Below are 55,709 nucleotides of genomic sequence, written 5' to 3'. Positions count from 1 at the left end.
GTCGCTGACGGCCGAGGACGTGGTCTTCTCGCTGAAGCGCCACCTCGATCCGGCCGTCGGCTCCAAGGTCGCGAAGATCGCCGCGCAGATGGCGGAGATCAAGGCGGTGGACAAGACCACCGTCGAGATCACGCTGGCCAGCCCCAACGCCGACCTGCCGACCATCCTGTCCATGCATCACTTCATGATCGTGGCCGACGGCACCACCGACTTCTCCAAGGGCAACGGCACCGGCGCCTTCACCTGCAAGAGCTTCGAGCCGGGCGTGCGCTCCATCGGCCTGCGCAACGCCAATTACTGGAAGGGTGGGCCGAACGTCGACTCCTTCGAGTTCTTCGCGATCAGCGACGACAATGCCCGCGTCAATGCGCTGCTGTCCGGCGACATCCACCTGGCCGCCTCGATCAACCCGCGTTCCACGCGGCTGGTCGACGGTCAGAAGGGCTTCGTTTTGTCGAAGACCACCTCGGGCAACTACACCAACCTCAACATCCGCCTGGACATGGAACCGGGCAGCCGCAAAGATTTCGTCGACGGGATGAAATATCTCGTCAACCGCGAGCAGATCGTCAAATCCGCCCTGCGCGGCTTCGGCGAGGTGGGCAACGACCAGCCGGTTTCCCCGGTCAACCCGTACCACAACACGGCGCTGAAACCGAAGGCGCACGACCCGGAAAAGGCGAAGGCCCTGTTCAAGAAGGCTGGCCTGCTGGGACAATCCATCCCGGTGATCACATCGGACGCTGCGTCGTCGGCCATCGACATGGCGATGGTGGTCCAGGCTTCCGCCGCCGAGATCGGCATGAAGCTCGACGTCCAGAGGGTGCCGTCCGATGGCTACTGGAGCAACTACTGGCTGAAGGCTCCGGTCCATTTCGGCAACATCAACCCGCGGCCGACGCCGGACATCCTGTTCTCCCTGCTCTACGCCTCCGAAGCGCCGTGGAACGAGAGCAAGTACAAGTCCGAAAAGTTCGACCGGATGATGCTCGAAGCGCGCGGCATGCTCGACCAGGCCAAGCGCAAGGAGATGTACAACGAGATGCAGGTGATGATCGCCGAAGAGGCGGGCACAATCATCCCCGCCTACATCTCCAACGTGGACGCCATCAGCGACAAACTGAAGGGCCTCGCCCCGAGCCCGCTGGGCGGCATGATGGGCTACGCGTTTGCCGAATATGTCTGGCTGGCGGCCTGATGCGGTGGAGCGTCGGGGCGGTTCGGCCAAAAGGCCGACCGTCCCGGCCACCTCGCCCGTCCTATCAGCGCCCGGCTCATTGTCGCCCGTCCCGGTTTCCCCCTCCGGGGGCGCCTCACCACGCGGAGGACAGGCATGAAATCACGCGTTCCGTCCCTCATCTTCGGTCGACTGCTCATCGCGCTTGTCACGCTGACGATCGTGTCCTTCGCCGTGTTCTTCGCCACCACGCTGCTGCCCGGCGACACGGCGACCATCCTGCTGGGGCAGGCGGCGACGCCGGAAGCGATCGCCGGGCTGCGCACGGCCATGCATCTCGACCAACCGGCCCTGCTGCGCTTCCTCTACTGGATCGCCGGGCTGTTCCATGGCGATTTCGGCACCTCCTACGCCAACAATGTGCCGGTGGCCACGCTGATCTCCGGCCGGCTGGCCAACACGCTGAAGCTGGCAGGGCTGACCACCCTGGTGTCGGTCCCCCTGGCGCTGACGCTGGGCATCACCGCCGCCATGTGGCGGCGCACGCTGTACGACCGCATCGTCACCGTCGCCACCATCGGCATCATCTCCGTCCCCGAATTCGTGGTGGCGACGCTGGCCGTGCTGGTGTTCGCCGTCTATCTGAAATGGCTTCCCGCCCTGTCCTTCACCTATCAGGTCGACAGCTTCGCCGGCCTGCTCCGGGCCTACGCCATGCCGGTCGTCACCCTGACCTTCGTGGTGTCGGCGCAGATGATCCGCATGAGCCGGGCCGCCGTGATCGAGACACTCAACACGCCCTATGTCGAAATGGCGCTGCTGAAAGGGGCATCGCGCCCCCGGCTGGTCCTGCGCCACGCCCTGCCCAACGCGCTGGCCCCGATCGCCAACGCGGTGGCACTGTCGCTGTCCTACCTGCTGGGCGGCGTCATCATCGTCGAGACGATCTTCAACTATCCGGGAATCGCCAAGCTGATGGTGGATGCGGTGTCCACCCGCGACCTGCCGCTGATCCAGTCCTGCGCGATGATCTTCTGCTTCGGGTATCTGCTTTTGATCACCACCGCCGACATCGTCGCCATCCTGTCGAACCCGAGGCTCCGATGAAGACACATTCCTCCACCGGCTCGAGGGCCTCCACCGGTTTCATCGCGGCCCGGTCCGGCTACCGGGTCAATACGGTAGGGCTGGTCAGCGCCTCCGTCGTCATTTTCTGGGCGCTGGTCGCCCTTTTCGCCCCCTACATCGCCCCCCATTCGGCGGGGGAAATGATCGACCTGGATTATTTCGGCCCGATGCGGCCCGGCCTGTGGCTGGGGTCGGATTATCTCGGCCGCGATATGCTGTCCCGCCTCATCTTCGGCGCCCGCTACACCGTCGGCATCTCGCTGGCGGCAGTCACCATCGCCTGCTTCACCGGCGTCGTGCTGGGCATGACCTCGGCCGTGCTGCGCGGTCCGGTGGACATGGTGGTCAGCCGCCTGCTGGACGCGCTCAACTCCATTCCCAGCAAGCTGTTCGGCCTGATGGTGGTGGCGGCGGTCGGGTCGTCCATCCCCGTGCTGATCCTGACCCTGTCGGTCATCTACATCCCCGGCGCCTACCGCTTCAGCCGGGCGCTGGCGGTCAACATCGACACGATGGATTTCATCATGGTCGCCCGCATCCGCGGGGAAAAGCTGCCTTATCTGATCTGGTCGGAAATCCTGCCCAACATCATCGGCCCGGTGCTGGCCGACCTGGGCCTGCGTTTCGTCTTCATCGTCCTGCTGCTGTCGGGCCTGTCCTTCCTGGGGCTGGGCGTTCAGCCGCCCTTTGCCGACTGGGGCGCGCTGGTGCGCGAGAACATCGGCGGCCTGCCCTTCGCCGCACCGGCCGTGATCGTGCCGTCGCTGGCCATCGCCACCCTGACCATCAGCGTCAATCTGCTGATCGACAATCTTCCGCAGAAGATCCGGGATCGGAGTGCCTCCTGATGACGAACCTCGTCGAAATCCGCGGTCTGACGGTCGAGGCCACCACCGATTCCGGGCGCTGGTTCCAGATCCTGAAGGGCATCGACCTGGACATCGCCGCCGGGGAAACCGTCGCCTTCATCGGTGAAAGCGGGTCGGGCAAGACCACCGCCGCCATGACGCTGCTGGGCTACGCCCGTCCCGGCTGCCGGATTTCCGGCGGTACGGTGCGGGTCGACGGCCATGACATGGTGACCCTGTCGGAAAAGGAACGGGCGGCCCTGCGCGGCACGGTCGTGGCCTATGTGCCGCAGAGTGCCGCCGCGGCCTTCAACCCGGCGGCGACGATCATGGATCAGGTCATCGAGGTGACGCGGATCCACCGCCTGATGCCGCCGGACGAGGCGCGCCGCCGGGCGGTCGACCTGTTCCGCGCCCTGTCGCTGCCCGATCCGGACGGTATCGGCGACCGCTATCCGCACCAGGTGTCGGGCGGCCAGCTTCAGCGGCTGGCGGCGGCGATGGCCCTGATCGGCGATCCCAAGGTGGTGATCTTCGACGAGCCGACCACCGCGCTGGACGTCACCACCCAGGTGGAGGTTCTGCGCGCCTTCAAGGCGGTGACCGCCAAGCGCCGGATCGCCTGTGTCTATGTGTCCCACGATCTGGCCGTGGTCGCCCAGATCGCCGACCGCATCATGGTGCTGCGGAACGGGGCGGTGCAGGAAATCGGAAGCGTCGACGACATCCTGACGCGCCCGACCCACCCCTACACGAAAGAGTTGCTGCACGCCTTTCACCCCGACACCGGCGGCCGGATTGCGGCGGCGGAGGCGTTCGCCACCAATTCCGTGCCGCTGCTGGAAATCAACACGCTGAGCGCCGGCTACGGCCCGCCGCAATCGAACGGGCAGCCGCTGGTCCTGGCGGTCAAGGGGGTGAGCCTGCAGGTGAAGCGCGGCACCAACCTCGGCATCATCGGCGAGTCCGGCTGCGGGAAATCCACACTGGCTCGCGCCATCGCGGGCATCCTGCCGGCCAGCAAGGGCGACATCCAATTCGACGGACGGGAGTTGTGGCACAGCGCCCGACAGCGCAGCCGCGAACAGCTGCGCGACCTGCAGATCGTCTTCCAGCATGCCGACACCGCGCTCAATCCGGCCAAGTCGATCGAGGACATCCTCGGCCGCCCCCTGACCTTCTATCACGGGCTGCGCGGCAAGGCCCGCGATGCACGGGTCGACGCTTTGCTGGACATGGTCCGCCTGCCGCGCGCCCTGCGCCATCGCCGGCCTGCCGAGCTGTCGGGCGGCCAGAAGCAGCGGGTCAATTTCGCACGCGCGCTCGCCGCCGAACCGAAGCTGATCCTGTGCGACGAGATCACCTCTGCCCTCGACACCGTCGTCGCGGCGGCGATCATCGACCTGCTGAAGGAACTGCAGCGCGAACTCGGGCTCTCCTACATCTTCATCAGCCATGACCTGTCGGTGATCGAGGCGATCTGCGACGAGATCATCGTGATGTATCGCGGACAGACGGTGGAGACCATCATCCCCTCCGCCCGGCAGCAGCCGCAGCACCCCTATTCGAAGCTGCTCTTCTCGTCGGTGCCGAAGCTGGACCCGACCTGGCTCGACACGCTGAACCTCGACGCCGACCGGATGCGGGTGGCGTAAACGGCCACACCCTGCGCGGCCAACCGCCGCGCGGGCGGCCCGATTCCCCTGCGAGACCCCTCACATCTGGAACAGCGTGGTCAGCGGCATGTGGGAACGGACGATCGGCGATTTCAGCACGACGTAGCTGAAATACTTGTCGATGCCGATGTCCATGTCGGTCAGCTTCTCCATGATCTCCTGATACTCGCCGATGCCGGACGTGACAAACTTCAGCATGTAGTCGTAGCCGCCGGACACCAGATGGCATTCCAGAAGCTGTTCGATCTTCTTGACGGCGGCCAGGAAGCGGGCGAAATCGACCTGCCGGTGGTTCTTCAGCGTCACCTCGGTGAAGACGGTCAGTGTCTGGCCGAGTTTGCTGACGTTGATCTGGGCCGTGTAGCCTTCGATGTAGCCTTCCGCCTGCAGCTTCTTGACCCGCATCAGGCAGGGGCTGGGCGACAGATTGACCAGCTCGGCCAACTCCACGTTGGTGATCCGGCCGTTCTTCTGGAGCTGATGCAGAATCTTGATGTCGATGCGGTCCAGCTTCATGGGGAACCCATCCGGTTCGAGGGCGGGGGAACGGAAGACGACAGCAGAAAATTCTGTCGATCGGACCATATCAGCTTAACACGCGCTGCCCGCCTGTCGATGATCGAGTGGCTTTCTTTCGGCAGAACAAAGCATCGGTCGTGCGGGCATCGACAGAAGAAAATGCCGTCGAAACGGACAAAGCAGCGCCCGCTGACCCGCGTGCCATGGCTAGATGATGCAACGCCGAAACCGGAGACCCACCCCATGCCCGCGCCTTTGCAAACCATCGCGTCTTCCCCGCGCCTGCCCGAGCAGGCCGACGTCGTCGTGATCGGCGGCGGCATCGTCGGCGTCTGGGCGGCCTACCACCTGGCCCGGCGCGGACTGGTGGTGGCCCTGGTGGAAAAGGGACAGGTCGGGGCGGAACAGTCCAGCCGCAACTGGGGCTGGTGCCGTCAGCAGAACCGCGATGCGCGCGAGTTGCCGATGGCGACCAAGAGCCTGGATCTGTGGGAGCGCTTCGCCGCCGAAGCCGGCGAGGACACCGGCTTCACACGCTGCGGCCTGCTCTATCTCAGCAACGACGACGGGGAATTGGCGGGCTGGGCACGCTGGCGCGATTTCGCCCGCACGGTCGGCGTCACCACCCACATGCTGTCCGGCGCCGAAGCCGCCGAGCGTGGGCAGGCCACCGGACGGCCCTGGAAGGGCGGCGTCTTCTCGCCGTCCGACGGAATCGCCGATCCGGCCCGCGCCGCACCCGCCGTGGCGCGGGCGATCATGAAGCTGGGCGGCACCGTGCATCAGGGCTGCGCCGCGCGTGGGCTGGAGACCAGCGGCGGGCGGGTCAGCGGCGTCGTCACCGAGAAGGGCACGATCCGGGCGAAAATGGTGGTCCTGGCGGGCGGAGCCTGGGCCTCCTCCTTCTGCCATCAGATCGGCGTGCGTTTCCCGCTCGCCTCCATCCGCTCGTCGATCCTGTCGGTCGGCCCCAGCCCAGCCGGTCTGCCCGACGCCCTGCACACCGCCGCGGTGTCGATCACCCGGCGCGGCGACGGCGGCCACACGCTGGCGATCAGCGGGCGCGGGCGCGTCGATCCGACCCTTCAGCAGGCCCGCTTCGCCCCGCAATTCATGCCGATGTTCACCCGGCGCTGGCGCAGCCTGATGCCCGGCGGGCTGGAAGGGATGCGCTCCGGCCACGAGACGCTGCGGCGCTGGCGGCTCGACCGCCCGACCCCGATGGAGCGGGTGCGGGTTCTCGACCCCACCCCCGACCGCAGCACCATCCGCCTTACCCACGAGCGGGCGATGGCGCTGCTGCCCGGCCTGAAGGGGGCCCCGATCACCGCCGCCTGGGGCGGTTACATCGACAGCACGCCCGACGGCGTTCCCGCCATCGGCGAGGTGGGAAGCCTGCCCGGCCTGATCCTGGCCGCCGGATTCAGCGGCCACGGCTTCGGCATCGGCCCCGGCGCCGGGCATCTGATCGCCGACCTCGTCACCGACCAAGCGCCGATCGTCGATCCAAAGCCCTACCGTCCCGACCGCTTCGCCGGTTTTTCCGCCGGGAAGGTCGCCGATTTCTGACCAAAAAGCAGAACCTTCATAAGCCGGCCGGCTCAAGGGCGCGGGCGGCCCGGCGCAGGCATTCGCGCATCAGGTCGTGGCTGCCGGACAGCGGGCGCTCCTTGCTGGTCAGGATGGCGATGGGCACGCGGATGCCGGGGCGGAAAGGCCGCTGGACGATGCCGGAAAACTGGTTCCACGGCAAAAGCCCATCGACGACCGCCACGCCGATCCCCTCCCGCACGAATGGCAGTGCGGTAATCGACAGGTCGATCTCCACCGCCGGGGCGTAGACGCCGCCTTCGGCCTCCAGCGCCCCGGCCAGGAGCCGGCCGGGCAGCGTGTCAACGCGGTAGGAGATCAGCGTCTCCTCCGCCAGATCGGCAAAACCGATCTGGGCGTGTCCGGCCAACCGATGCCCCTCCGGCATCAGGCAAACCAGTTCGGCATGCCCGACGGTTTCGACATCAAGATCGGGATGGGGCATGTCGTTCATCGCCACCCCCAGCAGAACGTCGCCACTGCGCAGCATGTCCCGGATATTGGCGATCGGGGCGACCAGCGAGCGCACGACGATGTCCGGATGCGCCGCGCGGAAGGCGCTCAGCGCCTTGGGAACGATGGACATGGATGGCGGGGCCGAGGCGGCGAGACGGACAAGGCCGGTGCGGCCATGGCGCATGTCGACCGTGCGCCGGCGCAACGCGCCGAGTTCGGAGAAGATGCGCTCGGCCTCCGGATACAGCTCGTTGGCCTCCTGCGTCGGCACCAGACGCCCGCGCACCCGATCGAACAGCTTGAACCCCAGTTGGTCTTCGGCATGCAGCAGAATCTGGCTGAGGGCCGGCTGCGAGATGTTCAACATCGCCGCCGCCCCGGTCACCGTTCCACAGCGCATCAGCATGCAGAAGACTTCCAATTGGCGGGCTTGCATTCACGATTCCAGGCGCTGGCGGAGAGGAGGCGGACCCGGTACGGCCGGGCCACGACTATAGCGACCGGCGAGCCCGAGGGTCGAGAAGCAACAGCAAGGCGGCCAAGCCAACGAGCGGAAAGACCGTCCAGCCGCCACGCCCATGCTGCAAACAAATTTCAGAGACCGGAAAAAAACATCGTGTACACAGGTTTGCACCGTGTTTTCGCCACCTCTATGCCAAAGGGTCGATGAGGATAGCGCAGGCTGCACTCTGTCGCGCGATGCGTTACATTTGGGCGACCGTGTGTTCCGGTCAGGATCGATGTCTGCAGAACTACCTCCCTCCACTGATCCTCCACCTCATCCCGGTGCCATTCTGCGCAACCGCGTGTTGCCCGAGCTTGGGCTGACGGTGACTCAGGCCGCCCGGGAACTGGCGATTGCGCGCCAGACGCTCCACCGCGTGCTTGCAGGCACCGCCGCCGTCACGCCCGAGATGGCTGCCCGGTTGGCCCGGCTCTGCGGCATATCGGCCCATTTCTGGCTCGACCTTCAACTGGCGCATGACCTTTGGCATGCGCAACGTACTCTTGCAGATACCTTGGACCGCATTCCGGCGCATGCGCTGCCCGACACCCTCAAGACGGATATCCTGGCCCGCCATGTCCGCCCCCACTGAACTGCCGCGCAAGGCGCGAACCGGCGTTGCCGGCCTCGACGACATTCTCGCCGGCGGCCTCACCCGCGACCGTGTCTTCCTGCTCGAGGGCAGCCCGGGTACCGGCAAGACCACCATTGCCCTGCAGTTCCTGCTGGACGGCGCGGCGGCCGGCGAAACCGGCTTCTACATCACCCTGTCGGAAACGGAGGGCGAACTTCGCGACGCCGCGGCCACGCATGGCTGGACGCTCGGCGAGAAGATCACGGTGTTCGAGCTGGTCCCGCCGGAGAGCTTGCTCGACGAGGCGCATCAGCAGAGTCTGCTCTACTCCTCCGACCTCGAACTCGGCGAGACGACCAAGCTGATGTTCGACGCGATCGAGCGGAGCAAGCCGATGCGGATCGTCCTCGACAGCCTGTCGGAGATCCGGCTGCTGGCCCAAAGCTCGCTGCGGTACCGGCGTCAGATCCTCGCCCTCAAGCATTATTTCGCCCGGCACGGCGCCACCGTGCTGCTGCTCGACGACCTGACCACCGACACCATGGACAAGACGGTCCACAGCATCGCCCACGGCGTGATCCGTCTGGAGATGCTGACGCCGGCCTACGGCGCGGAGCGGCGGCGCCTGCGGGTACTGAAATACCGTGGGCAGGCCTATCGCGGCGGCTACCACGATTGCACCATCACCACCGGTGGCTTGAAGGTGTTCCCCCGGCTGATCGCCGCCGAGCATCGAACCGGCTTCACCGGAGAACGGCTGGCCAGCGGCATCGCCGAACTCGACACGCTGCTGGGCGGCGGCATGGAACGTGGGTCGAGCACCCTGATCATCGGCCCGGCGGGGACCGGAAAGTCGCTGCTGGCGCTTCAGTTCACGGTGGCCGCCATCGCACGGGGAGAGCGGGCGGCGCTGTTCGTCTTCGACGAAGAGCTTGGTCTGCTGTTCGGCCGCACCAAGGCGATGGGCTTCGACCTCGAAGCCATGCGGGATTGCGGCAGCCTGATCATCGAGCAGGTGGATGCTGCGGAACTGGCGCCCGGCGAGTTCACCAACCGGGTCCGCGCCTGCGTCGACGACCACCAGATCCGCACCGTCGTGATCGACAGCCTCAACGGCTATCAAGCGGCGATGCCGGAAGAACAGCTTCTGGTGCTGCATCTTCACGAATTGCTCCTGTACCTGAACCGCCAGGGGGTGACGACCTTCCTCACCATCGCGCAGCATGGCCTGATCAGCGACATGCAGTCTCCGGTCGACGTCACCTATCTGGCCGATACCGTCGTGTTGCTGCGCTATTTCGAGGCGTTGGGCCGGGTCCGGCGGGCGATTTCGGTGATCAAGAAGCGCGCCGGTCCGCACGAGGACACGATCCGCGAATACCGGGTCAACGACAGGGGCATCAGCCTCGGGCCGCCGCTCGCCGAGTTCCAGGGGGTGCTGCGCGGCGTGCCGGTATATATCGGCCAAGGCGGACCTCTGTTGCAGGAAGATCCGGCTTGAGCGAGGCCGTGGCCATGGAGCGTGCGCTGATCCTGGCGCCGCATGGACGGGATGCCGCCGTCGCTACGGCCTTGCTGGACGAGGCCGGGATCGCGGCGCACGCCTGTCCCGACCTGCCTGCACTCTGTGCCGCGCTGGAGGACGGAGCCGGACTGCTCATCCTTGTGGAGGAGGCGGTGCGCACCGCCGACCTCCAGTGTCTCGTCGCCTGGATCGGCGCGCAGCCTCCCTGGTCGGACCTTCCCGTCATCCTGCTGACCTTTCGAGGCGACGGTGCCGAACGTACGCCCGAGGCCGCACGCCTGACCGAACTGCTCGGCAACGTCACCTTCGTGGAGCGCCCCTTCCACCCGACCACCCTGGTCAGTGTCGTGCGGACCTGCCTGCGCGGCAGGCGACGGCAGTACGAGGCGAGGGCGAGGCTGGTAGAGCGCGAGCGTTTGCTGGCGGACCTCGCCGACGAACGGGCACGCTTCGAAACGCTGGTGGAACACCTGCCGGTCGCGGTGAACCTGATGGACCTGAACGGCCGGACCATTTTGTCCAATCCGGCATTCCGGCGCTTCTTCCCGGATTCCGTCATCCCTTCCCAGCGGCCGGACGGCGAGGAGAGTTGGATCGGCTACGATGAGCAGGGCCGCCGCCTGGGCCGGGATCAGTATGTCGCGGTGCGGGCCCTGCACGGCGAGACCGTCAGCGGCATCGAGTTCATCTATCATCCTGCCGGCGGCCAGCCGGTCTGGACCCGTGTCAGCGGTGTGCCCGTGCAGGACTCCACCGGCAAGACAACCGGTGCGCTCGCCGTCATCGTCGACATCAGCGACCAGAAGGCGGCGCAGGAGGCGCTGCAGCGCCTTACCGCGACGCTGGAATCCAAGGTCCAGGAACGCACCAGGGAATTGGCGGCGACGCTCGACCAACTGCGCGACGAGATCCGCGACCGCGAACGCGCCGAAGAGCAACTGCGCCAGACGCAGAAGCTGGAGACCCTCGGCCAGCTTACCGGCGGCGTCGCGCACGACTTCAACAACCTGCTGATGGCGGTGCTAGGCAATCTGGAATTGCTGCGCAAACGCCTTCCCGCCGATCCGACGACGGAGCGCCTTTTCGACGGCGCCATGCAGGGTGCCCAACGCGGAGCAACGCTGACCCAAAGGCTTCTGGCTTTCGCCCGTCGCCAGGATCTGCAGCCGCAGGCGGTGGACCTTGCCGGGCTGCTGGACGGCATGAAAACGCTGCTGGAACGGTCTGTCGGCCCGCGCATCGTCATCCGCATCGACGCGCCCTCTGCGACGACGCCGGCCCTGATCGATCCCAACCAGCTCGAACTCGCGATCCTGAATCTCGCCGTCAATGCCCGCGATGCCATGCCCAACGGCGGCACGCTCACGGTGACCGTGGACGAGGCGCCGGTTTCCGTGGCTTCGGCACTGCCGCCCGGTTCCTACCCGCACATCAGCGTGCGGGACACCGGCACGGGGATGGATGGGGAAACGCTCGCGCGAGCGGTCGAGCCCTTCTTCTCGACCAAGGGGATCGGCAAGGGCACCGGGCTGGGGCTGTCGATGGTCCACGGCCTGGCGGTGCAGTCCGGCGGCGCGTTCCGGTTGTCGAGCGTTCCGGGCCAGGGGACGGTCGTGGATCTGTGGTTGCCGAAGGCCACCACACCGGCCCAGGCGGCCGAGTCGCCGCCGGCCCCGGTGGTCGACGTGTCTCCCGCCGTGGTCCTCGTGGTCGACGATGACGCGCTGATCGCCATGAGCACCGTCGATATGCTGGCCGACCTCGGGCACACGGTCCTCGAAGCGAGTTCGGGCACCGAGGCGCTGGAGCTTCTGCGCAGCGGCCAGGCCGTCGACCTGATGCTGACGGACTATGCGATGCCGGGCATGACCGGCGTCGAGCTTGCCCGGGCGGCCCGCGCCATGGCCCCGGACCTGCCGGTTCTGCTGGCGACGGGATACGCCGATCTGCCGGAGGGCGTCGTCGCCGACCTGCCGCGGCTCGCCAAGCCATACACGCAAAACCAACTCGCCGTTGCGACGGCCAAGCTGTTGGCCGAGATGGCGAGGACTTCGGCACATGCCGAGCGGAGTGACGGCCTCCACCCCGATTAGCGCGCTGAATTCCGGAACTCGTTTGCAGCAGGATTGCCCCGATGGCTGGACCGTCGGGCGGTCCGTCAGCGTTGCGAGACCGACCCCGCCGCCGCCACCACCAGCGGAGCGAACCGCTCCTCCATCTCCTCCGGCGTGAAGCGTGCGCGGGAGACGGCGATGTTCAGCGCCCCCACCGGCACTCCCCCCGGCCCGGTGATGGCCGCCGCGACCGACAGGTCGCCGTGATAGAATTCCTCGAACGCGGTGGCATAGCCGCGGACCGACGATTTCGCGATCTTCGCGAGCAGATCCTCCCTCTGCCAGGTGGTGTGCGGGGTGTAGGGCTTCAGATCCATCCGGTCGATCAGGGCAGCCGCATCCGCCGTCGCAAGGCGCGACAGGATGGCGATGCCCGGGGCAGTGCAATAGGCCGGCATTCGCGTGCCGACGATGACGTCGGTGTTCAGGACGTGCCGGCTCATGAAGCGCGACACGAAGACGATCTCCGGCCCGTCCATGACGGTCAAGTTGATCGTCTCCTCGGTCGTCTTGCTGAGATGCATCAGGTACGGCATCGCGCGTTCCAGCATCGCATTGCTGCGAAGATAGTGATGCGCGAGGTCCAGCGTGCGGACGGTCAGTTCGAACCGCTTGGTGACCGGATCCTTCCGCAGATAGCCCAACTTCTCCAGCGTGTAGGTGAAGCGCTGCGCGGCGCTCTTGTCCATGCCGACGGTGGCGGCGACCTGGGTCAGGCTCATGGATGGACGGCTGTAATCGAAGGCGTGCAGCACGCGGAACGCCTTGTCCACCGACATCACCATCAAGGGATCGGCGGCCCTGCCCTCCTGCCCGTCGCCGTCGAGCGGCGCATTCCCGGCCGGGGAACCGGTTGCGGGCTCGCTCCCGGCAGTCCCGCCATTCGCCTTGCCGGCGGCCTTGGATGAAGAGGTTGTGGATCGGCGCGGTGCCATGTCGGTCGGTCCTGAAAGTGCGCGGTGAGAGATACCGTTGACAGCGTACCGAAAGCAAGCCAAGCTAATCAATACAAAGTATTGCTATTCAATACGACGCGCGGCGATCCCGCCGTCGACACCCTCTCCAACGGGGCATTCCGGCCATGGGCGCAGAGTTGCGCCGGCCCCGGACTGCCCTGCCGTTCGACAGGAGCGCATCCGTGACCGACTTCATCCTCACCGAGACCCGCGGCCCGGTCGGCGTCATCACGCTGAACCGTCCCGAGGTGCTGAATGCCTGGAACAAGGCGATGCGCGACGCGCTGGTCGTCGCCTTCGACCGGCTGGAGGCCGACGGCGCCGTCCGCGCCATCATCCTGACCGGGGCCGGCGACCGCGCCTTTGGGGCGGGGCAGGATCTGAACGAAACCAAGAGCTTCGATGCCGAGCGCGCCGAGGAATGGGTGGCGGAGTGGGAGCGGCTCTATCACCGCATGCGCACCCTGTCGAAGCCGCTGGTGGTGGCGTTGAACGGCGTGGCGGCCGGTTCCGCCTTCCAGGTCGCGCTTCTGGGCGACCTGCGCGTCGGTCATCCCGGCGTCCGCATGGGCCAGCCGGAGATCAATTCCGGCATCGCCAGCACCACCGGCCCCTGGATCATGAAGGAGATGATCGGGCTGGCCCGCACCATCGACCTGACCCTGACCGGCCGGCTGATGGATGCGCAGGAATGCCATGCCATCGGCCTGATCAACCGCCTCGTCCCGCAGGAGCGCGTGATGGCCGAAGCGCTGGAACTGGCCGGCGAATTGGCCGCGAAGCCCCCGGTCGCCATGCGCCTCGACAAGCAGCGCTTCCGCGAGATGACCGAAGCCGGTTTCCGCGACTGCCTGGCCGCCGGCGTGCGCATCCAGCGCGAAGCCTACGCCTCCGGCGAACCGGCGCGGATGATGGAGGAGTTCCTGGCAAAGCGCGCCGCGCGCAAGACGGCGGCCTGACCGGACATCCGCCCGAAACCGGACCGGGGCGGCCCGCAGCCGTCCCGCCCTTCCCTTGAAAACTCATCCATCAACCGGGCGACCCCAAGACCCGGCCAGCGAACAGGGATTCAAAGCATGGGCAAGACCGACGACTTCACCATCAACCGCCGCAGCCTGCTTGCCACCGCAGTGACGGGGGCGGCGGGCACCGCGCTGGGCGCCGCCCTGCCGGTCGCCATTTCGGTCGGCATGAGCCGTCCGGCGGCGGCACAGACCACCCAGATCACCGTGGCCGATCCGGGCGGCCCCTACAGCCCGGCTTTCCGCAAGGCGTTCTACGATCCGTTCGAAAAGGCGACCGGCATCAAGGTCGTCAATGTCGCCCGCGAGGCTGAACCGACCGCCCAGTTCAAGGCGATCGTCGAGACGAAGTCCTACAGCTGGGACGTCTGTACCCTGACCCTGTCGGCCCGCGACATCCTGGCCCGCCAGAACCTGTTGGAACCCCTGGATTTCCCGGCCTCCGACGCTCCGGGGCTGATGCCGGAGGCGCTGACCGGCCAGTGGATGGGAACGGACGTCTATTCGACGATCCTCGCCTACCGCACCGACAGGTTCCCATCCAACCCGCCGCAGAGCTGGGCGGATTTCTGGAATGTCGAGAAGTTCCCCGGCCGCCGTTCGCTGCGCAAGAACCCCATCGACACGCTGGAGCAGGCCCTGCTGGCGGACGGCGTGCCGCTGGACCAGCTTTACCCGCTGGATGTCGAGCGCGCCTACAAGAGCCTGGAGCGCATCCGCCCGCACATCGCCGCATGGTGGACCGGCGGCGCCCAGTCCACCCAGCTGATCCAGAGCGGCGAGGTGGACATGATCGCCCTGTGGAATGCCCGCGCCCAGGCCGCCATCGACGGCGGCGCACCGGTGAAAATCTCGTGGAACCAGGGCTTCTATTCGATTGAGGGCTGGGGTATCCCGCGCGGCAACCCGCGCGCGGACGCCGCCCGCAAATTCATCAAGTTCTGCGCCGATCCCCAGCGCCAGGCGATCTTCACCGAAGCGCTGTCCTACGGCCCGACCAACCTGAAGGCCTACGACACCATCCCGAAGGAGCGCGCACAGGCGCTGCCCACCTTCCCCGAGAATCTGAAGCGGATGACCATCGCCCGCGAGGATTGGTGGGGTGCCAACCGGTCCAAGATGAGCGAGCGCTTCAACGCCTGGATCCTCGGCTGACGACCATCACAGGAGACCCGCCGCAATGTCCCCCTCCCACGGAACGGCCCCTCCCGCCTGCAAACTGCTGGTCGATGGCCTCACCAAGAGCTACGGCTCCGTCGTCGCCCTGCAACCCACCCGCCTGGAGGTTCCGGCGGGCGAGTTCCTGACGCTGCTGGGCCCCTCCGGCTCCGGCAAGACCACGCTTCTGCAGATGATCTGCGGGCTGGTGGAGCCGAACGGCGGGCGCATCCTGATCGACGGCCGCGACGAAACCCGCACCCCCGTCCACAAGCGCGACATCGGGCTGGTGTTCCAGCATTACGCCCTGTTCCCGCATCTGACGGTGGCGGAGAACATCGGCTTCCCGCTGCGCATGCGGGGGGTCGCGGCATCCGACCTCGACCGCCGGGTACGCGAAGCGCTCGACATGGTCCATCTCGGCCATCTCGGCGACCGCTTCCCCAAGGAACTGTCGGGCGGGCAGCAGCAGCGCGTCGCGCTGGCGCGCTGCTTCGTCTACCAGCCCTCCGTCATCCTGATGGACGAACCGCTGGGGGCGCTGGACAAGAAACTGCGCGAGCAGATGCAGTACGAGATCAAGCGGCTGCACCGCGAGACCGGCGCCACCATCATCTACGTCACCCATGACCAGGAGGAGGCGCTGGCCATGTCGGACCGCATCTGCCTGATGAACCATGCGCGCATCGAGCAGATCGGCACCCCCCACGACATCTACGCCCGCCCGAAGACCGCCTTCGCCGCCGATTTCATCGGCGTGTCGAACATCTTCCGCGGACGCATCCAGCAGGACGACGGCGGCGCGCCCATCCTTGTGACCGGCGGAGGGCGCTTCCGCCTGTCGGCCGCCACCGCCGCCTCGGGCCGGGGCGAGGCGTCGCTGATCGTCCGCCCCGAACAGCTCGACCTCGACGGCGAGGGCGACAACGAGGTGTCGGGCCAGGTGGTCGACACCGTCTATGCCGGGTCGGAAACCCGCGTCCTGGTGGCGCTGGGCGACCAGTCCACCATCACCGTGCGGCTGCGGCGCGGCATGTCCCCGCCGCCGCTGGGCGACCGGGTCGCCGTGCGCTGGCGCAGCGACGCCGGGGTGCTGGTGTCATGAGCGCCGCCATCCTCCACGGCTCCGCCGAGGGCGGCCTGAGGCAGCGGCTGCGCTTCGGTCCGCTCTGGCTGGCGGCGCCCGGCATCGCCTTCCTGGCGGTCTTCTTCATCTATCCGGTCCTGCGGCTGCTCGGGCTCAGCGTCCAGGATGCCGAAACCGGCGCCTGGACGGGGGACCATTACGCCCGCATCGTCGATACCGGCGTCTATTTCCGCGTCCTGATGGGCACCTTCCGCATCGCCGGGCTGACGGCGCTGTTCTCGCTTCTGCTGGGCTATCCGCTGGCCTACTGGCTGGCGCAATTGCCGGAACGCAGGCGCGGCGCGATGGTGCTGGCGGTGATGATCCCGTTCTGGACCAGCTATCTGGTGAAGACCTTCGCCTGGATGGTGATCCTGGGACGGAACGGCGTCATCAACGGCATCCTGTCGGCCGGCGGCCTGCCGGCGCCGGAGATGCTGCACAACGAATTCGGCGTGATGGTCGGCATGGTGCACGCGATGCTGCCGCTGGCGGTGCTGACCATGCTGCCGGTGATGACCGGGATCGACCGCAGGCTGGTACAGGCGGCCGAAACGCTGGGGGCGGCGCCGGGCCATGCCTTCTGGCTGGTCTATTTCCAACTGTCGCTGCCGGGTGTCGCGGCGGCGGGGCTGCTGACCTTCATCTCGTCGCTGGGCTTCTTCATCGTCCCGGCCCTGTTGGGCGGACCCCAGCAGACCATGCTGGCGCAGCTGATCATCACCCAGATCCAGGAGATGCTGAACTGGGCCTTCGCCGGTGCGCTGGCGACCTTCATGCTGGTGTCCGCACTGGTCACCTGCTGGGTCTACGACCGCGTCTTCGGCCTGTCCACCCTGTCGGGCGAGGGAGCCCGGCGCAAGACGGGCGGCGGCGGCATGCGCAAGGCCGGCCAGCGCATCCTGTCGGCCCTGGCGGCGCTCACCGCGGCGGCGGCGCGGGTGACGGCGCCGGTGCTGGGCGAGCGGGGCCGCGACCGGCTGCCGGCGATCTATTCGACGCTGGTGCTGGTCTTCCTGGTGGCGCCGGCCGTCGTGGTGGTGCCGATCGCCTTCACCAGCTCGCCCTTCCTCGACTTCCCGCCGCCGGGCTACAGCCTGAAATGGTTTGAGGTCTATTTCGGATCGGACCTGTGGCTGGGCGCCACCCTGCGCTCCTTCGGCGTCGCCTTCGCCACCGCCATATTGGCGACCCTGGTGGCGGGACTGGCCGCCCTGGCGCTCGCCCGCTCCACCTCGCGCTGGCGCGGGGCCATCTTCGCCCTGTTCCTGGCACCGATGATCGTTCCGCGCATCGTCATCGCCGTCGGGCTGTTCTACCTGTTCGCCCAGATCGGGCTGGTCGCCACCGACCTCGGCCTGATCATCGGCCACACGGTGCTGGCCCTGCCCTTCGCCTTCGTCGCCATCGCCGCCGTGGTGAAGGGCCACGATTGGCGCCTGGACCAGGCGGCGGCGACGCTCGGCGCCAACCGGGTGCAGACGCTGATGCGGGTCACGGTTCCGCTGATCCGCGGCGGTCTGGTGGCGGCCTTCCTGTTCGCCTTCATCACCTCCTTCGACGAGCTGACCGTGGCGATCTTCGTCAGCGGCGGGGTCAAGACCACCCTGCCCAAGCAGATGTGGGACGACATGATCCTGCAGCTGAACCCGACGCTGGCCTCGGTGTCGGTCGTCGTCTTCGTCATCGTCATGGCGCTCCTGCTGATCGCCGAGCGGCTGCGCCGCTCCGGCCGCTGAGTCGCCACCCCCAAGACGCCGCCATCAAGACGCCACCCCTGCCATCCTTTCAGAGATCCATCGATCATGTCCGATTTCGACACCGGGTTCGCCGGCCTGCTGACCCAGGCCGCGCGGACCGACGGCGAGCGCCTGTTCGCCCGCTACAATGGCAATCCGCTGACCGTCCATGCGCTCGACCGCCAGTCGGACAGCGTCGCGGCGGAGCTTCGGCGGATCGGGCTGGTTCCCGGCGACCGGGTGGCGCTGATGCAGCGCAACAGCCCGGCGGTGCTGTCCACGCTGTTCGGCCTCGCCAAGGCCGGGCTGGTCTGGGTCCCGATCAACGCCCAGCAGCGCGGCGACGGGCTGCGTTACATCCTGGACCATTCGGACCCCGCCGCCGTGTTGGCCGACGCCGACCTCGTCCCGGTGATCGCGGAGTGCGGCGCCGACCTGTCCGGCAAGCCGCTGATCGTGGCTGGTAGCGGGGCTGGAGCCGATGCCCCCGACGGCGCCCTGCGGCTGGAGCCGATGCTGGACAGCGGCGCCCGGTTCGAGGGAGCGCTTCCCGGCCCCGACGAGCCCTTCGCCATCATGTATACCTCCGGCACCACCGGGCGGCCGAAGGGGGCGCTGGTCACCCACCGCATGATGCGGCTGGCGGGCGAGGCGGTGGCCCGCGTGTCCGCCGCCCGCGACGGCGACATCCTGTTCGTCTGGGAACCGCTCTATCACATCGGCGGCGCCCAGATGATCGTACTGCCGCTGATCCGCAAGGTGTCGCTGGCGATGGTCGACCGCTTCAGCGCCAGCCGCTTCTGGGATCAGGTCCGCGACTATGGCGCCACCCACATCCACCACCTGGGCGGCATCCTGCAAATCCTGCTGAAGCAGCCGCCGAGCCCGCGGGACCGCGATCACCCCGTGCGCATCGCCTGGGGCGGCGGCTGCCCCAAGGAGACCTGGACGCCGTTCGAAGAGAGGTTCGGCGTCCAGATCCGCGAATGCTACGGCATGACCGAGGCGTCGAGCATCACCACCTGCAACGACGAGGGCATTGTCGGCGCGGTCGGGCGGCCGATGCCCTGGTTCACCGTCCAGCTGCTGGACGAGACCGGCAGCCCGGTTCCCCAGGGCGAGCGCGGCGAGATCGTGGTCCGCACCAGCGTGCCCGGCGCCCTGTTCACCGGCTATTTCCGCAACCCGGAGGCGACGGCGCGGGCCTTGCGGGGGGGTGCGCTGCACACCGGCGATCTCGGCTCCCTGCTGCCCGACGGCACCTTGCTGTTCCACGGACGGATGACCGACAGCATGCGCTGTAAGGGGGAGAACGTCTCCGCCTGGGAGATCGAGCATATCGTCGCCACCCACCCCGCCGTCGAGGACTGCGCCGTCATCGGCGTGACGGCGGAGATCGGCGAACAGGACATCAAGCTGTTCGTGAAGCCCAAGGCCGGCGCCGCGCTGGACATCCCGTCGCTGTCCGACTGGCTCGGCCGGCAGTTGGCTCCCTATCAGAACCCCCGCTACATCGCGGTGGTGGAGGAGTTCGAGCGCACTCCGAGCCAGCGCATCATGAAGCACCGCCTGCCGGCGGCGGTGCATGACAGCTGGGACCGTCAGTCGGCACGCTGAGGACGGTCGGGCGACGCGGTTCCCGTCACGGAGCCGCGTCAGCGCTTCAGCATCGCAAAGGCCGGCATGGCGACGCGGTGGACCAGCGGGATCAGCAGCGCGCCGAGAAGAAGCCCGACAATGCCTGCGATCCCGGCGGCCACCAGCCATTCCATCACCGCCGCCCCCGCCGGAAGCGCATGGCCGACCGCCGCGGCGGCATCATGGATCGCGTGCCCGAGTTCCTCCAAGCCATAGCCTTCCAGCCCATGGATGATGATGCCGCCGCCGACCCAGAGCATCGCTGCGGTGCCGACGAGGCTGAGCAGCTTGAGAAACAGCGGCATTCCAAAGACGAGACCGCGACCCAGCCCCTGCGTCAGCGGGCGCAGCAGCCGGTCCGCCCCGCCCGGTGCGCCGGCGGCCAGCCGCCGCAGCCCGAAGATGCTGGAAATCGGCCGGTCGTTCTGCGCCAGGGAAAGGCCGGCGTCGTCGGCTTTCACGATCAGGGCCACCGCACCGTACACAGCGATGGTGATGCCGGTTCCGACGATGGCCAGGATCAGTGCCTGCATCCAGAAGGAGGATACCTCCGCAGCGACGGCGGACAGCGTGATCGCCATGATCTCGGCGGACAGGATCAGGTCGGTCTTGATCGCGCCGTTCACCTTGGAATCTTCGAATTGCCGGGCCGACTGCCCGCCGGTCGTGCCCGCCGCACCATGGCCGTCATGAGCCTCGTGCGGCCAGATGGCTTCGAAGACCTTCTCCGCCCCTTCATAGCAAAGGAAGGCACCGCCCAGCATGAGCAGCGGCGTGATGGCCCAGGGCGCCACCAGGCTCAACACCAGTGCGGCCGGCAACAGCAGGATCAGCTTGTTCTTCAAGGAACCGACAGCGATCTTGCCGATGATCGGCAGTTCACGATCCGCAGTGAACCCAACGACGTAGCGTGGCGTAACGGCAGCGTCGTCGACCACCACGCCGGCGGCCTTGGCCCCTGCCTTCGCAGCCTGCCCGGCGGCATCGTCCAGCGAAGCGGCGGCGATCTTCGTCAAGCCGACCACGTCGTCAAGCAGTGCGATCAGTCCTGTGCTCAAGGAAACGGCTCCTGATAATCCCGGCGCCATCCTAACAAACATCGACCCGTATCATTCCGATTTTCACGCCCATGCCGAGCCGACCCGCAGGACGCGGATTCCAAGGAGCGGAGGCGATCGCGGCCGGCATGGTCCGCGGCGCCGCCCTCCTTCGACGGCTCACGCCGGAACGAACGGTGGGATGCATCCTTCAGGTTCCGATTGGACGCGGCGATGACCCGGACATCGATCGGGATGGGCCGGGTGGCGCCGACCCGGGTGACCTCGCGCTCCTGAAGAACCCGCAGGAGCTTGGCCTGGAGGTCGAGCGGCATCTCGGTGATCTCGTCGAGGAAAATGGTCCCGCCGGACGCCATTTCGAACTTGCCGGGCCGCCCGCCCTTCTGCGCCCCGGTGAAGCTGCCGGCGACGTAGCCGAACAACTCGCTTTCGATCAGTTCGCGCGGCAGGGCTGCGCAATTGACGGCGATGAAGGGAGCGTCGCGGCGGTCGCCATGGGCGTGGATGGCTTCGGAGTGGATGGCTTCGGAGTGGATGGTTTGGGCGAAGACCTCCTTGCCGGTGCCGCTCGGACCGTTCAGCAGGACATTCGTGGTGCCGAGCGCCGCCTTGCGCGGCATCGCCGATGGCCTGGAAAGGCAAAGGAAATGCATGAGCCCGTGCCGGCAGGCTGCCGGCACATCGGCTACCCTGGCGCGTTAACGAGCACATCCGGCCGCTCGCGGCCATAAGTCGGGGGGCAGTCGTCATGCTTGGTTTCCTGAACGACCTGCTGTGGAACTATGTCCTGACCATCGTGCTGGTTGCGATCGGCCTGGCCTTCACGGTGGCGTCGCGATTCGTGCAGTTCCGTTACTTCGGGCGGATGTTCGGCACGCTGGTCGAGGCGTTCCGGCGCCAGCCGGGGCACCTCAGCTCCTTCCAGGCACTGATGCTCAGCGTCGCCGGACGGGTGGGCGCCGGCAACATCGCGGGCGTCGCGGTGGCGATCGGATTGGGCGGGCCGGGGGCGGTCTTCTGGATGTGGATCATCGGGCTGATCGGCATGGCGACCAGCTTCTTCGAATGCGCCCTGGCGCAGCTTTTCAAGATCGCCGAACCCGACGGCACCTACCGGGGCGGACCGGCCTATTACATCGAGCGCGGGCTGAGGAAGCGCTGGCTGGCCGTGCTGTTCTCGGCGCTGCTACTGGTCACGTTCGGCTTCAGCTTCACCGCACTGCAGTCCTACACCACTGCGACGTCCGTCGAAGACGCCTTCGGCGTGCCGCCGCTCGTCACCGGCATCGTCCTGGTCGCCGTCGTCGGTCTGATCGTCTTCGGCGGCGTCAGGCGCATCGCCGAGGTCGCAGACATCGTGGTGCCCGTCATGGCGGTGGGATATGTCGTGGTGACGCTGGTGGTGATCGTCATGAACGCCGGCGCGGTGCCCGGCGTGCTGGCGCTCATCGTCAAGAGCGCCTTCGGGCTGGAGCCGGCGGTCGGCGGCACCATGGGGGCCGCCATCACGCTGGGGGTACGGCGGGGCCTGTTCTCCAACGAGGCGGGGCTGGGCAGCGCGCCCAACGTCGCCGCCATCGCCTACGTGAGGCATCCCGGCGCGCAAGGCGTGGTGCAGGCGTTCAGCGTCTTCATCGACACCCTCATCATCTGCTCCTGCACGGCCTGCATCATCCTGCTGTCGGGCGTCTACCAGCCGGGATCGGAGCTGAAGGGCATCGAGCTGACCCAGGCCGCACTGGCCGGCGTGGTGGGCGAGTGGGGACGGTCCTTCGTCAGCGTCGCATTGATGCTCTTCGCCTTCACGTCGATCATCTACAACTACTATCTGGGCGAGAACAGCCTGAATTTCTTCAGTAACGAGAACCGGACCCTGTTCACCATTTACCGTGTGCTGACGCTGGTCCTGGTCATGTGGGGATCGCAGCAGGATCTCAGCACCGTCTTCGCCTTTGCCGACCTCACCATGGGTCTGCTGGCGCTGGTCAACCTCGCCGCGCTGGTGATGCTGTTCCGGGTCGGCATGCGCATCCTGCGGGACTACGATCGGCAAATCGCCGCCGGTGTCAGGTCACCCGTCTTCGACGCCGCGCAGTTTGCCGATCTGGATCTCGACCGCGCGGCCTGGATCATCGAGCAGGAGCCGCCGGCCGCCACGAAAGGCGGGCACATATCCCCCGCGAGGCGATGACGACGGGGTTCTCCGCCGTGGGATCTCCGAGCGCGGCAAGCCCCATGAGGCCGCGGCCACTCCACCGGAGCGGGAACACGTCACCGACGGGCGTGTTACGCCTGGTTAACTTCGCTCCTTGGGAGGCGCGCCATGCTGCTGGTCCTGCTGCTGTTGCTGTCCATCGCCTTCATCGTGCTCGCCACCGCGCGGCTGAACCTGCACCCCTTCCTGGCGCTCCTCATCACTGCGTTCGGCTTCGGCATCCTGTCCGGCATGCCGCTGGCCGACGTGGTGAAATCAGTGAACGAGGGGTTCGGCGGCACCATCGGTTCGATCGGCATCGTCATCATCGCCGGAACCATCATCGGCGTTTTCCTGGAAAAATCCGGGGGTGCCTTCCGGCTCGCCTCCAGCATCCTGCGCATCACCGGAGAGCGGAACGCGCCGCTGGCCATGTCCGTCATGGGCTATCTGGTTTCCATCCCGGTGTTCTGCGATTCCGGCTTCGTCATCCTGTCGTCGCTGAACAAGGCTGTGGCGCGCAAGGCCGGGATCAGTCTCGCCGCCACCGCAATCGCGCTTTCTCTCGGGCTGTACGCCACCCACACCATGGTGCCGCCGACCCCGGGGCCGGTCGCCGCGGCCGGCATCCTCGGCGCCGACCTGGGGCTCGTCATTCTGTGGGGCATGGCGATCGGCGCCGTCGCCACCGCCGCCGGCTGGCTGTTCGCCATCCTGTTCGCCGCACGCGTGCCGATCGAGCCCTACCGTCCCGAAGAAGAGCCCGCCCGCGACGCGCCGCAGGCCGATGCCGATGCGCCGTCGGCCGGCAAGGCGCTGGTCCCGATCGCGGTTCCCATCCTGCTGATCGTGCTCCGCTCCATCGCCGAGCTGCCGGCCAAGCCGTTCGGCACGGGCGGCCTCGTGCCGGTCCTGTCCTTCCTGGGCCAGCCCGTCGTGGCGCTTCTGATCGGCGTGGGGCTGGCGCTGATGCTGCCGAAGCGGCTGACGCGGGAGATGCTGTCCACTTCCGGCTGGGTGGGACAGGCCGTGATCGATGCGGCGATCATCATCACGATCACCGGGGCCGGCGGCGCGTTCGGCAAGGTGCTGCAGAACTCCGGCATCGCCAAGGTCATCGGCGAGAGCTTGGCGAGCGCCAACCTCGGGATCTGGCTGCCGTTCCTGGTTGCGGCCGGCATCAAGACGGCGCAGGGCAGCAGCACGGTCGCGATCATCACCACCGCCGGCCTCATGGCTCCGCTGCTGCCGGCACTGGGGCTCGACAGCGACACCGCCAAGGCGCTGGTGACCGTGGCCATCGGCGCCGGGGCGATGGTGGTTTCCCACGCCAACGACAGCTTCTTCTGGGTGGTCACGCAATTCTCGAACATGACCACGCGCGACGGCTATCGGCTGCAGACCCTGGGAACCCTGATCCAGGGGACGGTCGGCGCCCTTGCCGTCTGGGCCGCCACCGCCCTGGTGCTGTAATACCGGCGGTTATCGATGATGACCGCCGGTATCCGCGCCGACTGGCGCGGCGGCACCGACACACTCCACCTCTCCCGATCCCATCCATCCGGTCCTGCACCGGCTTTCACCGGCCGAACAATCCCTTCACGCCTTGCTCCAGTGGTCCCTTCAGAACATTGCCCAAAGGACCAGCTTCGGGAGCGGCCGGCCGTGCGCCGGAAGACCCGCCGTCCTTGCCGCCCGCCCCCGTCAGGCCGCCGAGGATATCCGCCGGAGATCCGCCCTCCTGCAGGCGCCGCAAGGCTTCGGCCGCTTTTGCCGGATCCTTGATGGCGGAGAGCACGACTCCGCTGAAATCCGGCTGAATGGAAGGGGCGTCGAAGGTTCCCGTGACGAGGATCGGAATCGTCAGGCCGCTGCGATCGAACTGCCCGCCTTGGCCCTGCAGAGTGGCCGTGGCCTTCGGATTGAGACGAAGGTCGAGCCGCCGGTCTCGCAACGACACAGTCCCTTCGCCGTCCATTCGGAAGAGTGGCGCCAGCATGTGCAGATCTCCCGTGCGGGCGACACCGCCGTCGAGGCGGAAGGTTCCGCCAAACTCGGCGAAGTCGGTTTCCTGGGTGACGCCCTGCTGCCGTGCGGTGGCGGCCGCTACCGGATCCCGCAGAATCGCGGCAATGTTGATGCCCCGCAGCGCGCCATTCCGAAATACGATGCGGGTCGTTCCGTTCAGGCCGGAGACGACAGCCTTCTGGCTGGTCCCGGCGGCGGCAAGGTCGGCGTTGAGCGACACAGTGCCGCGAAGACGGTCTGTGCCGGCGAGAGCGGCCAGCACCAACTCCGCCTGGATGCCCTCGGAGGACGCCTTCAGGGCATAGCCGGCCGGTTGCCGCGAGGCATCGATCCGTAGCGCTGTGCTGGTTCGTCCGCCCAGGACGGGGACCTCCGACGCATCCGCGGTCAGGATGCCGTCCTGCAGGCGGAGCGTCGTCCGGTTCGGACCGAGCTTTATGTTCCGGACCAGGAGTCCCTGGCTCTCGATCACCGCGTCCAGGTTCATGCGCCGCAATGCGGAGACATCGATCGGCTCGTCGCTCCACCCGGCGGATGACGAAGCAGACGGTGAAGCGGACTGCGAGGCCGCCGGCGGGATGAAGCGATTGAGGTCGACAGGAGCGACGGAGGCGCGCACGGTTGCGGCCGGTATCTGGCCGGACCAGTCGGCCGCCGCGCTGCCGTTCGCCTTAATGTCGTCAAGCGCCAGTTGGAACTCATCAAGCTGGGCGTTCCTGCTCCCGATAGTGGCCTTGCCGGTGAGATTTACGCTGCGCAGGGACAGGCTCTCGGCATTCGGCATGCCCAGCCAAGCCGTCATGGCGCGCAGATCCGGGACCGACACAGACAGTGGCCCGCCGGTACGTCCATCCGCTTCCGGCCGGGCCTCCAGCCTGGCATTGAAGAGGTCGGACGAGATCTGCCCCTGTACGGTCGTCGGCCGCTGTTCGGCCAGCGCGCGTGGCGATTCCACCCTGGCGTTCAGCACAAGTGCCCGGTTGTTGACCTTTGCATTTCCATCGAGTTCGGCGGGCATATCCAGGTTGGGCATAGTCACCGCAAGCGCCCCATCGGCGACCTGCAAGGTTTGGCCGGTACCTTCATCCTTGTAGGTGGCCTCCACGCCGCCGAGGCGGACATCGCCGAGTTGGATGTCGGGAAGGTCGAGCGGCTCCTGCGATGCCGGCTGCGGCGCGTCATTCGCCACTTGGCCACCCTCGCGGCCGAACTCCCAGTTGGGACGCCCGGCGGCATCGACCAGCAGATTGGCCCGCAAGCCATCGACCGTCAGACGATCAACCTGCACAATGCCGCGCAGCAGCGGCCACAAGGCCACCTCGAACTCGGTCGGCCCGAGTTCGAGCATTGGCGGACGTCCGCTGTCCGGCACATCTGAGAGCGTCGCCGACTCCACCCTGGCCTTGAGGTCAGGGAACAGGGACAGGGAGTTGATCCGAAGCGTGAGATCCCGCCCGGTGCGCTCCTTCACCGCAGCAGCCACCTTCTCGGCCACGAAGTTCCCGGTCAGGATGAAGGGCAGAGCGGCCACGGCGACGGCAACGATGCCGACAATCACGATCAGCGCAATCAGGAGTTTTTTCATGCCGCCTCCCTTTGGATCCGCAGTGTCGGAGGATCCTCGGTGTCGCTGACCGGTGGAGGTGTCGGCGGGACCAGCCCCATGCCGTAGGCCGGAGCGGTGCTCAGTTCGGGCTACGTCGCGACCCAGGACCAGCGTTCATAGGCACGAGGTGGACCATCCGTCTTTGCTGAACAACTGCCCATCGGGGATAGGAAGGTGTGCCGACCCCTGACATGGGCCAGCCCCGTGCGGCCATGCGTGCCGATCACCAGCAGATCGGTGCGCATCTGCTGGCATTCCTGCCAAAGCGACCCCAGGGTTTCGCCATGCGACAGCAGGCATTGCGGTTCCACCGCTATCGGGAACTGACCGCGGACGGAGGGCATCACCGCCTGGACGGCGGCGCTCAAATTCTGTTGGCACTGCTCGCGGTAATCGCTGTGGCTGTCGGAGCCGTACAGGAATCCCTCGTACGGAACATGATAGGCGTGAACCACCGCGACCTCCTCCGGCCGGAAGCGGAAGGCGAGGCGCAGCGCCGCCTCCGCATGGGGCGAGAAGTCGAACCCGACCGTCGCTCGCCGGTATGGCTTCAGCGCGGCGTCCCTCACCAGAAGAACGGACGGGTCGGATTGCCGCAGCACATTCCACGCCGTCGAGTCCCGGAAGGTGTCGTCCTCCGGTGCGACGCGATGCGCACCGGAGGACGATCAGATCGGCTCCGATCTCCGCGGCGGCGGAACGCAACGGGCCAAACCGAGGATGGTCATGCGCAGATGCCGCACCGCCCTTTCGCTGACCCAGCCACGGTAGAGGTTCAGGATGAACTTGAGCACACCTTCGAAGAGCGCGATGCCGAAATAGGCGACCGACAGCCAAACGATCGCAGACAGTGATCTCGACGAGATGGCATCATTGACGATGCGCCGCTGGATTTCGAGCTGGTGGACTGCGCGCTATCACGATCCGAGGCGGACGCATTCCCCCGCTCGAAAAGCCGCTGAGTGCGGTCGAAGCCGGTCCTGGCGTTGAACAGGAGCGCCTGCGATTTGCGCAACTGGGCCTGGACATTGGTCAGGGTCGCGCGCGCGGCCTCCAGGTCGGCGGCTGCGCGGGCGACGGTGGCCTGCTGGGTTTCGATGCCGGCCCGGGCGACGGCGAGGTCGCCGACCGCCTGTGCTACCTGTGTTTCGAACAGCGCGGGATCGATGCGGGCGATGAGCTGTCCGGTCTTCACCTCCGTGTTGAAATCGGCGAGCAACTCGCTGATCTGCCCCGACACCTGCGATCCGACCTGCACGGTGACGACCGGATTGACGGTACCGGATGCGGTGATCGATGCGGCGACCGCGCTGCGCGTCACCGATCCGGTCCGATAGGCGGGAGCGGGGGTGTGGGTGCCCATGGCGTAATAGAGCAGCCCCGCCGTGCCCAGCAGCGCGAGCAGGATCCCCAGCAGCCAGCCGGCGTGCCTGAAGGCGCTTCGGCCGGGTGGGGCCGGAATGGTCGAGCGTTCGTGGCTCGATCCGTGATCGGTCAGCGGCAGAGTCATCGGCCATCTCCGCGGCCATCTCCGGAAGGACCGGGCCCACGGTCCATGCCATTGCCGCAGGCTATCCCTCAGGCGACTCGCGGCATTGACGTGCATCAAGATCGACGAAGCTGCATCGGGTTACCACAGCAGGCGTACCGCCTGCCTGAGCGAGGGGTGAACCTTCAGTTCGATCGCCACACCACCCTGTCGTGCTTGGCGCGCATAATCAGCCGGCTGGAATTGGCCAAGTCGAAAACAGCGACGGAATCTCAGTACATGCCCGTGGTCTATGGACGTGCAGACAGCCAGCCAACGTCGTTGCAGTGAGGACAACCGCTCCCGTCGCAGGTTGGGCAGATAACCCAGTCGTCAATGCTCCATCGGATGACGACTTCTCCGTCGCATCGGCCGGACGCGGTTTGGGTTATGCATCCATCGAAGACGGGGGCCAGCGCGTAGTAGTGTTTTCCACACGCAAGGCAAACAGCTATTGGCTGGTTCTTCGTGATCATTGCAGCCTCCAAGCATTCGGACTGCATCAGCAATAATTAAAATAACTCTGAAAGATGTGAGCGTCTACGAGCGACGATGTCACAGGCCTTCGAATAAAAAATATGCCTCCCGATTGCGACCTGAAGACGGTGGCGGTGACGACGGGCAAGGCGGGAGAACGGAGCTACCTTCTGGTGACCCGCTACGACCGGGTGCAGCGGGACGGACGCTGGCTGCGCGTCCACCAGGAGGACTTCTGCCAGGCGCTCGGCAAGCCGCCTGGGGCGAAGTACGAGCGCAACCGCTCGGGCATGACAGGGCCGAGGCTCGTGGACATGTTCAAGTTCGCCGCGGCGATCTAGGCTCGCGGCCGGACCGTCGTGCGGCTTCTCGCCCGCGCCGAGGAAGACGCCGAGGACGAGCATCCGCGGTGAGACCGCCGGGCCGGCCCGGGCGCCGGCCGGGACGGCCGCGAAAGATCGTGGTGCCGGAGCCGCGGGCATTGGTGGAACAACTGCTGCCCGCACCAGCGGTGCCCGCCCGCCTCGAGCGCCTGAAGCAACTGGCCGGTCTGGCGGAGATGGGCATAACGCCGGCGCCCTCCTCCTCGGTCCTCCCGTCTCCGACGCGGGACCCGGACCTCTGGCGCGAGAGCGTCTGGCGCAATGCCTCCACCCACATCCAATGACCATCCATTGGGCGGGCGCAACCTTGCCTCAATGCACCATCAGCACCGGAATGGTCGCAAGACCGACCACATGGGATGTGGTGCTCCCCAACGTCCACTGCCGCAAGCGGTTGCGGCCGTGCCCGCCCATGACGAGCAGGTCGGCGCCGAATTGGGCCGCCATGGCGAGCAGGACGCTGCCGGTCTCCCGCAGGCTTGCCGGCAGATGTTCAGCCTTGGCCTCAACCCCCTGCATCAGCAGATAGTCCTGCAGCCGCTCCGTATCGGCGTGAATGTCGTCCCCCAATCCGAAGGTTCCGATCAGAACCTCCTGCGCATGGCGCAGCAGGGGCAGCGCCGCCACCATGGCCCTGGTCGCCTGAGGGCTCCCGTTCCACGCGATCATGATCCTCGACCCGATGGGCCGCACGGCCGAGAAGGGAGTCAGGATCACCGGACGCGCCGTTCCGAACAGGGCGGCGTCGAACATCGACCGCCACACGCTGTCGGTCACGCCGTCATGCCTGGGCTTGGCGAACAGGATGAGATCCGCGAAGCGGCCTTCCATCGCGACCGTCTTGTCGGCCGGCCCTTCGACCTCCCGCCAGACCATCTCGGGATCCCGGCCGACCGCCCCGGCTTGGCGGAGATGCCCTTGCATCCGCTCATGTGCGGTTTGGCAATCCCGCGCGATCTTCGCCTGGACCTCCCGTAGCGCATTTTCCAGCATCGTGCCGGCAAAACCCCTTCCAAGCACCAGGATCAGGTGTTCCGGGCTGGGGCGCGCATACAACACCTCGACGCGCGAGCCGAAGATGCGGCCAATGAAGAGTGCGGCGTCGAGCGCGGCATCCATGCTGCCGGCCGCGTTGGATAGCGGAACAAGGATCTTGCGGTACATGGTCCATCCCTCCGGCTGACGGGAGCTTGGCGGCTCCAAGGACAGGATCGGACTTTCAAGTCGGCCCGGCATTAATCCCGGTTAAGGCCCCACGCTCCGCCTTCCGTCATTGTGTCCCGACACCAATGATGGAGGGCACCATGCACCCCACCCTGTCCGGCGGGCGGTTCCTCGCCCGGATCGTCGCGGTTGCGGGCATTGCTGCGCTGTGCTCGCCGGCCTTTGCGCAATCGCGCTCCGAAAAGACCACCGGGAAAGCCGACGACCCGATCGGCCAATCCTCCTACTTCGCCAACTGTGCGGTGTGCCATGGCCGCACCGGTCATGGCGACGGTCCCTATACCGATTACCTCACAAGGAAGCCGGCGGATCTGACCACCATCCGCGAGCGCAACAAGGGCGTCTTCCCGCTCGACTATCTCTACGGCATGATCGACGGGCGCGAGGCGATCGGGGCGCATGGCCCGCGGGAGATGCCGGTCTGGGGATCGGCGTTCCGGGCCGAATCGGTACAGGACTTCTGGCCCTGGGGGTCGGAGCAGGTCGTCCGCGGAAAGATCCTTGAGCTGGTCTATTACATCCAGACAATCCAGGGCAAATGACCGGTTCGGCCTGCCGGTGCGAGTCGCGCGCCGGCCAGGAGGTGCGGCGATTTCAGGCAGGGGCGCAGCGCATGTCTCGACAGACCGGAAAGCGGATCGTCGATCTGGTGCGACGCACGGCGATCGGATCGGCGGTGCTGGCGGGAGTCGGCGCCTGCGCCCTGAACGGCACATTCGAAGCGCCGAGCGCCATGCCCACCCTCGCCCCCATGCTGGAGCGGGTGCTCCCGGGGGTGGTCAGCATCGCGGCAAGCGGCCAGTTCTCCGCCGAGGAGATGGCCCTGATCCGCGACCCGGAATTCCGCGCCATGCTCGGCCTGCCGAAGCGCATGGGGCCGGAGGAGGGCCGGTTCCTCGTCCAAGGATCCGGAATCGTCATCGACGCGCTCTCGGGCTCCATCCTCACCACCCGCCACCTCGTCGACGGCGCGGACGAGATCACCGTCACGCTGAAGGACGCGCGGAGCCTCCCCGGCCGCATCGTCGGCACCGACGCGGCCGGCGATATCGCGGTGATCCAGGTCGAGGCGCGCGACCTAGCGGCAGTGCCTTTGGGGAATTCCGACGATCTGCGCGTGGGCGATTTCGTGGTGGCGATCGGGAATCCGTTCGGTCTCGCCCAAACCGCGACGCTGGGGATCGTCAGCGGGCTGGGCGCGCGCAATCCGACCGAGCCCGACGGTTCCTTCATCCAGACCGACGCCTCGATCAATCCGGGCAATTCGGGCGGAGCCCTGGTGACTCTCCGGGGCGAACTGGTCGGGGTCAACGACAGTCTGATCGGGTCATCGGTCAGCAACAGCGGCATCGGCTTCGCCATTCCGATCGCCCGGGCGAACCGCAGCATCGACCGTCTTCTCCGACGAAACGTCACCCGGCCCTGATCCGGATGAAGTCGGCCGTCCCCCAACCGCTGTCCTGCCGGCTTGGTCCGTCAGGAATTGACGGTGCGGGCCGCCACATGGTCCTGCAGGAAATGACACAGGACGAGTTTCAGCAGCGCAGTCCGTTCATGCTGGCCATGCGCCTTCGCGTCGGCGATGTCGTCCTCGATCATACGGCGGATTTCGCCCTGCCCCGCTTCAGTCGCGACCAGATAGCTGCCCAGTTCGGAGGCGACGATCTCCGGCAGATGCTCGTGCGTGGCGATCGCGTCGATCTCCTCCTTGGTCAGTCCGCTCATGCCGACGCAATCTTCGAAGGTGATGACCATGGCCCGTCTCCCCATCTGGCGGTTTTGAAGTTCGACAATGGCGGTTCGCAGTCCATTGCCGGCCTCCCTGAACGGCATCCGTGCAGCCGTGTCGGGAGAATGACGCCATTCAGCCATGACTTTCCGATGCCGGCCTTAACCGGCGTTAAGGCCGGACCCTTCCTATGCTGCTGGGATAGGTGAACCGTTGCAAAGACGGTCGCAAAGCCAAGGAGAAGAGCCATGCCGATGGCCCAACTGAAAGCCGAAGGACGTGTCGCCTCCAACCGGTCCGACGCCGCGCCGGCAACGGTGGTTCCGGTGGCTATTCCGGCACCTCCACCCGGAGCGGCGATGCGCAGCCCGGCCTATGGATTCCCCTATCTGCCCTTCAGCGGCGAGATCATCGACCGGCTGGTGCATGCGTGGCAGGGGCGTTTCACCCTGTCGATCTCGCCGGCAGCGGTAACGCTGGCCTTTGCCGACTGGGCGATGCATCTGGGCAATGCGCCGGGCAAGCAGGCCGTCCTGGCCGACAAGGCCATGCGCAAGCTGGTGCGGCTCATGGTCTATGCCGGCGCCGCGGCCGTCGATCGCGATACCCCGCCCTGCATCGAACCGCTGCCGGGCGACCGCCGCTTCTCCCATCCCGACTGGCGGCAGTTTCCCTATTCGCTCTATGCCCAGTCCTTCCTGCTGGCACAGCAGTGGCTGCACAACGCGACCACCGGCGTTCCCGGCCTGTCGCAGGCCAACGCCCGCATCGTGCCATTCGTCGCCCGTCAGCTTCTCGACGTGGCGGCGCCGACCAACAATCCTTTCACCAATCCCGAAACCCTGCGCACGGTCATCGCCACCGGCGGAATGAACTTCGCCTTCGGCATGGCGAACTGGGCGGAAGACGCCCTGCGCCTGATGACCGGACAGCGGGCGAAGGGCTTCGATGCCTTCCAGGTCGGCCGGGACGTGGCGGTGACGCCGGGAAGCGTCGTCTTCCGCAATGAGCTGATCGAACTGATCCAGTACGCGCCATCCACCGCACGATCGGCCGGCTCGGTCCATGCCGAACCGGTGCTCATCGTGCCGGCCTGGATCATGAAATACTATATCCTCGACCTGTCGCCTGAAAACTCCCTGATCCGCTATCTGGTCGGCCGCGGATTCACGGTGTTCGCCATCTCCTGGCGCAATCCGGGGCCGGAGATGCGCGATTACGGTCTCGACGAATACCGGCGGCTGGGGGTGATGGCGGCGCTCGACGCCATCGGCGCGATCTGCGGCACGGAAGAGGGACCGCCGCCGGTGCACGCCTGCGGCTATTGCCTGGGCGGCACGCTGCTGACGATTGCCGCCGCCGCGATGGCCCGCGACGGGGACCGGCGGCTGAAGACGATGACCCTGCTCGCCGCCCAGACCGACTTCACCGAGGCCGGCGAACTGATGCTGTTCATCAATGAAAGCCAGGTCGCCTATCTGGAGGACATCATGTGGGAGGCGGGATACCTCGACACCACGCAGATGGCCGGCGCCTTCCAGATGCTGCGCTCGAACGATCTGATCTGGTCGCAGATGGTCCAGCAATATCTGCGCGGCCGGCGGCCCGAGGTGACCGACCTGATGGCCTGGAATGCCGATGGAACGCGGCTGCCCTACCGGATGCATTCGGAATACATGCACCGGCTGCTGCTGGGCAACGACCTGTCGGAAGGACGCTACAAGGTGGAGGGCCGCCCGGTCGCCCTGTCCGACATCCGGGCGCCGATCTTCGCCGTCGGGACGCGGCGCGACCATGTGGCGCCCTGGCGGTCGGTCTACAAGATCAACCTGCAGAGCGACACGGCCATCACCTTCCTGCTGACCGACGGCGGCCACAATGCCGGCATCGTCGCCGGCCCCGACCGTCCCGACCGCCAGTACCGCATGAGCGAGCGGGGACCGAACGACCGCTATGTCGACCCCGACCTGTGGCTGGACTCGACGCCTGCCGCCACCGGGTCGTGGTGGCGTCCCTGGGCGGACTGGCTGGACCGGCAATCGGACGCGGAGCCGGTGGCGGCGCGGCCTGTCGGGTCTGTGAAGCACGACCTCGGCCCGCTCTGCCCGGCGCCGGGACAGTATGTCCTTGAACGGTGAGGCGGGCCCACCCCGCTGGCAGCCGTTTCTCCAGCTCCATCAGCACGAACAGCCCGGCCCCGACGGCGATCATCGCCACCCAGGCGGTGACTCCGACGGCGGCGGGGATGGCTGTGCTGGTGAATGGGGCCATGGGCAGACAGGAGTTGCTGTACGTGCCGGGGTGACGTGAACCGCTTCGTCCGCCGCTCCCGCTGGCGGGTCGGCCGATGCGAGTTCTCGGCCCAGCTGTTCAAGTGGCGACTTTAGCGAAGTTCGGCCTGCGGGATGATCGTCCGCTTGGCGGCGCCATAACTCCCGTGTTTGTCGGTCACCACGACCCGCAGCACATACCGCAAGCCCTTCAGCAGCTTCGTAAAGAAGCGCTTGGCCGCCTTGCTGTCGCGCCGGCTCTGCACCAGGATATCGAGCACCGCCCCCTCCTGGTCGACGGCGTGCCAGAGGTAATGTTGGACGCCATTGAACTTGAGGAACACCTCGTCCAAGTGTCAGCGATCACCGGGTCGCGGACGCCGGCGGCGGAGCCGGTTGGCGAAGGTCTGGGCGAACTTGCGGCACCAGCGCCGGACTGTTTCGTAGGAAACCTCGACGCCGCGCTCAGCCTAGAGCAGCTCAACGTCGCGGAAGCTGAGCGGAAAGGCGTGGTAGAGGCAAACCGCATGGGCGATCAGCTCGGCCGGAAAACGATGGCGGAACTGCGGATCAGGATCACGTCTCATCACGCTACCATGCCCAGTGCCGCTTGGGCTCGCCAACCCCGCAGTTTATGTGACAATGCCGCCGTGGCGCCGCCGTGGCGCCGCCGCGGCCATGACCCTGCACTTGGCTGAGATCAGCGGCCAAGTGAGCAAGGGCCATCAAGCGGTGCTCATCCTCGACGGCGCCGGCTGGCACCAGCCCGATCCGACCCTGGCGGAACTGAAGGACGCCATCGACGGCCTCGACGACGACGAAGTGGTCGATGTGATCGCGATGGTCTGGCTGGGGCGCGGCGATTTCTCGGCGGACGAATGGACCGAGGCGCAGGCGCTGGCCCGGGAACGCCATACGGACCGGTCCGCCGATTATCTGATCGGCATCCCCAACCTGGGAGACTGCCTGGAGGAGGGTGCCGCCCAGCTCGGTTTTTCCTGCGAGGAATTCGAAATCAACCGGCTTTAGGACGGATCGGCGGCGGAATGGTCGAGGCGCGGCTTCGGCATCCATTCCGGTCCGACGGGGCCAAGCGGCGGGGCCAAGCCGCAAGCCCCATTCAGAAATGGTCGCGCACGGCCGCGCGGATGCGGCGGATGTCGTCGACCTGCGCGGGCGTGGTGTGCGGCCCCAGATCGTCTAAATGCAGATGCTCGACCACCCTGATGCCGCATAGACCCATGATCGCAACGTCCTGTGTCACCGTGAAGGCCTGCCTCTCCCCGGTCGCCTCCAGAAAGGCCATCGGGGCGCCGGAACTCGTGACGATCAGCCCCTTGCGCCCATGCAGTTTGCCGTCGACCTCCTCGCCCCGCATTTCCCAGGCAAATCCGTAACTGAAGACACGGTCCACATAGCCTTTCAGCATCGCCGGCATGCCGGCCCATCAGATCGGAAACACGAAAGAAACAGCCTGGGACGCCGTGATGAGGTCCTGCTCGCGCTGGATGTCTTCGGGTACCGGACCCGTGCCGGCCAGTTCCTCCTCCGAAAGGACCGGGTTGAAGCCCATGACGTAGAGGTCGCGGACGGTGACCGCGTGCCCGCATTGATCCAACTCGTCCACATAGGCGCCCACCGCCTGCCGGATGAAGCTGCCGGAGCGCGGATGCGCGAAAACGACGACGTGCTTCATGACACTCCTCCCGTTCCGGGCTCGCGCGGCGCGCGGCCGAGTTTCCGTTCCAGTTCCACGACCGCGCGCAGCGTCTTGAGCACGCTGTCCGGCGTCAGGCTGATGGAGTCGATGCCCAGGCGCACCAGGAACAGATCCAGGCGCTCCACCCGGAACGGCACGGCGCCGTCATAAACCTTGCCGGTTTCATCCTCCGCGCAGGAGACGGTCACCGTCTGCCCATCGCGCAGGGCCTCCGTCGCGCGTTCGGCTCCGGCCACGGCTGGAATGCCCAGTTCGCGGGCGACGATGGCGGCATGGCAGGTCCGGCCACCCCGGTTGGTGACGATGGCGGCGGCTGTCTTCATCACAGGCTCCCAATCCGGCGTCTTGGTGTCGGCCACCAGAACATCGCCCGGACGGAAGGCCGACAGATGGTGGGCATCGGTCACGACGCGCACCGTCCCGGTGGCCATGCGTCCGTCGACTGCGCGTCCCGACGCGAGCACGGTCCCCTTCGCCTCCGGAACGAAGCTCTCCAGTTCCAGCGCCGTCCGCTGGGAGGCAACGGTCTCCGGCCGGGCCTGGACGATGTAGAGGCCGCTGTCCAGTCCGTCCTTGGCCCATTCGATGTCCATGGGCTGGCCGTAATGGTCCTCGATCCGGATGGCGTATCCGGCAAGCCGCAGCACCTCCCCGTCGGTCAGGCAGAAGCGCTCGCGATCGGCGTCGGGGGTGGATCGGGAACCGGAGGATCCGGGCCGAGCAAGTGCATGAGTGAGCCCGGAAAACCCTCAGTCTGACGCCGTGGACAGCCAAAGGCGAGGCGCTGCATCAGCCCGGCCTCGACGGCTATGTCCAAGGTGCGGGGAGTTCCCATGTACGGCATCTGGGGCTCGGCTTCGGCAGGTGGCTTCTATACCCACTCACCCTCCTGACCGCCACCAGCCGGAAATTTCTATACCTACTTTGTAGGTGTCTATCATTTTGAGTAGGTCACAATCCATTCTGTATAGTTCATCGCATTTTTGACTCAGATCAAATCATCTATCGCTCCTAGGGCGCAAGTTCCGTATACTCGGTGAATTTCCCAATTCTCGACGTCGTTCTATGACAGTTCTGTGGGGACGAACCATGTCGTCATCGCATGGCTTTTCGAAAAGCGAAGCGCTCTACGCGGAGCTCTTGAGTTTTTCTGTTGCGGCACTCGCAACCGGTTCGCACAGCGACCACGCTCTCCTGCTGCTGCACAAACGCTACCGGGAATCCGAAGACGGAGAAACAGCCCGGCGGAAGTGGCTGCTGCGCTCGCTGATCAGCACCCCCGCCCAAACGCCACTCGGCGTCGCCGTCAAGCTGACTGTGGCCTGTCGTCTCGATGGACACCTGGATGCGGCACAGGAGGCGGCGGAAGGCCCCATCGGCAGCCACATCATCGTTTCAGCCCTGATCGACTCGCTGGCGCAGGCGCAAATGCTCCCCCAGCTGCGCCCGGCAAATCCGAGCGAGCCGAGACATTAGGCAAATGCGAGAAAGGCGTCCCATGCGGCCCGAATGCCAATCCTGCCCGGTTCGACGCGACGGGCTATGCGCAAGCGCCTCCGACGCGCAACTCCAGGCGCTCGGCACCATCAAGCACCCGCTCTGGCATGTGCCTGCGGGCGGCTGCGTCTTCGCCGAAGGGGACGGCAGCGAGATGGTGTTCATCATTCGCCGCGGCTGGGCAGCGGCGTCCGTCTTCCACGAGAACGGGCGTCGCCAAGTGCTTCGCTTCGCCATGCCCGGAAGCATGGTCGGGTTCGAGACGACCGCCGACGGCTGCATGCCCTGCACGGTGGAGGCGCTGACCGATCTCACCGCCTGTCCGATCCCGCGCCAGTCGCTGATGCGGTTCTGCCAGACCGCACCGGAACTGACGTTGCGGATGTGGTCGCTTCTGGCGGCGGAGACGATTTCGGACTGGCGTCTGCTGGGCGGCCTCGGCACCTGCACCGCGGCCGAGCGGATCGCCCGCCTCCTGTTCGCGCTGTGCCAACGCCAGCTCCGGGAAGCCGGCGGCGGCGTGGACGAGTTCGCGCTTCCGATCAGCCAGACGGTGATCGCCGACGCGACCGGCCTGACCTCGGTTCATGTCTGCCGGACCTTGAAGGAGATGCGGGCCGCCGGGCTGCTGTCCTTCACCAAGGGGCGCCTGCGCGTGATGGACTGGCAGCGGCTGGCCGGTCTGGCGGAGATGACCGCAGCGCCGGCGCCCTGCTCCGCATTCCTGCCGCCGCCTCCGGGGTTGGAGCCGGGCACATGGTACGGGGGTACCTGGCGCAGTCCATCCAGCCGATGCCATGGATCATCGCCCATCGGCCCATCGTGACCAAGCGGCGCAGGCAAGACCGGCCCACGCCACCTGGTCCGCATCGCCTGTGAAACTTCGCTCCCAGCCGGTCCGCTTCTCAATCTGCGTGCCAATTCACCCTGAGGGAGCACTCGCCCTCAGCGTACTTCCACGTCACTTCACCCTGGTGATGGCGCTCGAGCGCTTCGGCGATTCGCCGGGGCAGGTGAAGATCCGTGGTCGTCACGTTGATCCCGTCGGCGGTGTCGTGGATGTCCATGATCCTGTTGAGCGGATGCTCGGCGGTCTCCAGTTTCTCCTGATGACGGACCTGCGCCATGATCTCGGCACGATGGGCTTGGACGAAGGCGCCACTCATCGTCAGGATGCCGGCCGGGATCCGCTCCTCGATGCGCTGGCAGGCCTGGCAGACGGTCTCCGTCGCATTGGCGGAACTCGCCCCCCACCGCCAGCGACCATCCTCGTAGACCGCGTGGCAGCGTGAACAGACGCTGGGATCTGCGGGTTTGAGTTCCGATTTGTAGGGGTCGTGCTCCTTCTCCTGGATCAGCCGGTCTCGCCGTTCCGGTTGCAGGCGGTCATCGATGGCCGAGCGGCTGTTCTGAGGTTTTTGTCCCATGGCCACGTCCTCCCCGGTGAGCGGAAAGCGGTATACTCGCGCCCAGGCAAAACGCCGCCTTAACCTGGATAAACCTGTTTACGATTGACTGAAGATTCACCGTCGGGGTCGATCAGGTTAACCTGGATCAAGGTGGGCCGCGATTTTTGGCGCGACGGTACGGAACCTATCCTCCGCTGCAGGAGACGGTTCATGATCAAGCATATTCTTGTCCTTCTCGACGGCGACGCCGCCGACGAACGGGCGCTGAACGCCGCCTTCACCCTCGCCAAGCTGTTCAATGGGCATGTTGATGCCGTCCACGCCCGGCCCGACCCGCGGGTAGCCATTCCACTGGTTACCGAGGGCTTCTCATCCGACATGCTGGATCGCCTGATCCGGGAGGCGGAGCAGGCGGACCAGGAACGGACATCGCACGCAAGGCACAGCTTCGACATCGCAGTTGCGGCCGCCGGCATTCACTGTGTCGGCTATCCTGACGCCGTTACCGCCATCGCGTCCGGTTCCATCACGGCGACTTGGCGCGAAATGGTTGGCCAGCCGGAGGACATTCTCACTCAGCGCGGGCGCTGTGCCGACCTCCTCCTGTTCGCGCAGCCATTCGATGCTCCGGCCAATGTCCTGCGGCTGGAGACGGCATTGTTCGAAACCGGTCAGCCGATCCTGCTGGCGGCACCAGGCTTGGATCAAGAGGCGCTTTCATCGATCGCAATCGCCTGGGACGGCAGCCGGCAAGCGGCAAGGGCGATCGCCGGGGCCATGCCGCTCCTGCGGCGGGCGCGGAATGCCACCATACTGACTGTGGACGGAGGCGATGACGGCAATGGTCCGACGGCGCCGATGATCACATGCCTTTCCGACCATCTGGCCTGGCACGGCATCTCCGTGGCGGTCGACGTCCTGCACAGGGATGGCCGCCCGACCGGCAAGTTGCTGACCGGAAGGGCGAAGGAGATCGGTGCGGGACTTCTGGTCATGGGCGGCTACGGACACAGCCGGTTCCGGGAAATGGTCCTGGGCGGCGTAACCCGTCATGTGCTGGGGACCGCTCTCGGATGTTCGGTCCTGATCGCACACTGAGGCGGCCAGCCACTGATAGTCCGGCATGGGAGGCATCGATGACGCACGACGGAATGCTGCTGTTCGATCTGGACCCGCATTGGCGGCATGGCCGCCGGATCGCCACCCATCTTCTGAAGATTTACGAGACGCGGAGCGGGGACAGGGCCGATCCTCATCTGGTCGCCTTCTATCGCAGTGTCCGCGCCTGTATCCGCATCCGGCTGGCCGCACACCGGCTGGCCGATGCCACTGCCGCCCAGTGGAGACGGCGGTTGGAACGCATCGATCAATATCTCACATGCATCGAGAAACTTTGACCCTATTCGGCCAGAGGATCGGAGGTCCGAACAGCGGCATCGATGGGATGCAACTCGCTTGCCCCCCAGATTTCGGTGTGGGCGTAACCGGACGCACGGACGGTGGTCGCTACCCTCATTGCCGCGTCAATCCCTGGAGCGGTGAAGATGTCGAGGAAGTCGTAGGGACCGAGAACGGCAAAGCTGCTTCGCCATTGGACATCCGGGCAGTTCTGGCCGATCTGTTCGGCGAGGTGCTGCCGGACCTTGTCGGTGGATTTCGGTGGAGCTTTCGTCCCCTGGATAAGCCGTGTCAGCATGATGAATGTGGCCATGGCGTGCCTCTCCATTCCCGTGGCCGCAGGCTGGGAGGTCAGCCGGGCAGCCGAGCTGCGTTCATGACGTTTCTTCGGCTTTCACAATGGACGCCAGGGGAGCGATCCTCGTTAACCGAGATCAAGAGATCGCTCAAAATTGTCCGGCAGCGTCGAGGAGATTGATCACGTCGGAGTCATCCAGTTGGCGGAAGTCGCGGTAGAACGCTCCGATGGACATGAAAGAGGCAGGAGTTTCCAGACAGATGACCGTGTCGGCTGTTTCGGTGAATGCAGCCAGACTGTCAGCCGGTGCCACCGGAACGGCCAACACGAGCGCCTTCGGCCCCTCCTTGCGCACCGCCTGAAGAGCGGCGAGCATGGTGGCACCTGTGGCAATGCCGTCATCGACCAGGATGGCGGTACGGCCGGCTATGGCAGGCTGACGCCGACCTGCGAGGTAAGTGGTGCGGCGTCGCTCCAGTTCCTTGAGTTGACGACCTGTCTCCTCTTCGAGCCATGAATCGGGCAAAAGAAGGCCGACGTTGGAATTGATCACCGTCTCGATCGCCGCGTTCCCTCCTGCCCCACAACTGGCAATCGCACCGATCGCCAGTTCCGGCTGGTACGGAGCACCGAGTTTGCGGACCAGAACGAGCCCGAGCGGGGCGTGAAGCCTCCTTGCGATCTCCACCGCCACCGCAACACCACCGCGCGGAAGGGCCAGGACAACGGGCGCCTGATCCCGCAAGGGCGCCAGCGTGTCGGCCAGCCGCCTGCCGGCATCGGTCCGGTTCCTGAAAAGGGCCGTGATTCCGTTTCCCCCTTCCATCGCCGGCCAGTGACCCATGTCCCCTCCCGGTGCTTCTTCAGGACAGCGGCTTCAGCCGCGCGCTTCCTCGGGCTTGCCGTCGCGCCGACCCTCGGCGTTCCGAAAGCGCCGTTCCCTCGGATGGAAGGGCCGGTCGACCGATGCGCTGGCGGATGCCTGTTCGGCCATGGCACGGGACATGCCCTGCGCCTGCTCGATCGCCGCGGTCGCCTCTTCCGACCAGCGCTTCAGACGGTCGGCCATCCAGTCGTTCCAGAGAGAGGATCGTTCCGCCGCATCCTCCACCGTTCCCATCCGCTCCACGGTGGACAATGCCGATTGGAGATCGTCCTGGCGATGTTCCAGCCAGTTGCGGCTCATGGTCTCGAAGCCGCCGAACAGGTTCGACTGCATGCGCAAGATTGCCTCGGCCCGCTGCAGAAAGTTGGTTTGCAGCAGTGTGTTGGCGGTCCATATTGGAAACGCGCCTTCCATTTGGGGGGAAGCCGGTGTGTTGATCGCGTGGCTCCTCATCGATACTCCTCCTCTTCTGCCCGGCATTTGCCGCCGGCCAGCCCAGGCTGGGCATCGCGGGATTTAGAAGAGAATCTTTTTCCCGGCCATTAATCCACGTTAAGAACAACATGGCACATCCGGACGGGAATACTTCTTTGGAGATTCCGAGGCCGAAATTGGCTGATCGGTTCGGCCTTCGGCGGATGGGAGTTCAGGAGGACAGGATCACGGACGATATCTGGACGAAGCCAATCTCCGCCGTCCTGACGGAGCTGGGGACCACGAGCATCGGGTTGGCTCGGACCGAGGTGGCTAGCCGCCGCAGACGATACGGGTTCAACCGCCCCACGACGCATCACCGCCGGCCGCTGTGGCTGGAATTCCTGTCGCGTTTCCTCAATCCGCTCGTTCTCATCCTGCTGTTTGCCAGCGCCTTGTCGGCGGCCACCGGCAATCTCACCAGCTTCGTCATCGTCTTCATCCTGGTCATACTCAGCGTCACCCTCGACTTCATCCAGGAAATGCGGGCGGAAAGCGCGATCGATGCTTTGCGCCGGTCCGTCGACATCCGTGTCCAGGTCCGACGCGATGGTGTCGAGATCTCGGAAGCGGCGGATCTGCTGGTTCCCGGCGACATCGTCCGTCTGGCTGCCGGGGATCTCGTGCCGGCCGATTGCCGTCTCATCGAGGCACGCGACCTGTTCGTCAACCAGGCGACGCTGACCGGAGATCCCTATCCGGTCGAGAAGCGCGCCGATGCACTCTGCCCATCGGCCGGCGGACCAGCCGAGGCGATCAACACCGTCTTCATGGGCTCCTCCGTCATCAGCGGCAGCGCCACCGCCGTGATTTGCCGAATCGGCGACGCCACCGTCTTCGGCCGGCTGAGCGGTAGCCTGACGGCATCGCCGCCGCCCACCGCCTTCGAACTGGGCATCCGACAATTCGGGTTTCTGATCCTGCGGCTGACCATCTTCCTGGTTCTGTTCGTTCTGGCGGTGAATATCCTGTTTCACCGCCCCTGGCTCGACTCGCTGATGTTCGCCCTCGCCCTGGCGGTCGGGCTGACGCCGGAACTTCTGCCGATGATCGTCACCGTCACGCTGGCGCGCGGTGCGCTGCGCCTTGCCAAGCGCCGGGTGATCGTTAAGCGGCTGGCCGCCATGCACAACATCGGCGTCATGGACGTGCTGTGCACCGACAAGACCGGAACGCTGACCGAGGCCACGATCCGCATGGTCCGTCATCTGGATTGCCTTGGCGCGGAGAGCGAGCGCGTCTTCCGGCTGGCCTACCTGAACAGTCATTTCGAGAGCGGCATCAAGAGCCCCCTGGATGAGGCCGTCATCGCCTTCCGCAAGATGGACGTGACGGGCTGGGAGAAGATCGACGAGGTGCCGTTCGACTTCGAGCGGCGGCGGTCGTCACCTATCTGGCCCTGGTCGAAGCGATCAAGCGGCAGTTCTTTCGCCACACCGCTTTGCATTGGAAGGCACGCCGCCCGCGCTCCAGACCATCCTGGCGAAGCTGATTCTCGCTGTCGCGCCGCCACCGGCCTGCAACACGACCGTTGTTCGGGGCCGCCGAAGCACGGCATCGACCACCTTCTCCGGCAAAACGTCGCGCGGCCTTAATCCAGATAAAGGCGGCCGACCCCGTCGGGTGCTAAAGACCATCGCGTCACAAGGGTAATCCCGAGGGTAAACCAGGAGGATGCCATGAGCATGACTGAAACGAGCGCCGGCGAAAAGCCGAAGGAGCTCAAGACCACCGGCATGGCGGCCAAGGAAGTGGCGGAGCGCAATCGTCATCCGCTTTTCGCCCTGCGCGAGGAGTTCGACCGCCTGTTCGACGAGGCGTCGTCCATGCTGCGCTTCCCGTGGAGCCGCCGCCCGGTATTCGGCCTGGAGCCGCTGTTGCGCAGCGACGCCGATCTGGAAGCGATCGTGCCCCCGGCGGAAGTGGATGAACGGGAGACCGAATACCGCGTCACCTTGGAAATCCCCGGCATGGACGAGAAGGACGCCGAGGTTTCCATCCAGGACGACATCCTGACCGTCAAAGCCGAGAAGAAGGAGGAGACGGAAGAAAAGGACAAGAACCGCTATTTCTCTGAGCGCCGCTATGGACTGTGCGCCCGCACCTTCCGGCTGCCAACCAACGTGAAGGCGGACGCGATCACGGCCAGCATGAAGAACGGCGTCCTCACCATCGTGCTGCCGAAGAGTGAGCCGAGCAAGCCGACCAGGCGCACCATCGAAATCGCCAAGGTCTGACTTCCCGGCGCCGCCGGCTGCTGTGTCGGGCCGCGACATGGCAGCCGGCGCAACGCATTCGGGCGGGAGACGGCCATGAACATCCATCCCGGTCCACTGTGCGATGGCGACAATCTTCTGCTTACGGACCTCTACGAGGTCGCCATGGTCGACGCTTACCTCGACCACGGAATGAACGGCACTGCATCATTCGAGTTGTTCGTCCGCACCCTGCCGAACCAAAGGAATTTTCTGATTGCAGCCGGTCTCGAACGGGCGGTTGCCTTCCTGGAGACGGCCAGATTTGCTCCGGACGATCTGGCATGGCTGCGCGACCATGCCCAGTTGTCGAACCGGACCGTGGAGTATCTTGGAGACTTCCGCTTCTCCGGGGATGTGGACGCGCTCCCCGAAGGGACGGCCTTTTTCGCCCATGAACCGATCCTGCGCGTGACGGCGAGCCTGCCGGAAGCGCAGATGATGGAAACGCGCCTGATCAACCTGATTCACCTTCAGACCGTCATCGCCTCAAAGGCCGCAAGGCTGGTGTTGGCGGCGGACGGCCGCCCGCTGTTCAACTTCGGTCTGCGCCGGGCACACGGCGCTGAAGCCGGGCTCCTGGCTGCACGAGCAGCATACATCGCAGGCTTCGCCGGAACGGCAACCGCTTCGGCAGGCCGGCGTTTCGGCATTCCGATCGTCGGGACGATGGCGCATTCCTTCGTGCAAGGACAGTTTCGGTATCGGCACCAGCCTGACCACCTCCAGCGACGTGCCCGCGCTCGATTGCGCCTACAAGCTGGTCGAGTATGCCGGGTTGCCTCGCCGCAAGCGCTCGCCCGGCAAAGCGACTTGGCCGGTGCGTAAACAGGTGTTCCGCAGCTACGATGCCGGCGGCCGGATCCGGACGGACCTGCTGTCCGTCGCCGAAGCGCAGGAGCCGGGGCGTCCGTTGCTGATCCCGGTTATGCGAAACGGGCGCCGCGTCGGGACCCTGCCGGACCTGACCGCGATCCGCTCCCGCACTGCGGCTGAATTGGCGAGCCTGCCGGAGCCGGTGCGAGACCTGACGCATCATGCGACCATTGAAACCGTCATTTCGCCCGAACTCGAGGCGCTCGCCGAACAGGCCGACAGCATCGGTCAGGTCCGACCGGACCATCCATAACGGCAGGAATTCGAATTTCCGGGCGGCTTCTAACCTAGGTTAAACCCAGCCATGGGACGCGGGCGTAACCTGCTGCGCGATACCGCCATCATCAGCGCCTGCTCGCCGGGCGGTACGTTCAGGATGAGGTGCACCCATGCCCTGGGAGACCATTTGCAAGCGACCTGACGACAAGGCCACCGCCGTCCTGACGGATTACGATCAGGCCCGCGCCGCCTTCACCTGGTCGGGGGCACGCGCCGATCTGGACGGCCTGCCGGACGGGGGGCTCAACATCGCATACGAGGCCATCGACCGGCATGTCGCGCATGGCCGGGGCGACCGGATCGCCCTGCGCTGGCTGGCCAAGGATGGAACGTCCCGTGAGTTCCGGTACTGCGATCTGGCTGAGCACTCCAGCCGGTTTGCAGGTCTCCTGCGCTCACTGGGCGTCGGCAAGGGCGAGCGCGTCTTCAGCCTGCTTGGTCGTCAGCCCGACCTGTATGTCGCCGCCCTCGGCACGCTGAAGAGTGGCTGCGTCTTCTCGCCCCTGTTCTCCGCCTTTGGCCCGGAGCCCATAAGAACGCGCCTGTCGCTCGGCGACGGCCGGGTGCTGGTGACCAGCGAAGCGCTCTACCGTCGCAAGATCGAACCCTGGCGCAACGAGCTTCCCGGATTGAAGCATGTGCTGCTCGTCGACGGCGGAGCCGGGCCGGGCGACGGTGTCCTGGATTTGCGGCGCGCGCTGGCGACGGCGTCGCCGGACTTCGCCTGTGCGCAAACGGCACCGGACGACATGGCTCTTCTCCACTTCACCAGCGGCACTACCGGCCGTCCGAAGGGAGCCGTGCATGTGCACGAAGCCGTGGTCGCCCACCATGTCACGGCCCGCTGCGCCCTCGACCTGCGGCCCGGGGACGTCTTCTGGTGCACCGCCGATCCCGGTTGGGTGACCGGCACCTCCTACGGCATCATCGCTCCGCTGACCATCGGCGCCACGCTGCTGGTGGATGAGGCGGAGTTCGATGCGGAGCGGTGGTACGGCATCCTCCAGCGGGAGCGCGTCACCGTCTGGTACACCGCCCCCACCGCCATCCGCATGCTGCTGAAGGTGGGCGCGGAGGTGGCGCGGCGCTACGACCTGTCGTCGGTGCGCTTCATGGCGAGCGTGGGGGAACCGCTCAACCCCGAGGCCGTGGTATGGGCACAGGAGACGTTCTGCCGCCCCTTCCACGACAACTGGTGGCAGACCGAAACCGGCGGCATCATGATCGCCAACTACGCCTCCGCCGACGTGAAGCCGGGGTCCATGGGCCGCCCGATCCCCGGTGTGGAGGCGGCAATCGTCGAACGAACATTCGACGGCCGCATCCATCCGGTGGAAGAACCGATGACCGTCGGTGAATTGGCCCTGCGGCCCGGCTGGCCCTCCATGTTCCGCGGTTATCTGGGCGAGGAGGAACGCTATCGGCGCTGCTTCGTCGACGGCTGGTACCTGAGCGGCGACCTCGCCATGCGCGATGCCGACGGCTATTTCTGGTTCGTCGGCCGCGCGGACGATGTGATCAAGTCCGCCGGCCACCTGATCGGCCCCTTCGAGGTCGAGAGCGCGCTCATGGAGCATCCCGCCGTGGCCGAAGCCGGGGTGATCGGGGTTCCCGATCCCATCGCCGGCGAGGCGGTGAAGGCCTTCGTTGCGCTGAAGCCGGGCTGGACACCGTCGGATGCGCTGCGCAAGGAGTTGCTCGGGCATGGCCGCACCCGGCTGGGTCCGGCGGTCGCCCCGAAGTCCATCGATTTCCGGGCCTCCCTGCCGCGCACGCGCAGCGGCAAGATCATGCGCCGTCTTTTGAAGGCGCGCGAGTTGGGCCTGCCCGAAGGCGATCTGTCGACGCTGGAAAGGGACGAGCGATGAGCGACCAGTCTCCGGCCCCGCATGCGAAGCCCCACCTGACCCGCGACCATCTGCTCGACCTGCTGCGGCAGATGGTGCGCATTCGCCGATTCGAGGAGCGGTGCGGCGAACTGTACCAGCAGGAAAAGATCCGCGGCTTTCTTCACCTCTATATCGGCGAGGAGGCGGTCGCCGCCGGGGTGATGGGGTGCCTGCATCCCGAAGACGCCGTCGTCGCCACCTACCGCGAGCATGGACACGCCATCCTGCGCGGCGTCCCGATGACCGCAGTCATGGCCGAGATGTACGGGAAGGCCGAAGGCTGCAGCCGCGGGCGCGGCGGATCGATGCACCTGTTCAATGTCGGCACCCGCTTTTTCGGCGGCAATGCCATCGTCGCCGGTGGGCTGCCCCTGGCGGTGGGCATGGCGCTGGCCGACCGCATGCGTGGCCGGCCGCGGGTGACCGCATGCTTCTTCGGCGACGGCGCCGTTGCCGAGGGCGAGTTCCATGAGAGCCTGAACCTCGCCGCGCTGTGGAAACTGCCGGTCCTGTTCGTCTGCGAAAACAACCTCTACGCCATGGGCACGCGGCTCGACCGGGCACAGTCGCAGACCGACCTGCACCTCAAGGCCGCCGTCTATCAGGTCGCGTCGGAGGCGGTGGACGGCATGGACGTCGTCGCCGTCGAAGCCGCGGCACGGCGCATGACCGATGCGATACGCGATGGCGCCGGGCCGCAATTCCTCGAATGCCGGACCTATCGCTTCCGCGCCCATTCCATGTTCGACCCCCAGCTCTACCGCGACAAGGCGGAGATCGAGGATTGGAAGCGCCATGACCCCGTCGCCCGGCTGTCCGCCTGGATGCGGGAAACCGGCATGCTGCACGACGCCGATCTCCCCGCCATCGAACGGGAAACCGAGGCGGAGATCGAGGCGGCGGTCGCATTCGCCGAGGCCGGGCAATGGGAGCCGGTCGAGGATCTGGCGAAGGACGTCTATACCCGCGAGGTGCATCCATGACCGATGCGGACATCACCGTGGCGGCGAGCAGCCGTACGATCACTTACCGCGATGCCATGCGCGAGGCGCTTCGTGATGCGCTGCTGCGCGACGAGCGGGTCTTTCTGATGGGCGAGGATGTCGGGTGCTACGGCGGTTGCTACGCCGTGAGCAAAGGCCTGTACGACGAGTTCGGGCCGGACCGCATCCGCGACACGCCGCTGTCGGAATCCACCTTCGTCGGCGCCGGCATCGGCGCCGCGCTGAACGGCATGCGTCCGATCGTCGAGATCATGACCGTCAACTTCAGCCTGCTGGCGCTCGACCAGATCGTCAACAACGCAGCGACGCTCCGCCACATGTCCGGCGGACAGGTGAGCGTGCCGGTGGTCTTCCGCATTCCGACCGGGGCGGGGCGCCAGTTCGCCGCCCAGCACTCGCACAGTCTGGAGGGCTGGTATGCCCATGTGCCGGGCCTGCGGGTGGTGGCGCCGGCCACCCTGGAGGACGCGCGCGGCATGCTGTGGACCGCACTGCAAGACCCCGACCCGGTGGTGATGTTCGAGCATGTGATGCTCTACAATATGGAAGGCACACTGGCTGCCACGACCGGTCCGGTCGACATCGACCGCGCGGCGATCCGCCGCCCCGGCACGGACGTGACGCTGATCACCTACGGCGGCAGCCTGTCCAAGACGCTCGCCGCAGCGGAAGCCCTGGCGGCGGACACTATATCGGCGGAGGTCGTGGACCTGCGCAGCCTGCGGCCGCTCGATGGCGAAACCGTGCTGGCCTCGGTCGCCCGCACCCGCCGGGCGGTGATCGTCGACGAAGGCTGGCGGACCGGCAGCTTCGCCGCGGAGGTCAGCGCCCGCATCATGGAGGGGGCGTTCTGGTCGCTCGACGCCCCGGTGGCGCGGGTCTGCACGGCCGAGGTACCGATCCCCTACCCCCGGCATCTGGAGCAGGCGGCGCTTCCGCAACCGGCCGCCATCGTGGCGGCGGTCAAGGCGCTGATGGGGGCGTGATGGGCATTTTCCGCATGCCGTCTCTGGGTGCCGACATGGAGGCGGGCGTCCTGGTCGAGTGGCTCAAACAGCCGGGCGATACCGTCGCCCGCGGCGACATCGTCGCCGTGGTGGAAACGCAGAAGGGCGCCATCGAGGTCGAGACTTTCGAGGCCGGCGTGATCGAACGGCTGCTCGTCACTCCCGGAACCACGGTTCCGGTCGGCACACCGCTCGCCCTGCTCGCCGGAGCCGGCGAGACCGTCGTGCTGCCCATCCCCGAGCCGCAGCCATCGGTGTCCCCTCCCCCGCCGATGCGGGCGCCGGTGCCGCTCCCGTCCCCTCCGGTCACGTCCCCTCCAGTCACGATGGCGACCGCCCATCCGCCGGCGTCGCCGGCGGCACGGCGGCTGGCGGCCGAGCGCGGCATCGCCCTGACCGCCATTGCCGGCAGCGGGCCAGGAGGCGCCGTGCTTCTGGCCGACGTCGAGCGGGCTGCCGCTACACCGTCCGCCGCCTCGCCGGCGCGCGGACTGGATCTGGCGCAGATGCGGCGGGCGATCGCTGCGGCCATGGCGCGCTCCAATCAGGAAATCCCTCACTACTACCTGAGCACCACGGTGGCCCTGGCCAAGGCGAACGCCTGGCTCACGGAACGGAACACCGGGCGCCCGCCCGAACAGCGGCTGCTCCTGGCGGCACTGCAATTGAAGGCCGTCGCACTGGCCTTGCGCCGCCTGCCCGAGTTCAACGGATCCTGTATCGACGGGATGTTTCGACCGGCCGAGGGCATTCATATCGGCACCGCGGTGGCGATCCGCGGCGGCGGCCTCGTCGCCCCCGCGATCCACCACGCCGACCGGCTGACGGTGGACGAGGTGATGGCCCGCCTGCGTGACTTGGTCGCCCGGGCACGCTCCGGACGGCTGCGCAGCTCGGAACTGGCGGATCCCACCATCACCGTCACCAGTCTCGGCGATCGCGGGGTAGAGGGGGTGTTCGGTGTCATCTACCCGCCGCAGGTCGCCATCGTCGGCTTCGGCAAGCCGGTCGAGCGGCCTTGGGTGGTGGATGGGCAGGTCGTTCCATGCCCCGTGATGACGGCGACCCTCGCGGCCGACCACCGGGTCAGCGACGGCCACCGTGGCGCCCTTCTCCTTGCCGAAATCGATCGTCTGCTGCAGGAGCCCGGATCGCTATGACGCCCGACGATGTAAGACGTGTGGTGCTGGAGGAGCTGAGCAACATCGCTCCCGAAGCCGACCTTGCCCTCCTCGATCCTGCGGCCGACCTCCGGGAGGCCCTGGACATCGACTCCATGGATCACCTGAACTTCGTGACGGCGCTGCACAACCGGCTGGGCGTCGCGATCCCCGAGGTCGATTACCCGCGCCTGATCACCCTCGATGGAGCGATCGCCTACCTCATGGCCGATCCGGCGATCGCGGCAAAAGCCGGGATCGCATGACGCGGAGGGCGATGTTCCGATGGACGATTGGACAAGACACGAAGGCTCACCCTCGCCGCTGGGAGTTTCCTTCATCCCCGACGAAGACGCCTACAACTTCGCTCTTTATTCCAAGCACGCGACATCCGTCACTCTGTTGCTTTTCTCCGCACAGAATCCGATTGACCCCATTGCGATCCAGCCCTTCGATCCCCGCCGCAACAAGAGTGGCCGTATCTGGCACTGCCGGTTGCCCGTGACCACGGTCGACCGCGCGACCTACTATGCGTATCGAGTCGACGGACCGCGCGCGCCGGCCGAGGGGCAGCGGTTCGATCCCGAGAAGACCCTGCTCGACCCTTATGCGACGGCGGTCTTCTTTCCGCCCGGCTTCAGCCGTGAGGCCGCCCGGCATCCGGGACCCAATCCCGGCCGTGCTCCCCTCGGCGTCCTGCATGCTGAGGCGTCCGGCTTCGACTGGGCCGGCGACCATGCCCCGCGCCATACCCATGACACCATCATCTATGAACTGCATGTCCGCGGGTTCACCCAACGGGCAAACTCCGGCGTTCCGGCCGACCGGCGGGGCACCTTCGCGGGCCTGATCGACAAGATTCCATACCTGCGGGACCTCGGCGTCACGGCGGTCGAACTGATGCCCGTGTTCCAGTTCGATCCCCAGGAGGGAAATTACTGGGGGTACATGCCGCTCAACTTCTTCGCCCTGCATCACACCTACGCGGCCCACCCCGAGCCGGCCGGCCAGCTCGACGAATTCCGGACGCTGGTCAAGGCGCTGCACGCCGCCGACATCGAAGTCATCCTCGACGTGGTTTACAACCATACGGCCGAGGGCGACGAGAACGGCCCCACCTACAGCTTTCGCGGCGTCGACAACACCACCTACTACCTTCTGGCCGAAGACCGCCGCCGCTATCGCAACGACAGTGGCACCGGGAACGTGCTGCATACGGCCAACCGCTATGTCTCCGGCATGGTCATGGACAGCCTGCACCATTGGGCGCGGCAGTTCCGCATCGACGGCTTCCGCTTCGATCTCGCCTCGCTGTTCACGCGCCGGGATGACGGCTCCATCGATCTCAACGAGCCGCCGGTGATCAGCGCGATCCAGACGCATCCCGATCTGGCGCGCCTGCGGATGATCGCCGAAGCCTGGGACGTGGTCAGCTACCAGCTCGGCCGCTCCTTCCCCGGAACCACATGGCTGCAGTGGAACGATACGTTCCGCAACGAGGTCCGATCCTTCATTCGTGGGGATCGAGGGGTCACCGGCGGCCTGATCCGCCGGCTCGGCGGCAGCGACGACATCTTCCCCGACACGCCCGAGGACGCCTATCACGCCTATCAGAGCATCAATTTCGTGACCTGCCACGACGGCTTCTGCCTGTACGATCTGGTCAGCTACGACCGGAAGCACAACGAGGCGAACGGCGAAGGAAACCGGGACGGCCGTGACGATAACCGATCCTGGAATTGCGGCTGGGAAGGCGACGTGAATCTGCCAGAGGCCGTGGCCAGGCTTCGGCGCCGGCAGGCGAAGAACCTGTTCTGTCTGCTGATGCTGGCGAACGGCACGCCGATGGTCGTGGCGGGCGACGAGTTTCTGAATACGCAGCGCGGCAACAACAACCCCTACAACCAGGACAATGAGACGACGTGGCTCGACTGGGATCTGCTGCGGACCAACGCCGACTTTCACCGCTTCTGCCAAGCGATGATCGCCTTCCGCAAGGCCCATCCCACGCTATGCCGCAGCCGCAGCTGGCGCGAGGATGTGACGTGGTTCGGAACAACCGGCAGCTTCGACCCTTCGGCCGACAGCGGCACGCTTGCCTTCCTCCTGCGCGGCGGCACGCAGGCCGATGTCGACCTCTATGTCATGATCAATGCCTCGGCGGCGGAGCAGGAGTTCCTGATTCAGGATACCGCGCCACAGGGCTGGCGCCGGGTGATCGACACCGCGCTCGAAAGCCCCGGCGACATCGTGTCCCAAGACGATGCGCCACCGGTCACCGGACCGCACCTCAGGGTGGAGGCGCGGTCGATCGCCGTGCTCGTCCGGCGCTGACGCGCCGCGCTGAAATCCGGGGACCCTACCCCCAATATCCGCCCCGGATGTGCATTGCTCTTAACCTCGATAAAGGCGGTGGCCAGATTCCTTTGGGATACTCTCCGGACGGATGAGCCCCGAGCCTTGGGAGGTCGGCCATGGCACCGATACCGCACCTCAGCTACGTCGTTTGCCAGAACGAAAATCATTGGACCGTCGGCTTCGCACCGGGCGACGATTGCGGAAAATACCCGTCGCGACGGGCGGCCCTGCAGTCCGCGCTGCATGATGCGGTGCGGGTTCGGGAACTGGGATATGACGTCGATGTCTGGGTCCGCCGGAAGGATGGATCGCTGCGGCGGATCCCGGATCGGATCAATTTCGACAACTCCGCATCCGCCCGGACATGACTGTTCCAGTGCCGACCGTGCCGGGAGCTCACACCATCCGACCCGCCCACGGGAGCGACGGATGAGTCTCTTCAAATCACCGTGCCTGGCGCGGCAGTTCCTTTCGGTATATGGCCCTATTCACGAGCATTGCCGCCCGCGCCGACACCTCATGCCGGCTGCAGAATGTTGGGTCTACCGGGCGGAGGCCTTCGCCCTCCGGCAAGCCCCCCATGCGACCGATCTCAGCGCCCGGGTGCGCTCAGTCATCGAGGCACTTCTCCTCGATGTTCTGTGGCGCCGCACCGTACTGACCGGCTCCCATTTCGACTTGCGCCCAATCAATCCGGAGCGCTATGCACGCGATTTGCTCAAGCTGGACACGGTCGGACGAAACAGCGGCCTGACGCTGCCTGGCCTGTACAACGTCACCATGATGCGCGCGATCGCCAAACAGCGACTGCGCTTCGAAGCGGTGGAGGCATTGGTGTCTCTGCGGGCGCAGGGGCAGTCCTGCTGGGCCGGCACCTTGACGCTGTTGCCGCACTATCACGGATGGTGAAGGGAGGAAATACGCTCACCACCGGCCTTTTCAACGCTATCAACATCTTTGTTTCCTTCGAGCCGTCCTCCGAGGCAAACGCGGAAGCCATGAGGAACACGAGTGCGGCACGCTGTCCTGCAGCCGGATCGGATTGGTTTCCGATCCGCAATCGCAGGAGCGCTACCATGCCCGTGTCCCGCCGCAAGACCGATCTCGCCGCTCCCGCCCCCCTCAGAACCGTCGGAAGCGGACCACCGCCTCCAGCGTGCAGAGCAACCCCTGCTGGACCTGGTGCGCCTGATTGCCCGAACCGAAGCCCGCCGCATCCTGCGCTCCTCCCGCGGCGTCACCGACCTTCGCATGTTGGTGCTGATCGCCCTGATCAGTCTGACCATCATGATCGGCGTCATCGTCCCCTGATCTCCTTCGCTGGAAAGGACACCCCCTCATGATCCGCAAGCCGAACTCCGGCCAGTCCAACGGCACCATCGGTGAGCGGGTGGGCATCTACGCCCGCTACTCCGATCAAAAGCAGGACCCCTCCTCCCTCCTGGCCCAACTGGCACTCTGCCGGGATTTCGCCGCTTCCAAGGGGTGGGAGGTGAATTCACCGACGCAATGATCAGCGGCGCCACCAAGGCGCGGGATGGCTATCAGGCCATGCTACGCGCCGTCGACGCCGGCGGCGCGGACATCGTCTTTGCCGAGGCGCTCGACCGCCTGACCCGCGATCCGGAAGAGAGCCACGCGCTGTTCAAGCGGCTCAAGCACCGGAGGGTCCGTCTGGTGACGCTGGCGGAGGGCGAGGTCAGCAACATCCACGTCGCCGTCAGCGGCATCTCCAACGCCCTCTACCTCGAGGCCGTCGCCTTCAAGACGCGGCGCTCGATCCTCGACAAGGTCCGCAAGGGCGAGATCATCGTCGGCCTTTCTTATGGCTACCGGGTGGTCAAGGTCCATGCCGAGGACGGCACGCTGGTCGACCGGCAGTGGGAGATCGTCGAGGAGCAGGCGGCGGTCGTTCGGGACATCTTCACCGCCTTCGCCGGCGGCCACAGCCCCAAGCGGATCGCCCGCGACCTTAACGAACGCGGCGTTCCCGGCCCCCGCGGCGGCATCTGGCGCGACACCACCATCCGCGGCCATCACCAGCGGACGAGCGTGTACCTCAGCCGCTGTGGGACCGGGTGCAACAGCGGCTGCAGGCGATCCGAAACGGCGCAGCATCTACTGCCATCAGCGACTTGCGCCCCTGGGAGCACCGCCGCCAGCATCAGCTCACCGGCCTTGTCGTCTGCGCCAATCAGGGCAGTGTCCGGCGGATTGTGTTGGAGGAGGTGGTCCTGGACACCCTGCGCGACCGGCTGATGCAGGACGACATGGTGGCGGCCTTCATCGCTGCCTTCCGAGAGGCGGTTCGGACGGATGGGCAGGAACAGACTGCTGAACAGCGGCGGATGGAAGCCGAATTGAGGAAGGTGCGTCAGGATCTCGATGGACTCGACGCCACCGCACGGCAGGGCCGGCTGACCGATCACCTGCACCGGGTGATGGTCGAGTTGGAGGCGAAGGTCGAATCGCTGGAAGCGGCGCTGGCCTCCCCTCCCTCACCGCCGGTGGTCCTGCCCGACGATCTGGCGTCCCTCTACCGGGAGCGGATCGCCGATCTGGCGGCAACGCTGGAGGACCCGGACCACCGGATCGAAGCGCGCGACCGGCTGCGCCCGCTGATCGAGCGTGTTGCGGTACGCTTCGGCACTGCCGATGCCCGGGGTGTCGAGATCGAGCTGGAGGGCGACCTGGTGGCGCTGCTCAGCCTTGGGCTGGGCGCAAACGCACGAAAGGCCGGCGCTGCGGGAGCGTCCGGCCTTTGCGAACAGGTGCGTTCGGTAATGGTGGTTGCGGGGGCAGGATTTGAACCTGCGGCCTTCAGGTTATGAGCCTGACGAGCTACCGGGCTGCTCCACCCCGCGGATGTCTCAGTATGGGATGATGGATGTCGTGACGATGCCGGCGATTTGAGCTTTGGATTGAGTGTCTCTTGAGCCTGAGTGACCTGG

55 protein-coding genes, 1 tRNA gene and 2 pseudogenes (1 of these 58 running past the window's edge) are annotated in these 55,709 nt (G+C 66.4%); 39 read left to right on the top strand and 19 right to left on the bottom strand.

What is annotated here, in order from left to right:
- The 4 genes from FZ983_RS24840 to FZ983_RS24825 all read left to right on the top strand — a co-directional run.
- Positions 1-1,198, top strand: partial view of an ABC transporter substrate-binding protein gene (locus tag FZ983_RS24840; RefSeq protein ID WP_149226429.1) — the 3' portion only. 410 nt of this gene lie to the left of the window's left edge; only the last 1,198 of its 1,608 coding nucleotides appear in the window; the start codon falls outside the window, past its left edge; the stop codon is at positions 1,196-1,198.
- A 135-nt stretch (positions 1,199-1,333) separates the two neighbouring features.
- Positions 1,334-2,284: an ABC transporter permease gene (locus tag FZ983_RS24835; protein ID WP_149226427.1), complete on the top strand. Its 951-nt coding sequence runs from the start codon at positions 1,334-1,336 to the stop codon at positions 2,282-2,284.
- Positions 2,281-3,153, top strand: a complete 873-nt coding sequence (locus FZ983_RS24830) for an ABC transporter permease (RefSeq protein WP_149226425.1) — start codon at positions 2,281-2,283, stop codon at positions 3,151-3,153. The genes FZ983_RS24835 and FZ983_RS24830 overlap by 4 nt, the downstream gene beginning before the upstream one ends.
- Positions 3,153-4,808 carry an ABC transporter ATP-binding protein gene (locus tag FZ983_RS24825; protein WP_149226423.1) on the top strand — a complete coding sequence of 552 codons (1,656 nt, stop codon included), beginning with the start codon at positions 3,153-3,155 and terminating at the stop codon, positions 4,806-4,808. Before FZ983_RS24830 ends, FZ983_RS24825 begins: the two co-directional genes overlap by 1 nt.
- Before the next feature lie 60 nt (positions 4,809-4,868).
- Here the strand turns inward: FZ983_RS24825 and FZ983_RS24820 are convergent, their stop codons facing one another.
- Positions 4,869-5,345 carry an Lrp/AsnC family transcriptional regulator gene (locus FZ983_RS24820; protein WP_014188581.1) on the bottom strand — a complete coding sequence of 159 codons (477 nt, stop codon included), beginning with the start codon at positions 5,343-5,345 and terminating at the stop codon, positions 4,869-4,871.
- A gap of 246 nt (positions 5,346-5,591) precedes the next feature.
- On the opposite strand from FZ983_RS24820, the gene FZ983_RS24815 reads away from it, so the two are divergent.
- Positions 5,592-6,917, top strand: coding sequence for an FAD-binding oxidoreductase (locus FZ983_RS24815; RefSeq protein WP_149226421.1), 1,326 nt, complete (start codon positions 5,592-5,594; stop codon positions 6,915-6,917).
- 16 nt (positions 6,918-6,933) lie between these two features.
- On the opposite strand, the gene FZ983_RS24810 is transcribed toward FZ983_RS24815, so the two are convergent.
- Positions 6,934-7,830 (bottom strand): LysR family transcriptional regulator, encoded by an 897-nt coding sequence (locus FZ983_RS24810; protein WP_149226419.1) that lies wholly within the window; start codon positions 7,828-7,830, stop codon positions 6,934-6,936.
- A 304-nt stretch (positions 7,831-8,134) separates the two neighbouring features.
- Between FZ983_RS24810 and FZ983_RS24805 the strand changes: the two genes are divergently transcribed.
- From FZ983_RS24805 to FZ983_RS24795, 3 genes are read left to right on the top strand one after another with little or no spacing between them, the layout of a single operon-like run.
- Entirely contained in the window at positions 8,135-8,491 is a 357-nt protein-coding gene (locus FZ983_RS24805; protein ID WP_149226417.1) for a HigA family addiction module antitoxin, read from the top strand.
- Positions 8,475-9,974 carry an ATPase domain-containing protein gene (locus FZ983_RS24800; RefSeq protein ID WP_149226415.1) on the top strand — a complete coding sequence of 500 codons (1,500 nt, stop codon included), beginning with the start codon at positions 8,475-8,477 and terminating at the stop codon, positions 9,972-9,974. Before FZ983_RS24805 ends, FZ983_RS24800 begins: the two co-directional genes overlap by 17 nt.
- On the top strand, positions 9,971-12,091 hold the full coding sequence (locus tag FZ983_RS24795; protein WP_149226413.1) for an ATP-binding protein: 2,121 nt from the start codon (positions 9,971-9,973) through the stop codon (positions 12,089-12,091). Before FZ983_RS24800 ends, FZ983_RS24795 begins: the two co-directional genes overlap by 4 nt.
- Before the next feature lie 65 nt (positions 12,092-12,156).
- On the opposite strand, the gene FZ983_RS24790 is transcribed toward FZ983_RS24795, so the two are convergent.
- Positions 12,157-13,047: an IclR family transcriptional regulator C-terminal domain-containing protein gene (locus FZ983_RS24790; RefSeq protein WP_211102980.1), complete on the bottom strand. Its 891-nt coding sequence runs from the start codon at positions 13,045-13,047 to the stop codon at positions 12,157-12,159.
- A gap of 203 nt (positions 13,048-13,250) precedes the next feature.
- On the opposite strand from FZ983_RS24790, the gene FZ983_RS24785 reads away from it, so the two are divergent.
- The 5 genes from FZ983_RS24785 to FZ983_RS24765 all read left to right on the top strand — a co-directional run bounded on the left by FZ983_RS24785 (position 13,251) and on the right by FZ983_RS24765 (position 19,730).
- Positions 13,251-14,027, top strand: coding sequence for an enoyl-CoA hydratase/isomerase family protein (locus tag FZ983_RS24785; RefSeq protein ID WP_149226411.1), 777 nt, complete (start codon positions 13,251-13,253; stop codon positions 14,025-14,027).
- A gap of 117 nt (positions 14,028-14,144) precedes the next feature.
- Positions 14,145-15,245 (top strand): ABC transporter substrate-binding protein, encoded by a 1,101-nt coding sequence (locus tag FZ983_RS24780; protein ID WP_149226409.1) that lies wholly within the window; start codon positions 14,145-14,147, stop codon positions 15,243-15,245.
- A 25-nt stretch (positions 15,246-15,270) separates the two neighbouring features.
- Positions 15,271-16,353, top strand: a complete 1,083-nt coding sequence (locus FZ983_RS24775; RefSeq protein ID WP_149226407.1) for an ABC transporter ATP-binding protein — start codon at positions 15,271-15,273, stop codon at positions 16,351-16,353.
- Complete coding sequence (locus FZ983_RS24770) at positions 16,350-18,113, top strand: ABC transporter permease subunit (protein ID WP_149226405.1); 1,764 nt, start codon at positions 16,350-16,352, stop codon at positions 18,111-18,113. The genes FZ983_RS24775 and FZ983_RS24770 overlap by 4 nt, the downstream gene beginning before the upstream one ends.
- A 66-nt stretch (positions 18,114-18,179) precedes the next feature.
- The gene (locus tag FZ983_RS24765; protein ID WP_149226403.1) at positions 18,180-19,730 is read left to right on the top strand and encodes an AMP-binding protein; all 1,551 of its coding nucleotides are present in this window, start codon (positions 18,180-18,182) and stop codon (positions 19,728-19,730) included.
- 38 nt (positions 19,731-19,768) lie between these two features.
- Here FZ983_RS24765 and FZ983_RS24760 read toward each other — a convergent pair whose 3' ends face one another.
- Positions 19,769-20,809 carry a DUF808 domain-containing protein gene (locus tag FZ983_RS24760; protein WP_149226401.1) on the bottom strand — a complete coding sequence of 347 codons (1,041 nt, stop codon included), beginning with the start codon at positions 20,807-20,809 and terminating at the stop codon, positions 19,769-19,771.
- Entirely contained in the window at positions 20,806-21,429 is a 624-nt protein-coding gene (locus tag FZ983_RS35135; RefSeq protein WP_348771072.1) for a sigma-54 factor interaction domain-containing protein, read from the bottom strand. The genes FZ983_RS24760 and FZ983_RS35135 overlap by 4 nt, the downstream gene beginning before the upstream one ends.
- Before the next feature lie 128 nt (positions 21,430-21,557).
- On the opposite strand from FZ983_RS35135, the gene FZ983_RS24750 reads away from it, so the two are divergent.
- Entirely contained in the window at positions 21,558-23,000 is a 1,443-nt protein-coding gene (locus tag FZ983_RS24750) for an alanine/glycine:cation symporter family protein (RefSeq protein WP_149226397.1), read from the top strand.
- Between the two features lie 132 nt (positions 23,001-23,132).
- Entirely contained in the window at positions 23,133-24,476 is a 1,344-nt protein-coding gene (locus FZ983_RS24745; protein ID WP_149226395.1) for a GntP family permease, read from the top strand.
- A gap of 106 nt (positions 24,477-24,582) precedes the next feature.
- Here FZ983_RS24745 and FZ983_RS24740 read toward each other — a convergent pair whose 3' ends face one another.
- From FZ983_RS24740 to FZ983_RS24730, 3 genes are all read right to left on the bottom strand, one after another.
- The gene (locus FZ983_RS24740; RefSeq protein ID WP_149226393.1) at positions 24,583-26,616 is read right to left on the bottom strand and encodes an AsmA family protein; all 2,034 of its coding nucleotides are present in this window, start codon (positions 26,614-26,616) and stop codon (positions 24,583-24,585) included.
- A 110-nt stretch (positions 26,617-26,726) separates the two neighbouring features.
- On the bottom strand, positions 26,727-27,239 hold the full coding sequence (locus FZ983_RS24735; protein WP_149226391.1) for a universal stress protein: 513 nt from the start codon (positions 27,237-27,239) through the stop codon (positions 26,727-26,729).
- Between the two features lie 173 nt (positions 27,240-27,412).
- Positions 27,413-28,147 (bottom strand): biotin/lipoyl-binding protein, encoded by a 735-nt coding sequence (locus tag FZ983_RS24730; protein ID WP_188092499.1) that lies wholly within the window; start codon positions 28,145-28,147, stop codon positions 27,413-27,415.
- A 596-nt stretch (positions 28,148-28,743) separates the two neighbouring features.
- On the opposite strand from FZ983_RS24730, the gene FZ983_RS24725 reads away from it, so the two are divergent.
- Positions 28,744-28,983 carry a HipA domain-containing protein gene (locus FZ983_RS24725; protein ID WP_149226387.1) on the top strand — a complete coding sequence of 80 codons (240 nt, stop codon included), beginning with the start codon at positions 28,744-28,746 and terminating at the stop codon, positions 28,981-28,983.
- A 354-nt stretch (positions 28,984-29,337) separates the two neighbouring features.
- On the opposite strand, the gene FZ983_RS24720 is transcribed toward FZ983_RS24725, so the two are convergent.
- Positions 29,338-30,189, bottom strand: coding sequence for a universal stress protein (locus FZ983_RS24720; protein WP_188092498.1), 852 nt, complete (start codon positions 30,187-30,189; stop codon positions 29,338-29,340).
- A 140-nt stretch (positions 30,190-30,329) separates the two neighbouring features.
- On the opposite strand from FZ983_RS24720, the gene FZ983_RS24715 reads away from it, so the two are divergent.
- Positions 30,330-30,791, top strand: a complete 462-nt coding sequence (locus FZ983_RS24715; RefSeq protein WP_149226383.1) for a cytochrome c — start codon at positions 30,330-30,332, stop codon at positions 30,789-30,791.
- The gene (locus FZ983_RS24710; RefSeq protein ID WP_211102979.1) at positions 30,788-31,675 is read left to right on the top strand and encodes a trypsin-like peptidase domain-containing protein; all 888 of its coding nucleotides are present in this window, start codon (positions 30,788-30,790) and stop codon (positions 31,673-31,675) included. The genes FZ983_RS24715 and FZ983_RS24710 overlap by 4 nt, the downstream gene beginning before the upstream one ends.
- Positions 31,676-31,725: 50 nt before the next feature.
- Here the strand turns inward: FZ983_RS24710 and FZ983_RS24705 are convergent, their stop codons facing one another.
- A complete protein-coding gene (locus tag FZ983_RS24705; RefSeq protein ID WP_149226381.1) occupies positions 31,726-32,004 on the bottom strand; it encodes a hypothetical protein in 279 nt (92 codons plus the stop codon).
- 222 nt (positions 32,005-32,226) lie between these two features.
- On the opposite strand from FZ983_RS24705, the gene FZ983_RS24700 reads away from it, so the two are divergent.
- Positions 32,227-34,116: an alpha/beta fold hydrolase gene (locus FZ983_RS24700; protein ID WP_247883963.1), complete on the top strand. Its 1,890-nt coding sequence runs from the start codon at positions 32,227-32,229 to the stop codon at positions 34,114-34,116.
- A 245-nt stretch (positions 34,117-34,361) separates the two neighbouring features.
- Here the strand turns inward: FZ983_RS24700 and FZ983_RS24695 are convergent, their stop codons facing one another.
- Positions 34,362-34,592: a DDE-type integrase/transposase/recombinase gene (locus FZ983_RS24695; protein ID WP_247883969.1), complete on the bottom strand. Its 231-nt coding sequence runs from the start codon at positions 34,590-34,592 to the stop codon at positions 34,362-34,364.
- A gap of 433 nt (positions 34,593-35,025) precedes the next feature.
- Here FZ983_RS24695 and FZ983_RS34890 point away from each other — a divergent pair, with 433 nt between their 5' ends.
- Positions 35,026-35,277: a DUF3775 domain-containing protein gene (locus FZ983_RS34890; protein WP_282187039.1), complete on the top strand. Its 252-nt coding sequence runs from the start codon at positions 35,026-35,028 to the stop codon at positions 35,275-35,277.
- Positions 35,278-35,368: 91 nt separating this feature from the next.
- Here FZ983_RS34890 and FZ983_RS34885 read toward each other — a convergent pair.
- The 3 genes and pseudogenes from FZ983_RS34885 to FZ983_RS24670 all read right to left on the bottom strand — a co-directional run.
- Positions 35,369-35,944 (bottom strand): annotated as a pseudogene (locus FZ983_RS34885) (NAD(P)H-dependent oxidoreductase).
- Positions 35,941-36,615, bottom strand: coding sequence for a PEP-utilizing enzyme (locus FZ983_RS24675; RefSeq protein WP_247883962.1), 675 nt, complete (start codon positions 36,613-36,615; stop codon positions 35,941-35,943). Before FZ983_RS24675 ends, FZ983_RS34885 begins: the two are co-directional and overlap by 4 nt.
- Positions 36,616-36,662: 47 nt before the next feature.
- Positions 36,663-36,779 (bottom strand): annotated as a pseudogene (locus FZ983_RS24670) (IS5/IS1182 family transposase); the annotation flags it as partial.
- 278 nt (positions 36,780-37,057) lie between these two features.
- Here FZ983_RS24670 and FZ983_RS24665 point away from each other — a divergent pair.
- A complete protein-coding gene (locus tag FZ983_RS24665) occupies positions 37,058-37,444 on the top strand; it encodes a hypothetical protein (RefSeq protein ID WP_149226371.1) in 387 nt (128 codons plus the stop codon).
- Between the two features lie 22 nt (positions 37,445-37,466).
- Positions 37,467-38,291: a Crp/Fnr family transcriptional regulator gene (locus FZ983_RS24660; RefSeq protein WP_188092497.1), complete on the top strand. Its 825-nt coding sequence runs from the start codon at positions 37,467-37,469 to the stop codon at positions 38,289-38,291.
- A gap of 79 nt (positions 38,292-38,370) precedes the next feature.
- Here FZ983_RS24660 and FZ983_RS24655 read toward each other — a convergent pair whose 3' ends face one another.
- Positions 38,371-38,892 carry a BCAM0308 family protein gene (locus tag FZ983_RS24655; protein WP_149226366.1) on the bottom strand — a complete coding sequence of 174 codons (522 nt, stop codon included), beginning with the start codon at positions 38,890-38,892 and terminating at the stop codon, positions 38,371-38,373.
- 84 nt (positions 38,893-38,976) lie between these two features.
- Between FZ983_RS24655 and FZ983_RS24650 the strand changes: the two genes are divergently transcribed.
- Positions 38,977-39,972 (top strand): universal stress protein, encoded by a 996-nt coding sequence (locus tag FZ983_RS24650; protein ID WP_149226364.1) that lies wholly within the window; start codon positions 38,977-38,979, stop codon positions 39,970-39,972.
- Between the two features lie 38 nt (positions 39,973-40,010).
- Positions 40,011-40,271 carry a hypothetical protein gene (locus tag FZ983_RS24645; protein WP_149226362.1) on the top strand — a complete coding sequence of 87 codons (261 nt, stop codon included), beginning with the start codon at positions 40,011-40,013 and terminating at the stop codon, positions 40,269-40,271.
- A gap of 2 nt (positions 40,272-40,273) precedes the next feature.
- Here FZ983_RS24645 and FZ983_RS24640 read toward each other — a convergent pair whose 3' ends face one another.
- The 3 genes from FZ983_RS24640 to FZ983_RS24630 all read right to left on the bottom strand — a co-directional run bounded on the left by FZ983_RS24640 (position 40,274) and on the right by FZ983_RS24630 (position 41,870).
- The gene (locus tag FZ983_RS24640) at positions 40,274-40,585 is read right to left on the bottom strand and encodes a GYD domain-containing protein (protein ID WP_149226360.1); all 312 of its coding nucleotides are present in this window, start codon (positions 40,583-40,585) and stop codon (positions 40,274-40,276) included.
- Positions 40,586-40,718: 133 nt separating this feature from the next.
- The gene (locus FZ983_RS24635) at positions 40,719-41,414 is read right to left on the bottom strand and encodes a phosphoribosyltransferase (RefSeq protein ID WP_247883961.1); all 696 of its coding nucleotides are present in this window, start codon (positions 41,412-41,414) and stop codon (positions 40,719-40,721) included.
- 33 nt (positions 41,415-41,447) lie between these two features.
- A complete protein-coding gene (locus tag FZ983_RS24630) occupies positions 41,448-41,870 on the bottom strand; it encodes a phasin family protein (protein ID WP_282187038.1) in 423 nt (140 codons plus the stop codon).
- A gap of 149 nt (positions 41,871-42,019) precedes the next feature.
- Between FZ983_RS24630 and FZ983_RS24625 the strand changes: the two genes are divergently transcribed.
- The 15 genes from FZ983_RS24625 (at position 42,020) to FZ983_RS24565 (ending at position 55,017) form a co-directional block, all read left to right on the top strand.
- Positions 42,020-43,525 carry an HAD-IC family P-type ATPase gene (locus FZ983_RS24625; protein WP_348771071.1) on the top strand — a complete coding sequence of 502 codons (1,506 nt, stop codon included), beginning with the start codon at positions 42,020-42,022 and terminating at the stop codon, positions 43,523-43,525.
- An 84-nt stretch (positions 43,526-43,609) separates the two neighbouring features.
- A complete protein-coding gene (locus FZ983_RS24620; RefSeq protein WP_149226356.1) occupies positions 43,610-44,167 on the top strand; it encodes an Hsp20/alpha crystallin family protein in 558 nt (185 codons plus the stop codon).
- Between the two features lie 75 nt (positions 44,168-44,242).
- Entirely contained in the window at positions 44,243-45,013 is a 771-nt protein-coding gene (locus tag FZ983_RS24615; protein ID WP_247883959.1) for a hypothetical protein, read from the top strand.
- A 4-nt stretch (positions 45,014-45,017) separates the two neighbouring features.
- Positions 45,018-45,314 (top strand): hypothetical protein, encoded by a 297-nt coding sequence (locus tag FZ983_RS34880; RefSeq protein WP_247883958.1) that lies wholly within the window; start codon positions 45,018-45,020, stop codon positions 45,312-45,314.
- 136 nt (positions 45,315-45,450) lie between these two features.
- Positions 45,451-47,208: an acetate--CoA ligase gene (gene acsA / locus FZ983_RS24610; RefSeq protein ID WP_149226354.1), complete on the top strand. Its 1,758-nt coding sequence runs from the start codon at positions 45,451-45,453 to the stop codon at positions 47,206-47,208.
- Positions 47,205-48,212, top strand: coding sequence for a pyruvate dehydrogenase (acetyl-transferring) E1 component subunit alpha (gene pdhA, locus FZ983_RS24605; protein WP_149226352.1), 1,008 nt, complete (start codon positions 47,205-47,207; stop codon positions 48,210-48,212). The genes acsA and pdhA overlap by 4 nt, the downstream gene beginning before the upstream one ends.
- The gene (locus FZ983_RS24600) at positions 48,209-49,219 is read left to right on the top strand and encodes an alpha-ketoacid dehydrogenase subunit beta (protein ID WP_149226350.1); all 1,011 of its coding nucleotides are present in this window, start codon (positions 48,209-48,211) and stop codon (positions 49,217-49,219) included. The genes pdhA and FZ983_RS24600 overlap by 4 nt, the downstream gene beginning before the upstream one ends.
- A gap of 14 nt (positions 49,220-49,233) precedes the next feature.
- Positions 49,234-50,400, top strand: a complete 1,167-nt coding sequence (locus tag FZ983_RS24595) for a dihydrolipoamide acetyltransferase family protein (protein WP_247883957.1) — start codon at positions 49,234-49,236, stop codon at positions 50,398-50,400.
- Positions 50,397-50,666 (top strand): acyl carrier protein, encoded by a 270-nt coding sequence (locus tag FZ983_RS24590; protein WP_149226346.1) that lies wholly within the window; start codon positions 50,397-50,399, stop codon positions 50,664-50,666. The genes FZ983_RS24595 and FZ983_RS24590 overlap by 4 nt, the downstream gene beginning before the upstream one ends.
- A gap of 19 nt (positions 50,667-50,685) precedes the next feature.
- Positions 50,686-52,734 (top strand): isoamylase, encoded by a 2,049-nt coding sequence (locus tag FZ983_RS24585; RefSeq protein ID WP_149226344.1) that lies wholly within the window; start codon positions 50,686-50,688, stop codon positions 52,732-52,734.
- A 140-nt stretch (positions 52,735-52,874) separates the two neighbouring features.
- Positions 52,875-53,126 carry a hypothetical protein gene (locus FZ983_RS34515; protein ID WP_149226342.1) on the top strand — a complete coding sequence of 84 codons (252 nt, stop codon included), beginning with the start codon at positions 52,875-52,877 and terminating at the stop codon, positions 53,124-53,126.
- Positions 53,127-53,187: 61 nt separating this feature from the next.
- A complete protein-coding gene (locus FZ983_RS24575) occupies positions 53,188-53,667 on the top strand; it encodes a hypothetical protein (protein WP_149226340.1) in 480 nt (159 codons plus the stop codon).
- Between the two features lie 273 nt (positions 53,668-53,940).
- Positions 53,941-54,069 (top strand): hypothetical protein, encoded by a 129-nt coding sequence (locus FZ983_RS35130; RefSeq protein WP_282187035.1) that lies wholly within the window; start codon positions 53,941-53,943, stop codon positions 54,067-54,069.
- A 28-nt stretch (positions 54,070-54,097) separates the two neighbouring features.
- Positions 54,098-54,271 (top strand): recombinase family protein, encoded by a 174-nt coding sequence (locus FZ983_RS24570; protein WP_149226338.1) that lies wholly within the window; start codon positions 54,098-54,100, stop codon positions 54,269-54,271.
- Complete coding sequence (locus tag FZ983_RS24565) at positions 54,268-55,017, top strand: recombinase family protein (RefSeq protein ID WP_149226335.1); 750 nt, start codon at positions 54,268-54,270, stop codon at positions 55,015-55,017. Before FZ983_RS24570 ends, FZ983_RS24565 begins: the two co-directional genes overlap by 4 nt.
- 528 nt (positions 55,018-55,545) lie before the next feature.
- On the opposite strand, the gene FZ983_RS24560 is transcribed toward FZ983_RS24565, so the two are convergent.
- Positions 55,546-55,622: transfer RNA gene (locus FZ983_RS24560), tRNA-Met, on the bottom strand.
- Positions 55,623-55,709: the final 87 nt, after the last annotated feature.

The sequence above is a fragment of the Azospirillum sp. B21 genome, assembly GCF_008364825.1.
Classification (GTDB): Bacteria; Pseudomonadota; Alphaproteobacteria; order Azospirillales; family Azospirillaceae; genus Azospirillum.
Note: the sequence above shows the minus strand (reverse complement) of the source record. Positions and strands in the feature narration are given on the sequence as shown.

What these genes read in the sequence shown, in the direction of transcription:
- FZ983_RS24835 (WP_149226427.1), top strand. Translation starts at nt 1,334, where the DNA reads ATGAAATCACGCGTTCCGTCCCTCATCTTCGGTCGACTGCTCATCGCG.
- FZ983_RS24570 (WP_149226338.1), top strand. Translation starts at nt 54,098, where the DNA reads ATGATCCGCAAGCCGAACTCCGGCCAGTCCAACGGCACCATCGGTGAG.
- FZ983_RS24640 (WP_149226360.1), bottom strand. Translation starts at nt 40,585, where the DNA reads ATGGCCACATTCATCATGCTGACACGGCTTATCCAGGGGACGAAAGCT.
- FZ983_RS24805 (WP_149226417.1), top strand. Translation starts at nt 8,135, where the DNA reads ATGTCTGCAGAACTACCTCCCTCCACTGATCCTCCACCTCATCCCGGT.
- FZ983_RS24770 (WP_149226405.1), top strand. Translation starts at nt 16,350, where the DNA reads ATGAGCGCCGCCATCCTCCACGGCTCCGCCGAGGGCGGCCTGAGGCAG.
- FZ983_RS24665 (WP_149226371.1), top strand. Translation starts at nt 37,058, where the DNA reads ATGTCGTCATCGCATGGCTTTTCGAAAAGCGAAGCGCTCTACGCGGAG.
- FZ983_RS24815 (WP_149226421.1), top strand. Translation starts at nt 5,592, where the DNA reads ATGCCCGCGCCTTTGCAAACCATCGCGTCTTCCCCGCGCCTGCCCGAG.
- FZ983_RS24765 (WP_149226403.1), top strand. Translation starts at nt 18,180, where the DNA reads ATGTCCGATTTCGACACCGGGTTCGCCGGCCTGCTGACCCAGGCCGCG.
- FZ983_RS24600 (WP_149226350.1), top strand. Translation starts at nt 48,209, where the DNA reads ATGACCGATGCGGACATCACCGTGGCGGCGAGCAGCCGTACGATCACT.
- pdhA (WP_149226352.1), top strand. Translation starts at nt 47,205, where the DNA reads ATGAGCGACCAGTCTCCGGCCCCGCATGCGAAGCCCCACCTGACCCGC.
- FZ983_RS24780 (WP_149226409.1), top strand. Translation starts at nt 14,145, where the DNA reads ATGGGCAAGACCGACGACTTCACCATCAACCGCCGCAGCCTGCTTGCC.
- FZ983_RS24730 (WP_188092499.1), bottom strand. Translation starts at nt 28,147, where the DNA reads ATGACTCTGCCGCTGACCGATCACGGATCGAGCCACGAACGCTCGACC.
- FZ983_RS24710 (WP_211102979.1), top strand. Translation starts at nt 30,788, where the DNA reads ATGACCGGTTCGGCCTGCCGGTGCGAGTCGCGCGCCGGCCAGGAGGTG.
- FZ983_RS24715 (WP_149226383.1), top strand. Translation starts at nt 30,330, where the DNA reads ATGCACCCCACCCTGTCCGGCGGGCGGTTCCTCGCCCGGATCGTCGCG.
- FZ983_RS24595 (WP_247883957.1), top strand. Translation starts at nt 49,234, where the DNA reads ATGCCGTCTCTGGGTGCCGACATGGAGGCGGGCGTCCTGGTCGAGTGG.
- FZ983_RS24625 (WP_348771071.1), top strand. Translation starts at nt 42,020, where the DNA reads ATGGCACATCCGGACGGGAATACTTCTTTGGAGATTCCGAGGCCGAAA.
- FZ983_RS24820 (WP_014188581.1), bottom strand. Translation starts at nt 5,345, where the DNA reads ATGAAGCTGGACCGCATCGACATCAAGATTCTGCATCAGCTCCAGAAG.
- FZ983_RS24740 (WP_149226393.1), bottom strand. Translation starts at nt 26,616, where the DNA reads ATGAAAAAACTCCTGATTGCGCTGATCGTGATTGTCGGCATCGTTGCC.
- FZ983_RS24825 (WP_149226423.1), top strand. Translation starts at nt 3,153, where the DNA reads ATGACGAACCTCGTCGAAATCCGCGGTCTGACGGTCGAGGCCACCACC.
- FZ983_RS24800 (WP_149226415.1), top strand. Translation starts at nt 8,475, where the DNA reads ATGTCCGCCCCCACTGAACTGCCGCGCAAGGCGCGAACCGGCGTTGCC.
- FZ983_RS24615 (WP_247883959.1), top strand. Translation starts at nt 44,243, where the DNA reads ATGAACATCCATCCCGGTCCACTGTGCGATGGCGACAATCTTCTGCTT.
- FZ983_RS24660 (WP_188092497.1), top strand. Translation starts at nt 37,467, where the DNA reads ATGCGGCCCGAATGCCAATCCTGCCCGGTTCGACGCGACGGGCTATGC.
- FZ983_RS24565 (WP_149226335.1), top strand. Translation starts at nt 54,268, where the DNA reads ATGATCAGCGGCGCCACCAAGGCGCGGGATGGCTATCAGGCCATGCTA.
- FZ983_RS24830 (WP_149226425.1), top strand. Translation starts at nt 2,281, where the DNA reads ATGAAGACACATTCCTCCACCGGCTCGAGGGCCTCCACCGGTTTCATC.
- FZ983_RS24655 (WP_149226366.1), bottom strand. Translation starts at nt 38,892, where the DNA reads ATGGGACAAAAACCTCAGAACAGCCGCTCGGCCATCGATGACCGCCTG.
- FZ983_RS24790 (WP_211102980.1), bottom strand. Translation starts at nt 13,047, where the DNA reads ATGGCACCGCGCCGATCCACAACCTCTTCATCCAAGGCCGCCGGCAAG.
- FZ983_RS24705 (WP_149226381.1), bottom strand. Translation starts at nt 32,004, where the DNA reads ATGGTCATCACCTTCGAAGATTGCGTCGGCATGAGCGGACTGACCAAG.
- FZ983_RS24775 (WP_149226407.1), top strand. Translation starts at nt 15,271, where the DNA reads ATGTCCCCCTCCCACGGAACGGCCCCTCCCGCCTGCAAACTGCTGGTC.
- FZ983_RS35135 (WP_348771072.1), bottom strand. Translation starts at nt 21,429, where the DNA reads ATGCCGCGCAAGGCGGCGCTCGGCACCACGAATGTCCTGCTGAACGGT.
- FZ983_RS24645 (WP_149226362.1), top strand. Translation starts at nt 40,011, where the DNA reads ATGACGCACGACGGAATGCTGCTGTTCGATCTGGACCCGCATTGGCGG.
- FZ983_RS34515 (WP_149226342.1), top strand. Translation starts at nt 52,875, where the DNA reads ATGGCACCGATACCGCACCTCAGCTACGTCGTTTGCCAGAACGAAAAT.
- FZ983_RS24720 (WP_188092498.1), bottom strand. Translation starts at nt 30,189, where the DNA reads ATGTACCGCAAGATCCTTGTTCCGCTATCCAACGCGGCCGGCAGCATG.
- FZ983_RS24620 (WP_149226356.1), top strand. Translation starts at nt 43,610, where the DNA reads ATGAGCATGACTGAAACGAGCGCCGGCGAAAAGCCGAAGGAGCTCAAG.
- FZ983_RS24725 (WP_149226387.1), top strand. Translation starts at nt 28,744, where the DNA reads ATGCCTCCCGATTGCGACCTGAAGACGGTGGCGGTGACGACGGGCAAG.
- FZ983_RS24630 (WP_282187038.1), bottom strand. Translation starts at nt 41,870, where the DNA reads ATGGAAGGCGCGTTTCCAATATGGACCGCCAACACACTGCTGCAAACC.
- FZ983_RS24750 (WP_149226397.1), top strand. Translation starts at nt 21,558, where the DNA reads ATGCTTGGTTTCCTGAACGACCTGCTGTGGAACTATGTCCTGACCATC.
- FZ983_RS24700 (WP_247883963.1), top strand. Translation starts at nt 32,227, where the DNA reads ATGCCGATGGCCCAACTGAAAGCCGAAGGACGTGTCGCCTCCAACCGG.
- FZ983_RS24810 (WP_149226419.1), bottom strand. Translation starts at nt 7,830, where the DNA reads ATGCAAGCCCGCCAATTGGAAGTCTTCTGCATGCTGATGCGCTGTGGA.
- FZ983_RS24590 (WP_149226346.1), top strand. Translation starts at nt 50,397, where the DNA reads ATGACGCCCGACGATGTAAGACGTGTGGTGCTGGAGGAGCTGAGCAAC.
- FZ983_RS24575 (WP_149226340.1), top strand. Translation starts at nt 53,188, where the DNA reads ATGAGTCTCTTCAAATCACCGTGCCTGGCGCGGCAGTTCCTTTCGGTA.
- acsA (WP_149226354.1), top strand. Translation starts at nt 45,451, where the DNA reads ATGCCCTGGGAGACCATTTGCAAGCGACCTGACGACAAGGCCACCGCC.
- FZ983_RS24635 (WP_247883961.1), bottom strand. Translation starts at nt 41,414, where the DNA reads ATGGGTCACTGGCCGGCGATGGAAGGGGGAAACGGAATCACGGCCCTT.
- FZ983_RS24745 (WP_149226395.1), top strand. Translation starts at nt 23,133, where the DNA reads ATGCTGCTGGTCCTGCTGCTGTTGCTGTCCATCGCCTTCATCGTGCTC.
- FZ983_RS24585 (WP_149226344.1), top strand. Translation starts at nt 50,686, where the DNA reads ATGGACGATTGGACAAGACACGAAGGCTCACCCTCGCCGCTGGGAGTT.